We start from the raw sequence: 57,671 nt of genomic DNA, 5'->3' as shown, positions 1-57,671 counted from the left end.
CAAACTGAAAACTTTGGTGAGGGTGATTACTGGATTGTCAAGCTGGACAAAAACGGAAAAGTAGAATGGGAAAAGAACTTTGGAGGGAAAGGAGATGATCATTTGAGAACTCTGGCTTTAACTTCAACTGGCTTTATCATTGGTGGAGAATCCAGATCAGAAAGATCAGGAAACAAAACGGTAGGCATTGAAGAAGGAACAGACCTTTGGTTGATTGCTCTTAATGAAAAAGGCGATGAACAATGGCAGAAATCCTACAATTTCAAAAACAGAGACATCCTGATGGGCATGAGTGTGGTAAGTGGGAGGCCGGAAGATGGAAGCGAGAAGTCTAAAGGTATTCTGTTGGGAGGTTACACCCAGGCAGAAGGAAGAATTCAAACCGATGATGAAACCTTCTGGATGCTGTATCTGGATCAGAATGGAAATGAGGAGTGGAGAAAACACGTCAAAGGAGAATCCAGACAAAAAGAAGAAAGACTTTCTGACTTAAAGCTCAATAGAGATGGTTCGATTATTCTTGCCGGAACCAGTGCAGAAGAACTAGGCAAAGAAAACTGGAAAATCGTGAAGCTGGGCGACAAACAGGTTGACCAGCTGATTGAAAAATACGATATCAAGATCTATCCAAATCCTGTCTCTGATTATACTTACGTAGAAATCGGCTTCGATTTTAAGGATGCTGATATTCTGTTGTATGACATGAGCGGAAGGCAACTTCAAAATATAAAAACCAAAAACAAAGTGACTAAGATTAATACCCAGGCTTTGGTACAAGGAGCTTATTTGGTGACGATAAAAACTGATACCAATAAAACAGCTAATGCTAAATTGATAAAAAAATAGAATTGATGAAAAGAAAAAAAATAACTATTGCAACACTATGTATTTTAGCAAGTAATATCTATGCTCAATCAACACCTGATATTAAAACAGACTTACCCCAAATAATTCCGCCTTCTCCTACGATTGCAGCCTTAATGAAATTTGAAGAAGTTCCGGTTAATAATTACACTGGTACTCCTGATATTGGTATTCCTTTGTTTTCAGTTCCCACTCACTCCAAAGATATTAATCTGGAGGTATCGTTAAAATATCACCAGGCAAATGTTAAAGCAGATAATATTGCAGGAGAAGCGGGATTGGGATGGAGTATGATGTCCGGAGGAACTGTTTCAAGAACTGTTAGAGGGTTGCCCGATGAAATATTTGTTCATGGAAATAATGGAGTTATAAAAGCTAAAATTGGACTCTATCATGATAATCTTACTAATGATAATAATTATTATAATAGTGACCTTAGCGTTCTTTCTCAACTTGCATATAGTGATCCTTATAAAGCAAATAAGTATTATTGGGAAACAATAGAACAGGGCAAGTTCGATACAGAATATGATTTGTGGCAATTTAATTTTATGGGAAATTCCGGTCGTTTTTATCTGAAAAAGAATCAGGCTGGTATTTTAGAGGCTGTCCCTTTGAGCGATTATAGAGTGAAGATTATCAATCATTATTCTACTATTAATAACAATCCTTATATACCTACTGGTTTTACAATTTATGATGAAAAAGGGTATCAATATATATTTAATGTTTCTGAAACAACAAGTACTACACAGGCTGTTGACAACAGAAGTTTGTTTAATCCAAGTTCATCCATGTCCTCCAATACAGAATTTATCAGCTCATTTCATTTGGTTGAAGTAAAAGATCCCAATGATAAAAGCTTGATTCAGTATGATTTTTATGATAATGATTTTATGGAGGTCAATAGGAGTTCTAATTTTATTGATAATGAATATCCCGATGGAAATTATTCAAAATACTCAAAATACAATTGCTTTAATGAAGTCCAACCGGCACAGCAGATCGTTAATTCACTTTCAAGAACTAAAGTGAAAAAAATAAAGAACATTACAGTTTCTGATTATTCTAAAATATCATTTGAATATGCTACTGATAGAAGCGACTCAGATATACTTCTTTATGATAAGGTGGTAAGAATTAAGAATATCAGTTTTAAAGACCTTAATGATAGAGCTATTAAAAAAGTAAGTTTTAATTATGGGTATTCTAATATCATAAAGAATAGATTGATGCTAAAAGAGGTTGTTGAGGATTTTGGAGTCAATACACAACCATTAAAGTATACTTTTTCCTATAATGAAAACAATCAAAATTTAAACGGAACAATTGCTCTTGATTATTGGGGGAATTTTAACCTTATCACGAACAATTGTAATGCTCAGACAGTTTCAACAATCAGAACACCTAATCCGCAGACAAGTACTTTAGATCTGTTAAATAAAGTAAAATACCCAACAGGTGGCTCTTCTGTTTTTGTTTTTGAAAGTAATACCTATTCTTATATTGGAGATGAACCCGTTACGGATTTTAAAGAAAATACATTAAATGAAGTTCATCTGAATTCCGATTATAAATCATTCGATAATTCGGCTTTTCAATTGCTTCCCATTCACACTAAAGATAGAAGAGCTGTATTTAGAACTGATATCCTGCTTCCTGAAGATCCCAATACCTGGAATAGAAGTATCGGTTTATTTAAAATAATCAATGGGCAGTATAGTTTGGTTAACAGTTTTTTTTGTGTTGAACCCAACAATGATTGTTGTAAAGAGATTATCCTGGAAAAAAATGTACAGTATGCTGTAAAAAGGCTTAATTTGAATTTAAACTATAATGGGGTAGACCATTTATCTATTGAATATTATACAGCAGCAGAACAAGAAAATAAATATTTATTCGGTGGTGGTAACAGAGTTTCTAAAATAGGATATTTTTCAAATGATTCAAACGATTTGTACATAAGTTATATGAATAGTACAATTGTCCCTGAAAAGGAGAAAAAATATAACTACAATTGGTTAGGAGATAGTAAAAAAAGTAGTGGGGCCTTATCATTTATCAAACCGGTTTTTAGTTATCCAAGGAAAACAAAAATTCTTACTTCGTGTATAGATGCTCCATTCTTTTCAGAAGGAGCAATAGCTGGAGTAATTAATTTTATAACAACAACATCATTGAATAACACATCATTAATTAATACGCACGGCTCTGATGTTGGATATAAATATGTGACTGTTTTTGAAACAGAAAAAGGAAAAATTGAACAAGAATATACATCTCCAATAGACTATCCTGAAGAAATTTCATTAGCAAATATAAAAAGACCTTTTGTCCCAAGTAAAAACATAGATTATAAGAGAGGTCTTTTAAAGAAGGAAATAATTTTTGATAATTTTTTAAAGAAAATTTCAGAAAGTAATTTTAATTATGAATTTGAAAACCATGAAGAAGTCTATGGTCATCGTTTTTTTAGGCCCGATGGGTTAGGATTTGATGGAGGATATTTCAGTAACTATGATGCTTATGTTACGGCATTGCAACAAGTTAATATGGGGATCCCTATTGATTTACACAATTTTTTTATGTCTGGAAATCTACCGGGATATCCCCTTCAATATATGGAAAATGTTTCCTTAGTGGATGCCTATGGTTGGACAAAACTATCATCAAAACAAACTAAAAGCTTTTTTTATGACAATGGAATTCAGAAGGTTACAGAAAGAAATGAGTCTTTTGAATACAATCCATTAAATAAAATGATTTCCCAGCATATTAGTATGGCAGAAGACGGATCTCAGTTAAAAACAAAATATTTTTATCATACCGGAAATTCACCTCATTCACAAAATAGGATTTCTGAAATTGAAAAAATAGAAAGTTATAATAATAATATTTTGACTGACGTCAAAAAAATTGTGTATAATAATCAATGGACAGGAAACGTTTCCTTTTTACCTAATGAAGTGCAAACCTCATTTGCAAATGGTTCATTGGAAAAGAGCATCACTTATGATCAATACGATTCCAAAGGGAACTTACAACAATACACCGCAAAAAATGGTCTTTCAACCGTAATCGTTTGGGGTTACAACCAAACTCAGCCTATTGCCAAAATAGAAGGCGCCAAATTAACAGACATCCAACAATCATTAATGGATGCGATCGTTAATGCTTCCAATACAGATGCTTTGGCAGCTCCCAACAATGATGAAACAGCCTTTTTGTCAGCATTAAATACCTTCAGAGCTAATACGGCATTATCCGCTTATCAGATTACCACCTATACCTATGACCCATTAGTAGGCGTAAGAAGCATCACACCACCCTCAGGGATTAGTGGGGTTTATATCTATGATGCATCGAACCGATTACAAGAAATCCGTCAGCAGGAAAAAGACAGCAGTGGAAATATAATTTATAAAACGCTGAAAGAATTCAAATACAATTATAAAAACTAAACACAATCATGAAAAAACTTATAATTCCTATAGGAATTCTTATAATGGGAACTGCCCAGGCGCAGCTTACCAATACAGAAAATTATGTCTATTCAAAGACGTATTTATCAGATCCTACGTTGGCTAATGTTAAAAGCTCAGAAACCGTTCAGTATTTTGATGGATTGGGAAGACCTAAACAAATTGTCAATGTAAAAGCATCTCCATTGGGAAAAGATGTTGTTACTCATACAGAATATGACCAGTTCGGGAGACAGGTGAAAGACTATCTTCCAGTTCCTCAACAGGCTACACAGAATGGAGCTATTTATACTTCCCCACTCAGCAATGCCACTCAGCCAGGACTTTATGGGTCAGAGAAGATTTATTCTGAGAAAATCTTTGAAAATTCACCACTGGACCGTGTTTTAGCACAAAAACAAGTGGGAACTGCATGGGATAACAAACCCGTACAATTTGGATATGACGTCAATGCCGATGGTGAGGTTAAAAAATATAATGCCACTTTTAACTACACCACTTTTACCTCTCAACTAACTTTATCCGGCTCCTACGGAATAGGGCAGCTGTATAAAAATACCGTTACCGATGAAGACGGAAACCCAACCATTGAATTTAAAAATGGACAAGGGCAGGTTGTATTGGTGAGAAAAGTCATCAGTGTTACAGAAAGTGCAGATACCTATTATGTTTATAATGATTATAACCAATTAGCATTTGTAATCCCTCCCAAAGCTTCTGTAACAGCAGATCCCAATACCGTATTGAATGATTTATGTTACCAGTATAAATATGATACAAAAAACCGTTTAGTAGAAAAAAAACTTCCCGGAAAAGGCTGGGAATATATGGTGTATAATAAAGCTGATCAGCTTATTCTGACTCAGGATACCGAGCTTAAAGGAAAAGGACAATGGCTCTTTACCAAGTATGACCAGTTTGGAAGAACCATCTACACCGGAATCACCAATAATACAGCCAGCAGGGCATCGATACAAAACAGTGCCAATGTCAATACCGTTTTATATGAAACCAGAACTGCTGCCGTTGGATTTACCTTAAACGGCATGGCGGTATACTATACCAAGCTTTCCACTCCTTCCAATGTTAGCCAGGTATTAAGTGTTAATTATTATGATACCTATCCTGTAGGCTCCTCTGCGGTTACCAATGTATTTGCCCAGCCTCTTCTTACCGATAATCCGGCAAATGCACAAACGACCAAAGGACTCCTTACCGCCTCCTATATCAAAAATATAGAAGATGATAAATGGACCAGAAATTTTGTCTGGTACGATACAAAAGGAAGAAACATCGGTTCAAGAAGCAACAATCATTTAGGAGGATATACCGTGGTCAACAATAAACTTGATTTTACAGGAGTTATCCTTCAGACTAATACCTACCATAAAAGGCTTGCTGCAGATCCTGAAAAGGCTATCGTAGAAAAATTCACCTATGATCTTCAGAACAGACTTCTGACCCATACCCATCAGGTGGGCAGTAACTCTGTTGAATACCTGGCTCAGAATAAATACAATGAAATTTCCCAATTAGAATCTAAGAAAGTAGGTGGAACGGCTGCTGCATCCCCATTACAGACCATAGATTACCAATACAATATCCGGGGTTGGATGACAAAGATCAATGACCCTGCCAACTTAGGGAGCGATCTGTTTGGTTATAAGATCAATTATAATCAGGTAGAAGGGTTGGAAATGCCTAACTCAGATTTTTCTGATTTAAAGGTAAAACCGAAATATAACGGAAATATTGCTGAGGTATCATGGAAAACCTTAACAGAAGATAATGAACCATTGAAAAGATATGGGTATGTTTATGATAGTTTAAACAGGTTGTCAGCAGGGTTCTATCAGAGAGCCGGAGCAGAAGCTGCTAAAGAGTATTTTGAAAAGCCGGAATATGATCTTAACGGAAATATTACACGCCTTAAAAGATCAGGAGGTGTCCTTCCGGGAAGCACCGTGGCATTAAGCATCGATAATCTTAAATATGATTACTCCGGAAACAGGCTGATAAAAGTAACCGATGAACAGCAGAATCCATCTGGCTATCCTTATCTTACTGTTCCTAATTCTATTGAATATGATAATGGAAATCTCAATGGGAATGGAAATATGACTAAACATTTGGATAAAGGGATTTCCTCTATTGAATATAATTATTTAAATTTACCAGATAAGATTACCCAAAACTCAAAATTGACAAGCTATCTTTACAGAGCAGACGGGGTAAAAGTAAAGAAGCTTTTTGGAGATCTGGAGACTCATTATCTGGATGGCTTTCAGTATAAAAGCACAAAACCATCAGAATCATCAGTTGTAGGAATAGATATAAGTGTTATTGATGACCCTAGCGAGGTTGCCGAAATAAAGTTAAGGATTATCCCTACCTCAGAAGGGTATTATGATGCGTTATTGAATCAATATATTTATAATTATACAGATCATTTAGGAAATGTAAGATTAAGTTATACAGATACGAATAAAGATGGCGTAATACAACCAAGGCAATACTTTCAGAGCCAATGTGAAGATATCCCATGGGATCCTTTTAACCCACCAAGCTGTATCAGTATTTGGAAACCGGGAGAAATTGTAGAAATAAATACTTATTATCCTTTTGGATTACTGCATAATTATACTGCGACTACTCTGAATGCTTATCAATACAAGTACAACGGCAAGGAGTTACAAGAGACTGGAATGTATGATTATGGAGCTAGGTTCTATATGCCGGATATTGGGAGATGGGGTGTGGTGGACCCGCTGGCTGAAAAGATGACTAGGCATAGTCCTTATAATTATGCTTACAATAATCCGGTGAAATTTATAGATCCGGACGGAAGAGCACCCAAAAATGATATTACAGTTAATAATTCAGGTAAAGTTCAATATGTAAAACCAAATAATCAACCTAATAGGTTTTTTGATATGAAAGGAAATGAGCTTAAATTTAATGACCCAAAAGGTGTTGACAATAAATTCTTAAATTCTGAATTTAAAAAAGGAGATAGGGTTTTTTATGCTATAAGCTCAGGACAAGTAGATAAAGCTGTAAATAGTGTAGGATTAAATGATGAAATAAAAAAAGCTAGAGGTGCAGTTGTAACAGTGCCAAGTAATGAAATGAAAGCGGCAGCTTATGGATTGGCAAATGCAATGATTGCTTTTGAATCTCATAATGATGCTGATTTTACACATAGTTTTTTAGCAAATCAAGTTGAAGGAGGAAAGAATGGTTTAACAGAAGATGGGGGAGTTTTTAGAACACACTATGTAGAAGATGATGCATTCTTTAAATTTGAAGGGACAAATGATGTTTACAATCTTTATGATGCAGGGAATTTTATGTGGGGGAATTGGACAAAAGAAATTGGATTAACAGATATAGAAGTTTCTGCAGGTTCACAAGCAAATGAGTTGAGAAAAGGAAGCTTGGACTCTGGAGCGGATCAAAGCGCAATTAAAAAAGGAAGAAAATATTAATATGTTAAAAAAGATTCAATACCCTAAAAACTTAATACTTATATTTTTAGTATTTTCTTTGTTTTTCTATCTAATCAGGAATATTGGAGATGGAAGATCTTTTATTGATTTTATATTAAACTGGATTATTTTTATACCTGGAATGGTTATGTTTTTCATTTTTTTTATAAGTAATACTTTCAAATATAAGAATGACAGAACTAATTTATTATATTCTGTAATACCTCTAATTATTTTATTTTCCTTCATTATTTATATCATCTATAATTTTTTTATAACTTGGAATGAAGTATGGAATACTCCATAATAAAAAATCCGACTAACAAGTCCTCCACTGCCGCACGAATCTTTCGTGTGGCAGGTAAGAATAAAAGCCACTGCAAGAGCAGTGGCTTTTATTATATGTATAACTGGTTAATAATTACATTTCTCCATCCAATATAATTATTTAAATTTACCAGATAAGATTACCCAAAACTCAAAATTGACAAGCTATCTTTACAGAGCAGACGGGGTAAAAGTAAAGAAGCTTTTTGGAGATCTGGAGACCCATTATCTGGATGACTTCCAGTATAAAAGCACAAAACCATCAGAATCATCAGTTGTAGGCACAGATATAAGTGTTATTGATGACCCTAGCGAAGTTGCCGAAATAAAGTTAAGGATTATCCCTACCTCAGAAGGGTATTATGATGCGTTATTGAATCAATATATTTATAATTATACAGATCATTTAGGAAATGTAAGATTAAGTTATACAGATACCAATAAAGATGGTGTAATACAACCAAGGCAATATTTTCAGAGCCAATGTGAAGATATTCCATGGGATCCTTTTAACCCACCAAGCTGTATCAGTATTTGGAAACCGGGAGAAATTGTAGAAATCAATACTTATTATCCTTTTGGATTACTGCATAATTATACTGCGACTACTCTGAATGCTTATCAATACAAGTACAACGGTAAGGAGCTTCAGGAAAGTGGTATGTATGATTATGGAGCAAGAATGTATATGCCGGATCTGGGTAGATGGGGAGTTGTAGACCCATTGGCGGAAAAGATGACTCGTCATAGCCCTTATAATTATGCGTTCAATAATCCCATTAGGTTTGTTGATCCGGATGGAAGAGAGCCTCTTTCGGGAGCCGCTGCGCAGCAGGCATTTGTGAATTATAGGAACAGTATGCCAAATAATGAATATGATCAAAATGGTAAGATGATTAGTAACTTAGGTGGAAATAAAATCGATTTTTACCATCAAAGAAACGGAGATACTAAAATGGTTAGCCGACAAAGTGGAGCTTCAAATATTATTAAAGGCGGAGAATCCATTATTAGAGGTTATACTCACAGAGGAAAGGATGTAAGTTGGAGAACTATAACAGATGAGTATCTTAATGGAACAGGACCTACTCGCAGTTTGTTTAGTGATTTTAATGATGCAAATAATGGACCTTTTGCTTCTTTAAATAAGTTATCGTCTCCATATTCTTCTTTAGCAAGAAAGGATGTACTAAATTCAAAAAATTCAAAAGGAGTTATAAAAATGGATTATTTCCAAACAAATCCATTTACTGCAAATTTTGATGGATATGAACAAATGTGGGGAAGATCAAATGTATCTTGGTATAAATTAGGAGATGAAACACTTTTTTTAATGACTGATTCAAAATCTATGGAATCATTTTTTTATAGAATAGCAGAAAGTCACGAAAGAAGTGTTCCAAATGATGCACATGGTACAACTTATCAGACCTATATATGGACTGAAAGTAATTCTGAAGTTCAACAAAAAGTAATTAACCCAACCTTAAAGAATGTTTTTAAACAAGCTATAACACTACCATCTATATTAACAAGACCTAGATTTTAAATCGAACATCTTAAATTTAATAAATATGAAAAAAAGTATAAGTTTAATTTTATTACCATTTTTATTTTCGTGCCAAAATATTACTAATGAAGATGTATATGGAAAATATTCACCCATGTCATACAAGAATACTTATGACACTCTAACAATTAACAAGGGTGGGATTTATAACAGAGTGATTTACAATATAAAAGGGAGGAAATTATTGAATTACAATTCGAAATACAAATTAGATGGTTCTTCAATAAAGTTTTCTGATTTTTATTTAAATTTAGATAAAGATTTAATTGCCTTTCCAGAAGATGTGAATGATATTGATATGACCTATACTACTTTTTTTGAAAAAAAAGATAAGAATATTGTACTTTGCTTTGGTTACCATAATGGGGAGAATTGTTATAAAAAGATTTTAGAATAAAAAAACCACTAAGCAAAGTCCCCGCTAGTTCGAGCGTTTCGCTCGTGTCCATAAATAAAACAAAACACCACTGCAGCGGCAGTGGTGTTTGCTCTTTCATCATCAAAAACTATTATATTTACCAATATAAGGATCATCTTGGAAATGCAAGGATAAGTTTTGCAAGAAATAGCGCAGGCGCTCTTGAAATCACAGATGCCAATGATTATTACCCATTTGGGATGAATCATCTGAAAACCGGAAATGCATTCTTTGGATCGGGAAGTTATAAGAATTACAAGTACAATGGCAAGGAGCTTCAAGAAAGCGGAATGTATGATTATGGAGCAAGAATGTATATGCCGGATCTGGGTAGATGGGGAGTTGTAGACCCATTGGCGGAGAAAACAAGGAGATTTAGTCCTTATAATTATGCTTTCAATAATCCTATTCGATTTATTGATCCAGATGGAATGCAGGCAGAAGATAAGATTAAGATCTTTAACAATGGTAACATAGAAAGAACAAAAGACAATAATGCCTATGATACTATTACCAACGAAGATGAATCTAAATCTATCCAGATTGCCCGTACAAATGTGACAGAAAAGAATCCTACAGGAGATTCACAGATAGGGAATATGAAATCATTAGCTTTTGATTTGCCAGAAAGTGATGGGCTGGAAGGTAGCACAAGTTCAACATACAGCTATTTGCAAATACAGAACTATGATGTAGCAACTCAATTCTTTGAATTTGCAGCAGAAAACACAAAAGTGGAATTTTCTCAAGATACATTTAATTTTAGTGATGGATACAGTACAAGCATTGTAAGTACTAACCATTCTGTTAATCAAAGTGTAAATGCAGGTGCTATGTTGGGAGCATATAGTTTTGGAGGACATATTATACAAGATGGAACCCATTTTGAAAATGTACACTCCCATCCGCCTGGTGCAAACGTGGGTCCATCAGGTTGGAATGATAGGTTTATAAATAATGTTCCAATAATGACTTATGGTTTAAAGCAAGGAGATGCAAACTTTAGAAGTAATAACCCTCAAATTACAAATACATATCAATATGGTACTTGGAAATGGCCAACGCCAGGGAAAGGGTATTTTAAATATGACTCAAAAAATGCAACATTTATTGGAGGTAAAAAGAATTAAAAATGAGAAAGAATATATATTATTTACTAATCTTCTTTGTTTTAATAATTAGTTGCAGTACAGCTGTTTTCAATAAAGAGGATAATACAGCGAGAAACATTGTTACTGGCTATATAGAATTTAGAAATCAACAAAAAGTAATAAATCCAAAAACGAATATCATCATTATCGGTGCTCAAAGTGATAATGCTAAAAATGGAAATTACTGGATTGATTTGTGTTTTGTAAATCCAGCATTATTAATGGATTTTAAATATTCTAAAGTGTATGAAGTCAATGGATATAAATTAATTATTAGTGAAGATTTAGATAAGTCTTATTTGTTAGAAAAAACATTTAAAGAGATTCCTTATGAAAATCTTAATTTAGCTAAAATGGCTATTACATATAACACAACAAACTGGCATATTACGTTAAATAGTAAAAACGAAGTTGTTGAAATTTTACCCCAAGAAAAATCAAAAGAAATTAAAAATATTTTGAAAAAGAAAGGAGTGAAATTTTCAAAGAATTATACAGATTAGTCTTCACTTAAAACATAGAAACACTGCAACTGTGGTGGTTTTTGTATTGTTCTGTTTTCAAATACAAAACAGAACAATGTAAATAAAAGGTTTGAATTTTTTATATTTGTGGTAATGAATAAAAAATCATGATGGAAAAGCTAAAGAGTTTACGAAAACAGCGGGGCTATACCCAGGAATATATGTCTAAGATTATATCAACGGATGTATCCAATTACAGCCGCACAGAAAGTGGTGATGTAAGGATTTATGATGATGAATGGGAGAAGCTGGCTAAAGCTTTAGATGTTCCGGTGGAAGATATCAAAGAAGAAAAACCTTCCAGTATTGTTCAGAATAATGATAATCTGACGTTCAATGATAACTCCGGAAACTATAACTATTATTGCAGTATTCCCAATCATATTTTAGATAACCTGAATGATTATATTGCACTGCTGAAAAAGCAGAATGAAGCTTTAGAAGAAGAGAATAAGAAGCTAAAGCCCAATAAAAGAAATTAAACGCTGTCATCTTACAGCCTGAAGATATTCTCAAATAAAAAAATACTGCTTATCAAATAGGCAGTATTTTTAGTTTTTATGAAGACCAGATAAAAGGCTGGGCCTTACTTCTTTATTATAGCGAAGCTACATTTTTATTAAAGAAATCTTTAAACTTTTTAGTAGTAAGCATTTTATCTACCATTTTAAAAATCATGGACTTATCCTCTTCATCCAGCTGATTAATCAGATGCAGCTTCTCAAAGTCCGGTTTATCCTCTATGGTTACTTCTTCAGGAATAATATTTTCATAGTTCAGGATCTGATCTGTAGTCAGATTAAAAAGCTTTGAAAGCTTCAGGAGTTCCTCTACAGATAACTCTCTATGACCATTTTCCAGCTTATTATAATTGCTGTTGCCAATGCCCTGCTACCGCACGAATCTTTCGTGTGGCAGGTAAGAATAAAGCCACTGCTCTTGTAGTGGCTTTTATATATATAACTGGTTAATAATTATATTTCTCCATCCAATATAATTATTTAAATTTACCAGATGAGATTACCCAAAACTCAAAATTGACAAGCTATCTTTACAGAGCAGACGGGGTAAAAGTAAAGAAGCTTTTTGGAGATCTGGAGACGCATTATCTGGATGGCTTCCAGTATAAAAGCACAAAACCATCAGAATCATCAGTTGTATGAACAGATATAAGTGTTATTGATGACCCTAGCGAGGTTGCCGAAATAAAGTTAAGGATTATCCCTACCTCAGAAGGGTATTCTGATGCGTTATTGAATCAATATATTTATAATTATACAGATCATTTAGGAAATGTAAGATTAAGTTATACAGATACCAATAAAGATGGTGTAATACAACCAAGGCAATATTTTCAGAGCCAATGTGAAGATATTCCATGGGATCCTTTTAATCCACCAAGCTGTATCAGTATTTGGAAACCAGGAGAAATTGTAGAAATAAATACTTATTATCCTTTTGGATTACTGCATAATTATACTGCGACTACTCTGAATGCTTATCAATATAAGTACAACGGCAAGGAACTGCAAGAGACAGGAATGTATGATTATGGAGCTAGGTTTTATATGCCGGATTTGGGTAGATGGGGAGTTTTAGATCCGTTAGCTGAGAAGATGACAAGACATAGTCCTTACAATTATGCGTTTAATAATCCTTTACGATTTATTGATCCAGATGGAAGAGAGCCTGAAGAAACCGGGGATGAAGATCCACCAGGAAATGGCTTAAGCAGATTTAGACAAAGAACAGCAAATTGGGTTCAGAAAAATATTAGAGGTCCTTTATCTGGTTGGTTTGATACCCATACAAGAAATGCTTTTGTTTTGGATGCAGAAGGACAGGCAAGAATGGATGATCTCAGAGGTCAAATGACAGGTTATATGCGAAGTAATGTAGGAGGAGGTATTAGATGGGGTGCAGAACATGGGTTGATAGGCTCTGGAATGGGAACAGGACATGTTGGGAAATTTATTGGACCTAAAGAAGCAATGAGAAAAAGGATAGCAGATTTTGCTGAGAAAGCTAATTTTTATAGCGGTGGACCATCGAGCTTGGCCAAAAATTCTGAAGAAATAATTGAAGGGTATTATCGACAGATGAAAGCTGGAACATTTAATAAGCCAGGAGGAGGATTTATAACTCTTGATGGAAAAACAGTTTTAACAGAAGGAAATCATAGTATGAATGCAGCAATTAGATATGCTATTGAAACAGGAGATATAAAAAATATAAAAATAATTCTTAAGGGGGTTGATAAGACAAAAGTTGATTTGAGAAATTACAATATACCAATTAGCAAATTAAACACTAAATAATTGAATATGAGCTTAACAGTAATAGATATAGACAGTGATTATCAAAGCTTAATTGATAATAAAGATTTTACTGCCGTTAATTTTCCTATTGAAAATGCAGTTAAAATTTATGGTAATAATTATGATAAATTAAAAGATAAGGAAAAACTAAAAGATGAAATTGAAAATATAATAGGCTTTAAAGATGATCATTTAAATTCATGCGAAGCAATAGAAAATTTTCTAGTATTTACTTATTATTTATTAAAAAAAAATGACAAACTGGTTGTGTTTACAGCAGGATTATCATATGAATCTATTGACTATTATATTAAAATAATGGAAATTATTCTGTCTAGATTGGATAATCGTACATTATATATTGTTAAAAACTTTATTGATATTAATGAATCTCAATTAACAGATCTCTATATACACATTAATAAAATCGAAAAAGAGGTGATACATGATTTCATGAAAAACTGGTTAATCGGATTTAAACCTAAAGATGAATTTTTTAGATATCCTCAATACTTGGGAAAAATAGAGTTTGAAACTGATGATTATTTTGAAATGTTTTCATTTATTTTATCTGATCCCAGCAGGGAATATGACTTCTATTTCTTAAATAAAAACAATTCTCATTATCCTAAAGGAATGATTCTTATTAACAATGATTCTATATATTTAGGAATTGGAGTAAATTCAATAAATGAAAAATATTTAATTGATAAGCTATCTGAAGAGTATCAGCAAGCTCCCATTATTTGTAATGGCACTTTACCTTATTAATAGATCCCCTGCTGGCGCGAGCGTCTCGCTCGTGTCTGTAAATAAAACAAAAAGCCACTGTTTTTGCAGTGGCTTTTACTATCTATTCTAGAGAAACCGTTATATTTACTAGTATAGAAATTATCTCAAATATAAAATGAAAAGAAATGTCACGAAAGGTAATGGTTTATAAAAAATGGTAAAGAAATTATATGGAAGAAAGAGATGTTATTGTAAGAAAAATTTTAGAAAAATTATATATTGAATTTAACCCAGAAAATCTCTCTAGACTCACTATAGATCAGTATAGAGATTTCTTCTTTTCAATATTTGAATTCATAAATCTGTACAAAAATAAATATCATTTGACAGAAAAAGATTTTGTTGAATTTAGCAAGAATATACATCATAAGTATAACTTTGATGAATACGAAGATAACTGTTGGGAAAGAGTTGCTTTTTTTATGGACGAGCTAATATTTCGGTTTGCTACACCTCCACCCTATTTTTTTCATGCTAACTTTGAAGATTTTAAAGATAAATTAAAAAGAGATTTTACGGAAGGTAATGGTTTGTGAAAATCAGTTATACATTTCACCCCGCTGGCGCGAGCGCCTCGCTCGTGTCCGTGAATAGAATGAAAAACCACTGCGCAAGTAATGGTTTTATTCATTTACATGGATCTTTTATTGTACAAAGTCTCCTCACTTTGAAAGCATAATAAAAAACTTCTATATTTACCAGTACAGAAATTATTATGAAAATGCTGAAAAGAATAGAATACAGAGCACAAAATAATGATGGAGAGTAGAAATATTATTAGAGCAATTATATATTTATTGAAGTTTTGTGGAGTTATCATAATAATTGATTTACTTTTTAGTAGGTTGATACCTCATGATACAAAATCATTCAACATACTTTGGGATATTATTTTTGGTGTTCTATTTTGGATATTATTCCTTTTTTTCGGTAAGTTTCAAAAATAGTATGTTGAGAAATAGCTCTAACCTTCATTGGTGTATGTTAGTGATAAAAATAATAGTCACAACTATTGCTCGTACTTTTATTATGGGTTAGGAAAGTGTCATTACTCGGTTATTAAAGTAACACTCAATACTTTATAGGCTGCCTCAAACCCCTTGATTAACGAATTAGAGACGGTTCTATAAATCCTTTATCCACTAATTAAAGTGTCGGCAACTGGTTTATAAACTGTCTCCAGCAACTTCGGAAGTGCTTTGAGTCACTCCGGTAAGTGTCTGCAGCCGCTCATTAATTTGCTATAACCATGTTGTAAACTGTCTGCAGCCATTTAAGAAATGCCTTCAGACACTATTGTAAGTATTTCCGGACACTTTATCAAATAGGTATAACTATTTCACAACCGTCTCAACCGTTTTCATAAGTCCCTGTAGCCTTTTATTCAAGTAGCTGGAGACCGTTATTGAACCCTCTTCAGCCTCTTCGGAAAAGCCTGTCACCCCTTCCTTAACTGTCTCTATACCGTTCTATAAGTGCCTGTCACCCCTTATTTAAGCAGCTGGAGACCGTTATGGAACACCCTTTAGCCCCTTGTATAACTGGATCTACCCCCTTACCCAAGGGGGTAGAGGGGGTTGATGGAGGGGGTAATCACTATTTTTTCAATAAATAGATGTAAGTAATGGAAACAGGGCATACAGTAATATTTTAATTTCCTAACTTTGTAGTTCTCAATAACAATCAAAACAAAACGATGTCAATTACCAACGAAGATCAGATGCTCGGAATGCAAAAAGTAAGTGAGGCTGTTGCCTATACGCTGAAGAAGATGATAGATTACGCTGAGCCCGGTATGACCACCAAAGATCTGGACGAATATGGAGCCAAAATACTGGAAGGTTTCGGAGCAAAATCAGCACCTTATCTGACGTATGGATTTCCAGGGTGGACGTGTATCAGTGTGGACAATGAATTCTGTCACGGGATTCCAACAGATCAAAGGATTTTGAAAGAAGGCGATCTGATCAATATTGATGTTTCTGCAGAATTGGATGGATATTGGGCGGATAACGGAGGTTCCTTCGTGATTGGAGAAGATATTCACGGACATCAAAAATTGGTGGAGGCCTCCAAAGATATTTTAAGAAAAGCTATCGACAATATCAAAGGCGGTGTAAAAATAGCAGACATAGGACATTTAATGGAAACAGAAGCCAAGAAAAGAGGCCTTAAAGTTATTAAGAATCTTGCAGGCCATGGAGTAGGGAGAAGCTTACACGAACAGCCTGACGAATTGCTGAACTACAGAAACCGCTATGATTCCAGACGTTTCAAGAAAAACTCTGTGGTGGCTATTGAAACATTTATTTCCACCGATTCCAATATCGCTGTAGAATTAAAAGACGGCTGGACAATGGTAGGCAATAAAGGCGGCTATATGGCTCAACATGAACATACCATCGTAATCACCGATGGAAAACCGATCATTTTAACCGAAATGAACGAAATCCTGAATTAAACAAAAGGGTGTTTATTGCATAGTTAGCAAATCGCAAAGGCACTAAGGTTTTATTATCATTCCTTGCTGAAAATCTTTGATTTTCTTGCGCCTAGAAAAACATAGCGGTAGTAATAGACTTCGCGCCTTTGCGTTAAAAACAAAATAATAGGTGTTTTTTTAACCCAAGCTTCATCTAATCATCTTGCTGATTCCCTCTTTGCTCCCTTATCTTCAATATTAATAATTGAAAACTTTGCGTTAAAAATAATACGTAAAACTATGCACCATCAAAACTCTTTCAGTATACTTTCGTAATCTGCTTTAAACCCATTTTCCATAGTCCCTTCAATACGATACGTTTCCACATCCATAATTCCGGTATAAATCCTTAAAACATCTTTGAGATAAGCAGAAATATAATCCGGAGCACCTTCTGTCCTTCTTCCTCCCGAAGCAACAGCGAGATATACTTTTTTATCTTTAAACTGTCCCACACGATTCCAATGTTCATCAAAAATATAGGTGACACCTGCCCGGATCAGCTGGTCCAGCCATGCTTTCAAAGGAGTAGAAATTCCCAGATTAAACATGGGTGTTCCCATAACAATAATATCTGCTTCACGGAGTTCATTCACAATCCTGTTGGCATACGAAAGAAGCTGTTTGCTTTGTTCATCATACGATTCCGGATGTTTGTAAAACTCATGAATGGATACCTCATTCGCTAGCGGTGGCATATCCTTCACCAGATCCCGTACCGTAATCTGACGGATATTATTTTGTTGTGAAATTTTTTCGACAATAGCTGAGCTGAGTCCTTTGCTGTAAGACAGATCTCCTCTTGCGCTGGAGATAATGTGCAGAATATTTTTCATAATATAAAATTTTACTTTCATGACGATCAAAACTTCTCTAAGGGGACAAAAAAATGAATAGTATGAGATTGAATGATAAAGAGTACCTTTAAACTATCTTTATCCTTTGTAAATCCCATCAGCTATGATCAGCCAGAAACATTCCAGGGCAATTGAAATCCTTACTCAGGTATTTGATGCTACTACCTATCGGAAAAAAGAAATAATAATGGATGTGGAGCAGGTTCATCGTGATTTATTTTATATCAGAAAAGGAGTGGCCCGCATTTTCTATTACGATGATAAAGCGATGGACCATACCCATTGGCTTAGTTCAGATGGCCATTTTATTGGTCTTTTATCGGGTATATTGTCTGGAAAACCGGTGCCGTTTGGAATTGAAGCCATAGAAGACAACAGTGAAATATTTCGTTTACCTTATCATCAACTGCTGAAATTAAAATCAAAAAATCCTGAAATACAGCAGCTGATGGAAGATCTCTTTGCTGAAAGTCTAATCACAATGGGCGAAAGGCTGATCGATGACCGGATAAAATCTACAGATCAGCGTTATCAGGATTTTGTGGCTTCAAATGCTGGTTTGCTTCAGAGAATCAATCTTGGATATATTGCCGGATATCTGGGAATGACCAGGCAGCAACTGAGCAAAATAAGAGCTCAACGATCATGATCCTTTTTTAATCCAGATTAAAAGAAAAGCTAAATCATAAACTTAATTTCGATAAAAATTAAGCTTATAAAGGCATGTCTGTAAGAATTAAGAAATACAGGCAGCCGGTTTTTCACCAAAAAAGAATCATAATGAAAAAAGGAACGTACCAATTACACGATGAGGCCAATTTTAATTTTCAGCTGAATCGTACCCTGATGTGGGGAGGAGGAGATCTGGAAGAGATCAGAAGTGTTGCTCCGGCAATCAATACTACAGAAGACTGGGTAAGAGAAATGAAGACTCTTGCTGAAAAAGCAGAAGCCAGTCAGCAGAAATCTAAGGCGGCCGGATATTACAGAATGGCAGAATTTTTTGAAGCTGACGGATCATGGGACAAATCGGAGCTTTATACAAAATCAAAATCTTTATTCTACGAAGGGTATCAGGATATTTTTAAAACAAAAATCAGAAGAGATGAGGTAGAATATGATCATGGAAAACTGCCTGTCTGGATAGGCTTTCCGGAAACAGAAATAAAAGATACCGTCATTATTCACGGAGGAAATGATTCTTATATGGAAGAATTTCTCCCGCTGGTTCAACGGTTTTTGTCAGAAGGAATTGCTGTTTATTTATTTGACGGTCCAGGTCAGGGAGGAGCGTTAAGAGAATCTGGAATTCATTTTACGCACGAATGGGAAAAGCCGGTAAAAGCCATTCTGGATGCTTATCAGTTGGATGATGTGACGATTATCGGATTGTCTTTGGGCGGAATGCTTGCTCCGAGGGCTGCCGCCTTTGAAGACTGTATAAAAAGAGTAGTCGCATGGGGAATTATGCCGGATTTTTATGAAGTGGTATTGAGTAAAGTACCGGAACAATTAAAACTTTTAATGGATATGGGAGAAAAAGATCAGGTAAATACGTTGATTCAAGCAAAAATGCAAGTTGATCCCTTGATAAAATGGGCCATACAACACGGAATGTTCAGTATGAATGTGGATACACCTTATGATTATCTCAACCAAACCAGAAAGTTTGAAATGCAGAGTATAGGACATCAGATTACTCAGGACTTTTTATTGCTGGGTTCTAATGAAGATCATTTTATTCCTGTGGAATTGTACAAAAAAGTAATTGATGCTCTGCCCAATGTAAAATCACTCAGCTATAAAATGTATACTAAAAGTGACTCCGCTGAAAACCACTGTAATATTGGAAATACAGAACTGGTTTTGAATGATATTATTCACTGGATATTGCGGGTAAAGAACAAATAATCCATCAATCCCAATCTTAAATTTTTGATGACATCATTAAGGCTATCTCTGCAGAGAGAGCCTTTTTAGTTGCCTATAGATGATGAGCAGAACAGGCTGAAAATTGTTAATGACCAAATACTTTGTTATATTTATAGAATAAAATCACTTCACAAACTATCCGCTATGAAAAAATTTCTTTTAATCCTTTTGGGAATCGTTGTCATTCTGGCTGCTGTTGTATTGATCAAAACCTACACTTATCCGTTTAAGAAAAATACGATTGGGACAGGAGAGGGCTGGAAACCCATAAAAAATGATTCTGCAGTCATGAGGCTTTCAGGAGGAATAAAAGTACCTACCGTTTCTACAGGAAGTTTGGGTGAATTTGATTATGCACCGTTTGAACAGTTCAAAACCTATTTAAAAACATCTTATCCGTTAGTCTATCAGAACACAGAAAATGTTGAAGTAAATCAATACGGATTAGTGTTCAGACTTAAAGGAAGCAATCCGTCTTTGGAACCTATTTTATTCTTGTCCCATATGGACGTAGTTCCTCCAGGAGATGCTGATATCAAAAATAATGATCCAAACGTATTCCGTCCTGATGATAAACCTTTGGAACCCGTTTCAAAAGTAGCGGAAGATTGGGAATTTGCTCCTTTTTCAGGAGCGGTTGCGAACGGAAGAATCTACGGAAGAGGTGCCATAGATATGAAAGGAATGCTTTTTTCCTTAATGGAATCCATGAATTCTATGATTAAAAACAAACAGATTCCACAGCGTGATATCTATCTGGCTTTTGGTTTCGATGAAGAGGTAGGCGGACAAAAAGGAGCGATTCAGATTGCCGATTATTTTAAGAAAAAAGGACTGAAGTTCGATGCCGTTTATGACGAAGGCGGGTTAATTATGCGAAAAGGAAATGTGGCAGGAATTGATACAGATGTTGCCGTAGTAGGATGTGCTGAAAAAGGTTTTCTTTCCGCAAAGATAAAAGTAAAAGGATTGGGCGGACATTCTTCTATGCCTCCTATGGAAAGCGCTATCGGGAAAGCTGCTGTTATCATGCAGCGTCTGGAAGATCACCAGATGAAACCTGTCATTACCCCTTTAATCAAAGAGTTTTTTAATAATATCGGTGGTGAAATGCCTTTTACCACAAGAATGGCACTGGCGAATCAATGGCTTTTAAAACCGGTATTGATTTCCCAGCTTACCAAAAATAATACAACCAATGCTTTGGTTAGAACCACAACAGCTTTAACGATGATGAAAGGAAGTGATGGAACCAATGTCCTTTCTCCCGAAGTGGAATTTGTGGTTAATTTCAGATTACTTCCCGGAAATTCGGTGAAAGATGTAAGAGATCATATTGCTAAAGCGACTGAAGGTTTTGATGTTGAGGTAGAAGAAATTGACAATACAAGAGAAGCTTCTGCTATTTCTCCAACCAACACAAAGGCTTTTAAAATGATAGAAGCCGGAGTGAAAGAAATCCATCCCGGAGCTATTGTTACTCCATATCTTACCATGGCTGGAACTGATGCCGGTAAATATGAAATTGTAAGCAAAAACGTCTACAGATTCATGCCGATTAAGATCAACAGTGCCGAACAGCAAAGTATTCACAGTACCAATGAATATCTTAGCATTGAAAACTATCTGAAGATGATTCATTATTTTGAGTACATCATGAAGAATTATGATAAATAAATGTCAATGGTGAATGGTCAATTCGCTGCGCTCGTGACTTTACTGCGTGGTTCGGGGTTTCGTGGTTCGGGATATTTTAACGTGAAGTACACTAAGCCATTTCCTTCTATTCAAGAACGATCGCAGAGGAGTTTCACTCAGCAATGTGTACACTAAGGTCCTAGCTGAACGAAGTGCCTTTGCGAACTGATAAATTCTGTATACTAACAACCCTAGCGAACCTTAGCGTTAATAATAATTGACGATTGACTTTGCGAAGCAAAAATTGACCATTGACTTAACACCCATTCAAATCTTTTTTACAAAAAAATATATTACGTCAAGTTTTGTCGCATTACGGATATAGCTTTGTCATATCAAAATTACAGAGCTATGGAATTGCCATTTTACTTAAACTTTAACGACTTTGAAAGTAATTATTACGATAACCTTGAAAAATGGTTTGAAGAATATCATAATACCAGCGAAACAGATTATCTGAAAGCGCTTGCAGAGCTTTATCGCCCTTATGTGTATTATAACTTTGCAGATGACATGCTAAAGCCCGATGCTTCCATCGAAGTGAAAGACTGTTTTTTTCCTTATCATGAAAAAATAGGAATCTCTTTCTGTATTGATAGTGAAAACGGAATTTCCCCATCCAGCGGAATGAATCAGGTATTTGAATTTAAAAATATTTCTATGATGGAGTATGCTCAGCATATTCTGGACAAGATCAATAAGTTCTGTTCGAAAAATACCCATGCTCTGGACGGCAGTAAAAATATTCAGGATTATATTAATAACTACAGTATTATTACTTCAATGGAAGGGGTAGGGTATTGTATCAGCTACAACCGTCATCAGAAAGCCATTCCTTTTTTAAAAGCTTATCTTCCCTATTATGGACAGACCGTTAATATGGCGGTATACAGAGACTTTCTTTTTTCTGTTGTTCAGATTGCAGAGTTTATTGATCAGAAATTAAAAACAGTACACGCTTTTAAACAGACTATTTATGCACGCTCAAGGGCGGAAGCCAAATTCAATGTGCAGTTGAGCCGTCAGTTTTTGACTTTGTGCAACTAAAATTTTACACCAAACATTCATACTTAATTATATTGCGGAAAACTTATGTTTTCAACCAAAAATCCCGGTCAGTAATGATCGGGATTTTGTATTACAATTGTATGAATACTTGCTTACGTGTATTACTTGTTTTTTTTATAAGGAATGTTCCATACCAGATCGGCAGCCAGATAATGAACGCCTCCATGATGAATACTTCTGCTGTCTCTGATCAGATCGTCCATATATCCTATATCTACGGTAAAAGGAGAGTTCGGAATCGTAAACATATAATACGCTGCAATACGCATTTCACGGTATCCAAACGAACTCCATTCAGAATCCGGTTCATTGAGGTGGCTTATAGAAAACAAAGCTTCTGCACTCAGGGCCAGTTTCTGATTGTTTTTAGGAGATAAATTATAGGTTAACTGACTCTTGACCCGTGTTCTCAACTGAAAATCTTCTTCAACTTTATGAAAGTCTGCATCAAAAAACTTCCTGAATTCCTGACGTATGGTACTTTTAAGTTTCCATTTCCTGCCGAGATCAAAAGTATAGGCATATCTTCCATAAATTCTGAATTCCTGTTCTGTATTTTCCTGATCATAAGGAGCTGTGCTTTCGTATTGTGGCTGACGTCGGTAACTTAATGCATAGCTATATTGCTGGTGTGGAGCAAAGGAATGATAAACTTCATGATTTAAAACAATGATCGCTTGCTTCGAAAACAGATTATGATCATCCGGACTGCTTTTTCTACCGATGGCTACATAGCTCAAAGCCTGTTTTTTACCCAAAGAGTCAAGTTGTCGCTTCACTCCGAAGGCTCCCCAGAATGCATTGTTGGCATCTCCCAGTCCAGGTGGACTGATCTGTGCTTTGATCGACGTTCCTATACATCCCAATAAAAATAATCCTGCAAAAAATTTCTTCATGCTCAATAGTGTGGATAACTGTTTTACTGTTAAATAACTGCGAAACCATGAAACGGATGAGAATACTGTTGATACGCAGAGAGAATACTTTGTAATAGCAAAATTAGAGGCTTTGTTCATAGAATGTTTATTCAAAATCTTTTAATACTGTTTAAAAACAAGACAAAGTAAAGGCCCGATTTAGGATAGATTTAGGAATAAAACTTTCTAAAGGAAAGATTGAATTTTAGAACTGAATTGCAATTGTGGATAAAATGTGTATAACTTGTTGGTAATTTGTGGGAATCTATATCGTGTTGATTAATTAATCTCTTAATTATTTGATATTGTAGTGTATAGGTGTAAAAATAAATTGCCACAATATCTACATATTGTGGCAACTTGGTTGTATGGACTGGTTGATTTACCTGTTAGTTCTGTCTTACTCCGCACATAGCATCCCATGTTGTCCAGAAATGGGCATTAATAGCTCCGATAGGAGGATTTGTACTGTCTGCAACAATTCCTACCATTGAAGCACAGTTGGAGTTGCAGCCTATTTCATTATGACTTCCAGCCTGAGGTGGAATCTGGCGCCATGTACCGGTAGATCCGCTTAATAATTCTACTCTGATTTCAAAGATTCCGGAAAGATTAGGAGTCTGAATCTGTTTAGTAGGATTTTCACTTGAGATGAAATCACTCCAGTCTCCTTGTGAAAAAGTTACACGCCATGTAGAAATCATTTTAGAAGTATCATTTTGTGGGGAAAGATACACCCAGAATTGTGCTCCGTTTCCAAGTACTAACTGACCTGAAGAATTTGCATTTACACTTGTTGATGTCATATTGATTTGTTTTTTAGGTGATTAGATTGTATTTCAAAGTAACGAAGAACAAGTCACCTGCAGTAGAGTATAAATGACCAATTATTAGAGTGAGTAGAAATACCTATGAGAAAATGTATCAAAATCCTAATCACAAAAAAGCCTGTACTAATCATTAGCACAGGCTTTTGCTTCTTGCAGAGAGGAAGGGATTCGAACCCTCGATACAGTTACCCGTATACTACCTTTCCAGGGTAGCTCCTTCAACCACTCGGACACCTCTCTTTTTGAGATTGCAAAAATAGTGTATTTTCTGGAATATCCAAATAATTCTTACAAATTAATCTGTAATTTCTCCACAAAGGCTTCTGGTGAAATTATCAGCAAAGCTTCCGGAGTAACTTGGATTATCAATCAAGTGCATGGCTTTGGTAATCGCTGTTTCCGCTGTCATATCTCTTCCACTGATCGCTCCGATTCTGGAGAAAATATTACTGTTTTCATACTTTCCGAATGAGATACCTCCTGAAATACACTGGCTTACCACCACAATTTCGGTTCCGTTATCTCTGATTTCCTGAAGTGTTTCCTGAGTTTTTGCACTGCTGAAAATAGTTCCCGAGCCAAAAACCTGAAGAATAAGAACCTTCATTTTAGGGATTTCTCTGAAGTGGCTCAGATGCATTCCCGGAAAAATTCTCCAGAATAAAATATCTTCGGAAATATGTTCATCCACATGAAACTCTACCTCAGGATCACAACGGAATAAGTTGTCTTTAATAATATTCAAATGAACTCCAGACTGCCCAAGAATAGGGTAATTCGGGCTTGAATAGGCATCAAAATACTCCGCAGAATATTTCAACGTTCTGTTTCCTCTTAATAATTTGTATTCAAAATAAATGGCAACCTCCTGAATCACTGCTTCATCATTCTCATAAAGGCTGGCGTAATAAAGGCTGGTCAGAAGATTTTCCTTAGCGTCCGTTCTCAGATCACCAATCGGAAGCTGAGAACCTGTCATGATCACTGGTTTTCTTAATCCTTTTAGCATGAAGCTTAATGCTGATGCTGTGTAAGACATCGTGTCCGTTCCGTGAAGAATCAGGAAGCCATCATAGTCATCGTAATTTTTTTGAATATAATTGGCGATCACTCTCCATTCTTCAGGTCCCATATCCGAGGAATCCAGTGGTTTGGCGAAAGGATGCACAAAGACTTCACATTCCATGAGTCTCATTTCAGGCATCTTTTCGAATATATTTCCAAAATCAAAGGCACGGAGACTTCCGGTTTCATAATCTTTTTCCATTCCGATGGTTCCACCGGTATAGATGAGCAGGACTTTTCGCTTCATGTACTAATTTATTAAGAATTGGAGCCCGATTAGGGTTCATAGGTCAAAATTACGTTAATTTGCAAAGATTTGAAAATGAATGAAACGCTTATCATGAAATTTTATAAAAATAAAATGAAAATGAGAGATGTTTCATAGGGCTATTGAAAAAAATAACTAAATGCGGATGAAAGATTTAGCGCAAACCTTTGAATATTTAAAACAGTTTTTAACCGAAGAAAGACTCGAGAAAATTGAACATTTTTCTCAGGAAAGTTCAGACTTTGTCCTTCCGGTGGTAGAAGATATCTATCAGTTTAGAAATGCTGCTGCGATTGTACGTTCTGTGGAAGCCTGTGGTTTCCATAAAGTAGTAGCTTTGCAGGAAGAATACAGTTTTGAACCCAATCTTCGTGTAACAAAAGGAGCAGATACCTGGGTTGAGGTGGAAAAACTTCCCCGAAATATGGAATCCTTCCAGAATATTAAAGACCGAGGATATAAAATAGTGGTGGTTTCGCTGGAAAAGAACGCTAAAATGTTGCCTGAGTATGAAATTACAGAACCCATTGCTTTGGTTTTCGGAACTGAAATGGAGGGCGTTTCCCAGGAGATTTTAGATTTTGCTGATGAAACACTGGCTATTCCGATGTATGGCTTTACCAGAAGCTTCAACGTTTCTGTAGCGGCATCCATTTGCATGTATGAACTGAAACAAAAGTTGATAAAGTCTGGGATTGATTATAAACTGAATGAAGAAAAACTTTTAAGGATGCAAATCCTTTGGGCAGTGAATTCAATAAGAAGCGGACAGCAGATTTTTGAAAAATACCTTAAAGAGAATAATATTGACTGGAAATAATGAGTCAAAAATAAAAAAGAGAAGGTTTCATGCCTTCTCTTTTTATTTATATCATATTGTAATAATTCCATGCGGCTACAAAAACGCCAGCCGTTTCCGTTCTGAGTCTTTGGTTTCCGAGTGAAACTGCTCTCACTTTATTTTCGGCTAGAAAAGCAATTTCTTTTTCGGAAAAATCACCTTCAGGACCAATTAAAAATGTAAGCTGTTCCAATTGAGGAATATTTTTAAGATCAATTCTTTCCAGATTCTCATGGCAATGGGCTACAAAAGTATGTTCCGGATCAATATTTTTCAGAAAATCGCCTAGCTTTACAGCGTCATTGATCACCGGAAAATGAAATCTCAGACTTTGTTTGGAGGCAGCAACAGCCTGTTTTCTGATTTTATCGATATTAATATTCTTACGCTCCGTTTTCTCAGTGATAATAATGCTTATTTCTGAGATGCCCATTTCCACCGCTTTTTCTACAAAGAATTCGATTCTGTCAATATTCTTGGTAGGAGCAATCGCAATGTGAAGTTTTGGAGTGAATTCCGGTAGATTTTCTTTGATCTCAGAAACTTCAATACCGGCTTTCTTGCCTTCTATAATAAGTTTTCCGGAAGCCAGTTTCCCTTTTCCATCCGTCACATGAATATCTTCTCCATCTCTCATGCGAAGAACTTTTACGATATGTTGCTGTTCTTCATCGTTGATCGTAACTTTATTTCCGTTGATGTCTCCGTAGAATAGTTTCATATATCCTGGTTTATAAATGCCACTCCTGTTTTGATGGTGGTGTATATATCCGTATCACACTCCCTGTAAGAACACATGTATATTTCTTCTATCCAGATATTATTAATGAAAATCAGATTTAAATATTCCTGCTTTCTCAAATTATTTTTGATGGATAAATAATCTCCTTCTTTTGGTGTATAAGGAAAACTAAAAAGATGTTCAGAATTAATTAATTGTAAAACTTCCTCTTTGATATCCTGAATATATCCTGTCTCAGAACTTCCTCCGTTAAACTCTGAAAAAGTTTCTGATCCTTCCTGTCTTCCTGTGATCGTTTCTAATACCCAGTAATATTTTGAATTCTTTTTAGACTGTGTTCCCAGTATTTTTTCTTCTAAGAGTATTTTCATAAGTCGTATTTTGCGGTTGCGGAAGTTCTTAAATCTGTAAATTCTCCCCGCTCAAACTTCAGCTTTGCCACCATGGCAATCATGGCTGCATTGTCTGTTGTATATTCGAACTTAGGAATATAGATATCCCAACCAAGTCTTTCTTTATTGTCTTCCATTGCTTTTCTAAGTGCAGAATTGGCAGATACACCACCTGCAATCGCCACCTGATTTACATTGAGATCTTTGGCTGCTTTTTCAAGCTTATTCATCAGGATTTCAATAATTGATTTCTGTACAGAAGCACAAAGGTCATTAAGATTTTCCTTGATGAAATCCGGGTTTTTTCTGACTTCTTTCTGAATGAAATACAACACGGAAGTTTTAATACCACTGAAAGAATAATCGTAGTTTTCCAGTTTCGGTTTGTTGAATTTAAAAGCATCAGGATTCCCTTCCTTCGCCAATCTGTCGATGATAGGTCCTGCAGGGTAATCAAGGTCAAAAATCTTTCCGATTTTATCAAAAGCTTCTCCTGCTGCATCATCAATGGTTTTCCCGATGATTTCCATGTCAAAATAGTCTTTTACCAGTACAATCATAGTATGTCCACCGCTTACGGTAAGACATAAAAATGGAAAGGTAGGCGGCACAGGATTTGCATCTTCGATGAAATGGGCCAGAATGTGGGCTTGAAGGTGATTTACTTCAATCAAAGGTACATTCAGGCTCATAGCCAAAGACTTAGCAAATGATGTTCCTACAAGAAGAGATCCTAAAAGTCCCGGTCCGCGAGTAAATCCTATAGCAGAGATAGCATTTTGTTGTATATTTGCTTTAGAAAAAGATTTTTCAACAACGGGGATAATATTTTGCTGATGGGCTCGTGAAGCCAATTCAGGGACAACGCCGCCATATTCTTTGTGGATGGCCTGGTTCGCGGCAATGTTTGAAAGAATAGAATTTCCCTTGATGATAGCTGCTGAGGTGTCGTCACAGGACGATTCAATACCTAAAATTATAGAGTCGCTCATAATAATGGCAAAGTTAGAGAATAATAACGAGAATGAGAATAAAAAATCAGTAGCTGAAAACCTAGGGGATCAGGTACAGAAAACTGTTGAAAATGTAGAGGGAAAAGTACGGGAAACAGTGAAGGAGGCATCAGAGCTTGCTTCGGATGCTTTACACCATCCTGTGGAAACGGCTGAAGAGTTTGGGAAACAGGCAGTAAAGGATGTTACCAGCTATACATGGTGGGCAAAACTTCTCTTGATTCTCTTTTGGCTGGGGATTTTCCTTGTAGGGGGAATCCTTATTGCCATCAATCTTCCGGTAACGAAAAAATGGGCCGCTGATCAGGCACTCAAGCTTGTTAATAATGACTTTAAATCTGATTTTTCTACAGAAAGTGTAGATGTAAATTACTTTGGTGATGTCACCATAAAAGGGTTAAAAGTAAAAGATTATAAAGGATTTAATTTTATTACAGCCCGTGAGTTTCGCGCAGATTCAGACTGGATATCTCTGGCAGTAAATGCCATCTCAGGAAGCAGTAATTCTCTTAGTTTTAATTCTCTGGCTCTTGTGAATGCCGATGTAAAAGTAATTACTTATAAAGGTGACAGTATATCCAATTTTGTCAGGTTTGTAGAACTCTTTGACAATGGAAAGAAAAGAGATCCTAAGAAACCTCCTTTTCAACTGAATTCCAGAATTCAGATCATTGATTCTAAAGTTTCCATCGTTAATGAAAACTCTCCGGGAGAACAAGGGAAATGGCTGACAGCAACAAAATTCAACTTAAAAGCACCGAACGTAAAAGTTAACGGTCCGAATGTTTCGGCGTTAATCAATAATATGTCATTTGTAACTTCAAGATGGGGGAAATCTCATTTTGTAGATACTTTTTCAACAGAACTGTCTCTAACGAAGCAGTTTTTGTCATTAAAAGACCTTACCCTGAATACAGATCATACGTTACTTCAGGGAGATATTAAATTTAATCTTCACGACGGATCCTGGGCAGATTTTGCAGACAAGGTACGTTGGGATATGAATATTCAACAGGGAAGCCAGCTAAGTGGTTATGATATCAGTTATTTTGTAACCAACTGGGATAATATCAAACCTTTCAATCTTTCCGGGGTTATGACTGGTCCTTTGAATAAATTTCATCTTGAAAATTTTCTGATCAGAAACCCTGATGTTAATATTGCTACCAAAACGATGAAGGTAGACAATCTGCTGAAAGGTCATTTTGCTATTGAAACAAAAGAACTTTCCACAGATTTTACCTACAAGGATTTAAAAGCAATGATGCCTTCATTCATCTCCAAAAAGATGAAGAACTTTGCCGATGATTTCGGAAAACTGAAATATAATGGAACTGCAAAAGTGAATCCGGATCAGATCTATGTGGATAATGGTAACTTAATGACAGGAATAGGGCAGGCAAAAATTTCCAAACTTACCTTGACGGGATACAGTACTGCAATGCCAAAATATTCCGGTTATCTTGATGTAAAAGATCTCAATACTTCAGTCATTACAAAGAATAAAGCAGTCGGTTTAATTTCCGGTAAATTTGATCTTAACGGACAAAGTTTTGATGTCAATACCATGCGTCTGACGACAAAATCTCAGATTGCAAGTATTGAAATTATGGATAAAACGATCAATAATCTGTATCTGGATGGTTTATTGGATCATAAAAAATATAACGGACTCATCACTGTTAATGATGAACAGGCTAAAGCTACGGTCAAAGGATTGATAGATTTCAGTACTTCGAGAATTGCTATGGACGTTAATGCAGACGTCACTTACCTGAATATGAACTACTTTACCAATAAGCCAGGTACTCAGGTGGTAAGTGGTCAGGTTGATGGGAAAATGGCCATGTCTTCTATCAACGATCTTACTTTAGATGTGAATGCCAATAACCTTCACTTTGCTTCAGCTACTCAAAAATATAATATTCCGAATGCCAAGTTAAAAACGTTTGTTGAAGCAGGCGGTCGTGTCATTGATGTAGATGCTCCGGGAGCAGCGACAGGTAAAATTTCAGGAAAATACAGTCTTGCAGATCTTGCAGGAATGGTAGAAAATGGAGTAGGAAAGATATTAGTGGGTCCGCCGCCAAGAAAATTATACCGTGGACAGAATTTTGCGCTGAAGTTTGATGTTCAGCAGGGATTGATCAATTATTTCTTGCCCGAATTGAGATTGCCGCAAGGAGCTCTTGTAGAAGGGGAATATGATGGAAATTCGAACAATCTGATTCTGAATCTTGATGCGGCATCTTTAAAGTATATTATGACTAAGGAGGAAGAGATTACAGATGCTGATCAGGCGCTGGCATCTTCAAATCCTGATTATAAAATTAATGACCGTAAGAATCTCAGCAGAGATAGTGCGATGGTGGATAGTGTTAAAGTGAGAATTAACACTGGAGACCTTAACCAGCAATTGTATGCTAAGATCAACAGAGTCATTTATAATAAAAATGTGATCAAAGATTTTGAGCTTAAAGGGAATAATGAAAACGGAAATACCCTTCATTTAGCCACTGTATTTAAGCATGGAAGTCCTGATGATGAGATTAATGAAAAGCTTAAGGAATATGCCATCAATGTAGATCAGTCTACTGATGCGGCCGGAGATTATGTATTCAGGTTTGAACCTACCGAGGTAAAATTCAATGATGTTACCTGGGCAATAGATACAAGTCCAGAATTGGATCACTCCATTACCTACAGAAAGAAAACCGGAGATTTTGATATCAGAAATCTGAGAGTTTATTCTGATAAAAGTGCTTTGTTTATTAAAGAAGCCCAGTTTAAGTCTGCGAAAGACTTTTATGTAGATGCAGATATCAACGATTTTGCTGTAGAAAAACTTCTGGAAATGCAGTCCGGAGGAAATACCATGGATATTAAAGGTCTTGCCAATGGAAGTGTTAAGATCAAAATGGATAAAAGTACTCTTCAGCCACTGGTAGATCTTAACATTGATGATATTAAGATGAATGGCAATGATATGGGAGATATCTCTATTTCTGCCACCAATGGATTCTCACTGAATGTATATGATATTGATGTGAAAGTTCACTCTGCCGGAGTACTCGGAAACAACAGTCTTAATCTGACGGGAACAGTTAATAATAATACTTCTTCACCGATTATTGATCTTACAGCAGAAATGCGTGATTTTGACTTGTCATTTACACAGCAGTTTGTGCAGACTATTTTTGGAAACCTTCGTGGAAAAGCAACAGGAGATCTTAAAATCAATGGAAAGCTTAACAATCTTGATTATAGTGGAGATATTGCTTTAAAAGATTTTGGACTGAAGCTTCTGTTTACCGGAGTAGATTATTCATTTGATGATACAGTAATTCAGTTAACTAAAGGGCTTGCTATCCTCAACAATATTGAAGTACACGACGGAAGAACCAATTCCAAAGGGAATATTTCCGGGGCGATTCAGTTTGAAACGCTTTCTTCAATGGGGGTATCTCTCGTAATGAGAGCCGATAACCTGTTGATGCTGAATACTACGCAAAAAGATTTTGACCTGTTCTGGGGAAGAGTTTATGGGCAGGGAGACCTGTACGTGGATGGACCGGTTTCAGGATTAAGTATAACAACTCCTAATATGAAGGCGCTTAACGGAAGTACCTTTACCTTTAATTCCAGCTCTACTTCCAATGTAGAGGAATTTAAAATGCTGAGATTCCTGAAAGAAGGAAAAGATGGTCTGATCACACTGGAAGAAAAGAAAAAAACAGGAGCTAATATGAACATTGACTTCAACCTTGCAGTAGATAAAGGAACTACTGTGAATGTACTGGTAGGAGATGATGTGGGAAATATTACCGTAAAAGGATCAGCGGATCCGCTAAGGTTCCATATGAACAGACAGGGGAATATTGCCATGAGCGGTACCTATAAAGTAGATAACGGAACATTTGTCTCTAAAGCTATTCTGAATAAAACATTCCAGATTGAAAGAAACAGTAGTATCAGATGGGATGGGGATGCTATGAAACCTACATTAGATATCAATGCCAATTATATAAGAATGGTTTCCAATGCGGGAGAATATCTTAGTATGGGGAAACTACAGCCTATCAGTATCTTGCTGCAGGCCCACATTACCCAGTCGTTGGTAGACCCTCAGATTGATCTTAATGTGACGGCGATGGATGTGTCCAGTCAGGTAAGAGAAACGCTAGCTGCGAAAATGAGTCAGGAAGGAGAGAAAGTTCTCCAGTTTGGTTCTGTATTGCTGTTAAGTACTTTCAATGTATCTAATACAGGTGGATTCGATGTAAATGTAGGTAATGTAGCAGAATCTTCCGGATATAATATGCTTCTGAAACAGCTGGGATCTGTTCTTAATACGATGAGTAATGAATTCCAGATTGACCTTAATTATGTAAAAGGAGACCAGAACTCAAATTTTGGAGACAGAGCCAATGCCGGAGTGAGTGTAGCGCTTTCCCCAAGAGTTAATATCAAAACAGGTTTGGGTATTCCGTTATCAAAAACAGATGGTGCCCAAAACAATTACCTTTCCACGGAGGGATCAGTAGAATACGATTTATCTAAAAAGAATGACGGTTCATTGGTTATACGTGCTTATTCCAAGCCTACAAACATCGGAATGGTGAGTACAAACGGTTCTGCTAATCAAGCCTATGGTGGAGGGGTAGTGTGGAGTAAAAGCTTCAATTCTTTGTTTAAAAAGAAGAAAAAAGACAAAAAAACTTCAGACGCAAAAGGTGAAATAAAAACAGATTCTATAAAATCAAATGGTAAATAATTAGAATATTTTAATGATTTTTATCATCTGTGTTAATTATTGTTAATATTTGATATATATTTTTTAGTTAAATTATTTTTCGTAAATTTGCAAAAAATACATAGATTTTTTAAAGAAATTGTAATTTAACTAATATGAACTATCAACTGGACGAAATAGACAAGAAGATTCTTGATTTCTTAGTAGAAAACACAAGAATGCCTTTTACTGAAATTGCAAAGCAGATGGATGTTTCTGCTGGAACAATTCACGTAAGAGTGAAAAAGATGGAAGATGCAGGTATTATTTTGGGATCATCTCTTAACATCGATTATGGTAAGCTGGATTATCACTTTACAGCTTTCATAGGTATCCTTTTGACAAAATCAAACCGTACTCAAGAAGTATTGAAAGAATTGTCAACTCTTCCTAACGTAATCGAGGCTAGCGTTATTTCCGGAAAATATAATATTTTCTGTAAAGTAAGAGCTAAGAATACTGATGATGCTAAAAGAATTATTTACCAGATCGACGACATTCAGGATGTAATGAGAACTGAAAGTATGATCTCTATGGAGGAATTCTTAAGTGACAAAAACAGACTGATTAACGCAATCTCTGTGTAAGTCAAATTTTAAACGAATAATTATAAAAGAACTTATGAAATCTCTCATAAGTTCTTTATTTTTGTAGGTATGGAAGAATACAGCTATTTTGACGAAGACCCGAAGAAAGGATGGGGATTCATACTGGCATTTGCTGCCTTGATGTTGTTTACTATAATGGGGCTTGGTATCGATGTGGATGAATATCTGCAGCATGAATTCCTTCAGATTCCGAGGTGGTACTTCTATGTAATTTTTTCTATTGATGTACTGATGATGATCGGGCTGGTATTGATGTTCTTCTACAGAAAAGTAGGAATCATTATGTTTCCGGTGTTACTGGTGCTGCATTTCTTTATGCACAATTACTATCTGTCTACATTTCTGTATACGGATGTTACCAATCTTTTCCTGTTTACAGGATTCGGAATGCTTGCCATTATCCCGAAATGGAAGTTTTTTAAATAAAGTTTCAAATACAATAAAATAACAAACCGCTTTTAAATCTAATTTAGAAGCGGTTTTCAATTATAACAAGGTTTATGAAAAAAAATTATCTGAGTTCCAGAGAATTAAAAATTTCCTGTTTCAAAGGATTTTTTGACCAATCATCCCAAATGCCTGTATAAGGATTGTAGCCGCATTTCAGAGGTTTTGATATATTCAGACCTTTTTTGTTTTTAACAGCATTTTCAGTGTATGCCCTGCAGTCTGTGCAGACATAACGGAATTCGCAGTCTTTACATATTTCAATTTGGTCTTTGGTAAGATCCCAATATTTTCTGAAATCAGGTTGATTGATGGCTTCTTCAAGGCTTTGTTTTTGGATGTTTCCAAAGCTTTCACTCATGAGCGGACAGTTTTTGATGTTACCATGTCTATCAATGCCTATCTTTTTATACAGGCAGGAATTGTGGTTAATTGCTTCTGTCACTTTAGTAATGTTGGTATTGAAGTACTTCAGTTCCACTTTTCCACACGCAGATATTTTCAGGTCATCTTTCAGAAAATGCAGCGAGAAACGGTATTCATCTTTAGCTTTGAAAGGAGGCTTAGAACAATTGTAAAGAATAAGACTGTAAATTCTGACTGTGTTTTTTTGAAGAGCCTGTATAAAAGATAAGTCCATTTTCTGATGAAACGGAGAGAAAATTTCTATTCCTGATAAAACCGAGGTTTTAAAAATTTCATCAATTTCTATAAAATCTTTTAAGGTTAAGGATTTTAAACTGTAAATAACCAAATGTTTAACTCCAAGATTTTCTATTGACGGATATATTTTCTTTAAGATCCTAAGATCTTCCATTTCTATAAAAAGATCTGTTATAGTACTGGGTTCATGATAGTCGTAAGAGAGAGGAGGAAAATTTCTGTCCCAATCATTTCCGGTAATAAATCCGTATTCTTTTTCCAACAGAAGATTGATATAGTTCTGAACAATTTCTTTGGATTCTTCATCATAACTTGTAATTGTATCTTCAACAGACTTGTTTTTCAACTCTTCTATAATTTCATACAACTCCAGAGGATACAGTTCTGATACATTTCTCTGTAGATCTGAAATCAGGATTCTGGTGGTTCCTTTGGTGATGAGGATATTGCTAAATAGGTTGAAGTATTTCATATGTTGGTAAGATCTTTTTTACATTACTTTCGATAAATGATGGACATTATATTTTCTTAAATTTATCTTTTCTAATTTTAGATGAATGTTTTATACTGGGAAGTCCAATACTTTTTCGGTTGCGGTTAACCCGGACAGAATCCTGATTATTATTTCGTAAGCTGTATCGTACGGCAGTATTTTTATAGTAATCATAGGTATCAGACATTAAAGCATATTCCTGTGGAGAACAATGGCCTGATTTTACATATTCGAATAATTTTTTTCTGAATTCAGGATATTTTTTTGAGCCAATCATATGGCTTAACAATGTAGGCATAGCGATGAAAACATTATCATTTCCTAATCTCCCTATTTTTTGTCCATCAGGAAACCCATAATGTTCAAATGTCCAGAAAAAAAGATTTATATTTTTTTCAATATTTTTATATACAAGGGCTATATTTTCAGGTCTTCCTTCCTGGTCACGCATCATAGCAATACTAAAAGAGTCTATTAATGCTCTGTTCAGGCCCATTTTCCAATCGGCTACTTTTTGGTTTGCTTCCAGACTGTCTATCCCATATTTTTTACAAAGCGGATAAAGTTTTTTATATTCATTACCATAAGGAGCTACCAGGGTAATAAGCTTGTATAGACTCTTTTTTCCACCAAAATTTTTATGATATTGATCTGCAAGTTTAATGTAGGTTTTGTATTCTTCAGTAAGCTCTTGGTTTTTGGGTTCATACTTGTGAAATAGTCTTATGAATTTTTTTATGGCTTTTTCAGGTTTATTAGCCATTCTGTAGATACTGTCAATTTCATTGACCTTATTATAATAGAGAATATAATTTTGATTTTTGCAGGCACAAAGATACAGGCAAAGAACCGGGCAGATTATATGGATTAAATAAATGGTTTTATTTTGTGTTTTTATATTATAAAAGTTCATAATAATCTGTTTAATGATTTCATAGGTCTTTCTCTGATATAATAATTGGTCTGATATTTTTTGCACTCTAAAACATAAATAATGTTTTTGCTTTTCCTATTTATATTATTATTAAAGGTTTCTATATGTTTGAATATGAGAGGTAATTTGTGTTTTTCGTTTAATTTTTTCATCATAAACATTCTGCAATTTTTTTAAATAGAGGATAATTACAATGGTATGCAACATTAGCAAATTGTCCTACTGGATTAATTTCTAAAAAATAGTATTTATCACCACTTTTAATAAAGTCAAGTGAACCACAATTTAAATCCAATGCCTGCATAATCTCATTAATCTTTGATTCTATTTCTTGTGGGAGTTTATATGGAATATTTCTATTAGGTCTTTTGTTGTTGTATTTTCTGAAGTCCGTTTTAGTTTGTTCATCATTTTGAGAAAAAATTGCCATAGACATGCATTCTCCTTTAATATAAAATGTTCTTATTTCGAAATCCTTTTCTATCTTTTCCTGAAAAAAAGAGATGAAAAAACTTTGCTTTTCTTGCTTTTCTACTATAGTAGTATACATGATACCATCCTGATTATTAAATATACTATCTAATATAACATTGCCTGTAATAGCCTTTGTAATAGTTTGATTTAATGTAATTTCATCTGTATTTTCAGCCAGGAAATAATTGGGTACATCAAAACCTGTTTTTTGAGCATATTCTAATACCAAAAGCTTATTAATATGGACTTTTGTTTGTTTATTCACATGGTTTTTAGATTCTAATGTACTTAATACATAATCTTCAAGCCAATGTTGAGCCTCATTCATATGAATATTAATAGAATCATTATTGTATTGCAAACGTTTAAATTGTAGACCCCCTCTTCTGTACCATACACTTTCTATGTCATCAAGAAAAAAACTATTTTTCTGGCTTTGTAATAAAAATCTCTTTTTTATAATTTTTATTTCAAAAACTTCATCTTCATGAATGTGAAGAAAATCTTTATTCATGATGACCAACCAGCGGATAACTTCAATTGTTGTCCTTTCATTATCATTAGAGAAAACTAGTATCATTTTGTTTTTAAGCTATCTGCTAAATCTTTTGCTAATTTGTTTCGGTATGTTAAACTTGGAAGACCAATACTTTTGCGGTTTCGGTTTGTGGTTGCGGAATCTTTTATATTTTGATATCCCTGATAAACCCCATATGTGTATGGGACTTTGTGATGCAGATTATTTCTGTCAATCATTGCAGCATAATCACGAGGTGGACACTCACCGGATTTTACATATTCTAATATTTTGGTTTTAAAATATTGATGGTATTCGTCATAATCTCCCATATGTAGTAATATAGGTCCTGAAGGCATAAAAAAATCGCCATTTAACAAACCAATTTTTTGCATACTTGGAAAACCATAATTTTCAAACATCCATTTTAGGAGTTCAGCATTTTTTTTATCATTTTTAGTAATCTCCTGATAATTTAGATCATTTCGGCTACTCTGATCACGTTTAAATGCGACAGCAAAAGAATCCGCAAGTTTTTGATTAAGCCTTTTTTTCCACTGTGCAACTTTCCGCTCCATATCCAAACTATCTATATCATATTTTTTATACAGTTTAATAAATTTTGAATTTTGTCTTTTGTATACCCAATAAGGAGCAATTAAAGGAATAAGTTTATAAAGGCTTTTCTTCCCTCCAAACTTTTTCTGGTGTTGATCAGAAAGTCTGATATAAGTTTCGTATTCTTCAATACGTTCCTGATTGAGAGGGTGGTATTTTCTAAATAGTACTTTGTATAATTTTATTGCTTTTTCAGGTTGTTTAGCCACTCTGTAAATACTATCGATTTCATTGACCTTATTATAATAAGGAATATAATTCCGATTTTTACAGGCACAGAAAAGTATGCATATAATTAAATACTTTATATTTTGTTTCATATTCTGATAGGTATTAAGAACTAATGCAATTAAAAAATGTTATAAAAAGTAAATAAAAGGACTGCATAGGTCGGTATGCAGTCCACATTATAACTGATTAGTAAGGAGCTGTAGTATTCGGACCTTCAACGGTTAGGGTCATTGTTTTAACCCCATCTTTAAAATAATTTGTATCAGAGCAGTTGTTGCCACATATTGTTGCCTCTGAAGTTCTAACATTTGTACCTTCACCACCTTTGATGACTTGTAAATTTTTCAGCTTTTTGTTTTCCAAAGAAGAGAAGTCTCTCTTCATTCCATTTAATTTTTTCATGTGTGTAATTTTTAATTGTTTTTATATAAATCATTTGTGTCAAATAAACCCTGACCTGGGTGAATAATTCTACCTATTTATCATGCACTGTACACTTGCATTTTAAATTTGAAGAATATATTTCATCAACGTTGATGGGATAAAACTATAACTATTTAGATCACTTTATAGGGATAAAATGTGTAAATGATTTGTATTTTGCTTGATACACAAATGCAAATTTTACCCGGAATGAAAGTTGAATTTTGGTGAAATATGTGAAATTCGAAAAAGTATAAATTGCATGCCAGCTGTAAAAAGAAAACTACAGGCTTTAACATTAGGTTGTATGGTAATATTTTCTATTGTACAATATCAGAAAACAGGTGATTTGAGCGTGATAATAAGATGTTGAGTCACTTGTTTTGACCACAATTTGTATGCTTCTGGTAATTTGTTTGTTTTAAAATCACATCTTTTAATCCGAAAACGAGGTAAGCATCTTATCAATTTTTGCAGAAAACCTTGGGTTTTTTAAATTTGAATCCGTGCAGAGGAACCTGAGATATAAAAATAAAGCTTTTCAACATGAGGTTAAAAAGCTTTTAATTTGAAATAGAAATAAAATATGGGTCGCTTACTCAGAGAATACTCCCTGGAAAAAAGATTCTAAGGCGGTATTTTCATCCAGCCCGAACTTCTTTTTCAGGCGGTATTTGGTCATTCTTACACTCTTGGGTTCTACATTGAGGAGGTTGGCAATCTGTTTTGTATCCATTCCCAGATAAATATAAGCGCAGTATTTCAGATCCAGAGCGGTAAGTTTTTGTTGGGCTTTTTCACTGATGTTTTTAAAGAAATCCGGATGCAGTTCCTGAATGGTGAATCTGATCTTTTCAAAATCATTGTCAACACGGTTTTCTCCCTTTACAACCTGATGAATATTGATGTCAGTATCAGAAAGCTGGTTCTGAAGGTTCTGAAGAACCTCATTCTTATGTTGGATATGAAGCTGGCTGGCCAGTACCTCACTCTGAAGTTTTTGCTGCTGAAGGGTAAGAAGTTCCTGCTCTGCCTTTAATCTGGCCTGTTCTTCCTTCTGAAGTTTAATCTGTATTTCTGCTTCATGCTTTTCCGTATCAAGCTTATTTTCTCTTTCTATAGAATATCTGAGCTTAAAATGATAGGAACGGAACATAAAGAATGCCCCAATCAATCCAATAATTCCCAACCCAATATAGAGAAGCTTCTCTTTTTTCAAACTGGCTGTTTTTTCGGTGAGAGATCTGAGTTCAGATTCTTTTTTCTGAGATTGGTATTGAGCTTCCAGTCTTTTGGCCGTTTCAGCCTGCCCTTCATCAAAAAGGAGATTACTGTATTCTGTTAGTTTTGACTCATATTCATAGGCTTTCTGATAGTTTTTTTGCTTTGCATACAGTTGGGCAAGATCTTTCACTACATTGATCATGACATGGTAATAAACAGGCTGTTGTGTAAGAAGAATTGTTTCTGCTTTCAGTAGATATTGTTCTGATAAAGCATCATTTTGATCCCGGGAAGCAAGATTACTCAAAACACCAAGTGCTCCTGCCTGCATTCCCTGATTAAGGGTTGTATGCTCAGTAAGGGCTAATATTTCGTTAGCATTGTTCTGAATTTCCTCCCGTATCTCAGGAGTCATAACAGGATAGTTCAAATAATAATTGATAAGATTCAGCAATGCCATAGCATGCACATGAGCAGAAACATGACCCGGAAACTGATGGTATAAGGAAACCGCCTTTTTACACATTTCTATCACAGGTTTCAGATCTTTTAAGTCTCCGGTCTTTTCATGTTGGAAAGAGTAGCAAACTGCCAATGCAGAATAGGCTGAGCTTAATAGATTTTTATTTCCTGATTTCTCAGCAAGCTCAATGGATTTTTTTGCATATTTGGTAGCATTTTCAGCATCATTCCATTCAGTGTAGATTCCGTAGAGAAGATAATTGAGTTTTGCATTCAGCATGATTTCTGAAGGCTGTTTTTCTACCATAGGAAGTACTTTCTGTATCAGTTTGATTGTACTTTCAGATTCACCAAGAGCATTCCTATAGTAGATATTCAGATAACTGGCATATAACGCGGCAGTTTTATTATTCTTCTTCTGAACAATTTCATTCGCAGCATCAATAATAGGTGGAATTGTATTGTACTCAGACTGGTTAAGCTTAATAATTCCTTTCTGGGTAAGTGCTTTTACTTCCTCGGCATCATTTTGTTCCTTTCTTGCCAGCTCCAGTTGTTGCTGTACATATATTTCTGCGGTAGTATATTGATCACTGACTCTGTAATATTCGGTAAGCTCATTGTAAATTCTGAACTTTTCTGCAGTTGAAATATGATCTTCGCTCAATTGGTTTTTAAGACCATCAATAAATGTATTCTGTGCGGGATATAAGGTGCAGATAAAAAGTATACAATATAAAAGTGAGTACTTTAGTTTCATAGGGTGAAAGTACAAAAATTGTAGACACCTGTCAATTTCCCACCTAAAAAAGTAAAAATGATTTAAGTTTTTATATGCTTGTAAATCAGTGTTTTATTTGTTTTTGTAGACGTTTTGTAGTCAGCTGTAATCTCGGTTGAAGATGTTTTGTAGTTGCTGAAATGATGAATAGGGTATTTTTCTGTTGCAATTTTGAACCAGAAAAAAATCAAAGAATATTAATTTAAAACTTTACAGTTATGGACAACAAAACATTATCAATTGTTTCTTACATTACGCTTTTCGGATGGCTGATTTCCTTCATTATCGGAAAAGAAAAATCGAATAAGCTTTTAAAATATCATTTGAAACAGTCTTTGGGATTGATTATTTTTTCAATCGTATTATCCATCATCCTCAATATTATTATGATGGTAACCAAAATTGGAATTCTTGGAATATTTGGTTTTATCCCCTTGATATTAATGATCATCGGAATCATTAATGCAGCCAATGATGTTGAAAAACCTTTACCTCTGATCGGGAAAATGTTCGAGGATAAATTCTCTTTCATCGGATAATATCTGAATTCTTGGATATGGAAGGTTTTAAACATGTAAAGAAAGAAGGTTCCAATTATGTGGTGAAGCAGTATATGGCACTTCAGCATATTATAGGAATAGCCTGGGTTGGTATTTCAATACTGCTCATCACTTATACGGACTATCTGAAAACAGGAATTGTTTTGCTCATCTTTTCATTGTTGATCACCATCGTTTCTTTTATTCCGCCAAAGGTAAATTTTGATATGGAAAATCAGCTTCTTACGGTAACAAACAGCGGCTTGAACCGAAAGAGATTTATCTTCAATCTGAATGATTTTGAGGGCTTTGAGCTACAGACATTCCGGATGGGCTTTCTTCCTTTAGGATGTTATTTGTATGCTAATTTTAAAAATGTATCAAAACTTAAGCGCCCTTTAGTATCACAATCTTTCACCCAAAAAAAGATGCAGGAAATTGTAAACGAACTGGAAGATATTCATGTAAAAGTCAAATAAGAAAACACCTACTCAAATTTTAATATAGAATTATGAAAAGATCATTAATCGCCACAGGAGTATTTTTCCTGAGTTTTTCCGTCATATCATGTGACAAACTGGAAAAGATGAAAGAAAAACTTTCACAAAATGAGACAAAACAGGTAAATCCTTTCAGTGTCAATTCCGGGGATGCCAACAGAGATATTATTTCTTTTAATAACAAAATCGTGAAAATGGATGAGGCCCATTCGGACTTTATCAAGAATTTCCAGAATTCATTGGTTCAGATGGAAGACTATGTAAAGAATAAAGAAGCTAATCCACAGTTTTCTGGGATCTCACCCATTTTTACTCCTACGATTATGATGCATGCCCATCAGGCATTAAAGGCTCCGGATGTGTTGGGGAAAGATTTTCAGGTACTTGTTGATGCAATGAAAGATACAATGACTCAGCTGGAAACCTTAAAGAAGGAACTGGAAACATATAAAGAAGCAGAAGACTGGAAGGATGATAAAGGAAAAAAGGTAGCTGAGATTAGTGAAAAAGCAAAAAAACTTATCCAGGAAAACCGCACTGCTGCCACCGATTTGTTTGCAAAACTTTCTCCCAGAGCAGATAAGGCAGAAATAGAAACCCTTAAAGATCATCCGCTTAAAACACAGATCATCCAATCCAGAGAAACGATGGAACTGGCTCAGAAGATCATCGATGATTCTTATGATGTGACGGATATCAATGTGTATAAATACAAATTTTCACAGCAGTATCAGCAGATGGAAAAATTATACAACAGAAATATCAACGAAAGTATTCCGTCATCGGAAAAACAGAAAGAAAGCAGTTACCAGGCATTCAATAATTCTGTTAACGATTTTCTTGGTAAAATGAGAATTGTCCAACGAAGTCTTAATGAAAATAATCAGGAACTGAACAGTGATCTTGATGACCTGGAAAGAGAAGCAGGCTACATCCTTGATCGTTATAACAGTTTTGTAGACTGATTTACCAATAACTAAAACTTGATATTATGAAAAAAATACTAGGAATTATTTTGATAATAATAGGCTTTTGCCTGGTAGTAGTGATTAAAATAGGACCATCCAGAGAAACTTCCTGGCTGTTTAAATATGGAGAGCTGATTCCTATGCTCGCCGGAGCAGCTATTTTGATTCCCGGATTAGTCCTGTATAATAAAAACAGATAGCTATAATCATGAAATTGAACAGCCTTTATAAAAATATAAGGTGCTGATTTGACAGGATAAAGGTATTTTTACCGCCCATTTTAAAAAAGAAAAGAAGTATGGATTTTGAAATTTTGAAACAGCAGATTGAAGACGCTGCAAGGAAAGCTTTTTTAGAAGTGTATGAAAAGCATGGAGCAGAAGGAGTATACAGCTTTGCACTGTATAGCGATGAGGGAGCAATGACGGTTTGTCCTGCTGCCAATACATTGAAAGTAATGGAGGATGCAGATGAAGAAGATGCTCTTTATTATAAATATGAACCGGCAGAATGGACCTATGAAATGGAAGGTGCCGATAAAGAATTTGATGTAATCTGCACTCAGTTAAGAGCAGAGCTTAGTAAGCACGATGACGATGATCAATGGTTTGAGAGTTTTCAGACTAAGTTATATTCAACCTGTATTGAAGTACTGGAGAAACTTAAAAACGAGAACTTTTTCACAAAGATCACAGGCAAAGATATTTTCCTGATTTTTACGGTTTCAGATTATGAGTTTGAGCAAGAAGACCTGAAAAATCTTATCATCAGACTTAATGATAATGATTACAAAAATGAATATCTGGACTGGATGGCTACCTGGGGCAATTAAAAGGATGAAGAATTAAAAAAAACACTTTAAATATATACATATGAAGCCCGATAAAATAATTGTCTCAGAAGCCTCTTATACATTACAATCTCTATAAATGCTTTTTATAGCATTAGACTCAACTCCCAACCAAAATATAAAGAACAATTACATTTATTATGAACAACTATCAATTTTATAAACAAGAAGGAAACCAATATATTTTTAAAAATCAACCAGTGTTTATTGCAGTGCTCTGCATTATTTTTCTGGTCATTGCAGGACTCATTTTTAATAGTGTAAGAACCGGGAGCTATATTATTATGGCGGTAGTAGCACTTATTGTAGTCAACTTCTTTACCAAGAAATTTATCATCGATATGGATCGTAAAACGATTACCGGAAAACATACGATTTTTGTTCCGGCAAGAACATATCCGATTGAGAATTTCAGAAATTTCCATGTGGTGGCAACAAAATATATGGGATTTATTACCACCAATGTAATGCTGTCTGTTTATTTTGAAGTAGATGGTAAAGAAAAACAGCTTACAATAGGCCAGGCGCTTACCCAGAAAGGAATACAGAAAATGGTCAATGAAACAGAGGATATTTTGAACATTAATCATCCTGAAAATGGACATCAGAGACCGCTATAAGTTTGAAGAAAACGGAAGTGAAATCAGCTTTATGCCCAATTACAGTTTCCTGCGCACTTTGGTATGGTGGCTGGCATTGGGAGTCATTGCACTTCCTGTGATCATCTATTATTTTATAGATAAAATGTCCGGAGATCAGTTCAAAATTACCATGGGATTATGGGTTGTTTATATGATCTACTTTCTATTTGACCTCTTTTTCAGAATTCCTGTGAAATATATTTTTGATAAATCGGAAAAGTGTATTTACAGAAAACTGTTACTTTCCAAAAAGCTCATGAACTTTGATGAAATGACCTATTTTGTGAATGATGAAAGAGGCGGATATTATTATTCCATCGGGAAAAAGAGAAATCAGTTTGTGAAAAATTACAGAATCAGCAATTATTTTTCTGGTTCAAAAGCTTCAGAAAGAAGAGAGGACGAATATATAAAAGAAGTTTTATGTCCTGTTCTCATTGCCGTAGGAATTCCCTTGAATCAGGAAGAACAATAAAATAAATATCGAAAAGCAGGGTAAAAACTAATACGATGAAGAATGGAGGTATAACCATTCCCCTCCAGAGGAGGGGGGGCAAAAATTCAAAGAATTTTTGCCGGGGTGGTTGATACACAATAACAAAAAACCCGGCGGTTTCGAAGAAACCGCCGGGTTTTGTCTATATAAAATAGTTTATTTTAAACTATTAAGCTAAAATTCTCTTTACAGCTTCTTTTACAGCAGCAGCGTCAATTTTATACTTCTTCATCAATTCTGCTGGTGTTGCAGACTCTCCGAAAGTATCATTTACCGCCACAAATTCCTGTCTTGTAGGTCTTTTTCTTGCCAACATACCTGCAACAGATTCTCCTAAACCACCAAGGTAGTTGTGCTCTTCAGCTGTTACAATCTTACCTGTTTTTTCAACAGATTTTAAAATGATCTCTTCATCAAGAGGCTTAATCGTGTGAATGTTGATAACCTCACAAGAAATACCTTCTTTCTCAAGCTCATCAGCAGCTACAAGAGATTCCCATACAAGGTGTCCTGTTGCAACAATCGTTACATCAGTACCTTCCTGAAGCATAATTCCTTTTCCGATTTCGAAAGGCATATCTTCCGGAATGAAAACAGGAACTACCGGTCTTCCGAATCTTAAATATACAGGACCTTCAAAATCTGCAATCGCTAAGGTAGCAGCTTTAGTCTGGTTGTAGTCACAAGTGTTGATCACGGTCATTCCAGGAAGCATTTTCATCATACCGATATCTTCAAGAACCTGGTGAGTCGCTCCATCTTCTCCTAAAGTAAGACCTGCGTGAGAAGCACAGATTTTTACATTTTTGTTAGAATAGGCGATAGACTGACGGATCTGGTCATATACTCTTGAAGTAGAGAAGTTAGCGAAAGTTCCTGTAAAAGGAATTTTTCCTGTAATGCTAAGACCAGCTGCAATTCCCATCATGTTTGCTTCTGCAATACCAATCTGAAAGAATCTTTCAGGAGCTTTCTCAATGAATTTCTCCATCTTCAAAGAACCGATAAGGTCTGCGCAAAGTGCTACTACATTAGGATTTTTGTCAGCCAGTTCAGCTAATCCTGCTCCGAATCCTGAACGCGTGTCCTTTTTTTCTGTATATGTATATTTCATTTTTATTTTATTAATCGAGATGTTAAGATATTAGTAGTCAGCCGGAGCTTCCAGGTATAATTGCTTGATTGCTGTTTCCAACTGCTCATCATTAGGAGCTTTACCATGCCAAGCATGAGATCCCATCATATAATCAACGCCGTAACCCATTTCTGTATGAAGAAGAATTGCTACCGGTTTTCCTTTTCCAGTTTCTGTTTTTGCTTTCTCAAGGATTGCAATCACAGCTTCAAGATCATTACCATTTTTTTCTTCCAAAACAATCCATCCGAATGCTTCCAATTTAGCATGAAGATTTCCTAAACTTAATACATCATCTGTATCACCATCAATTTGACGACCATTATAGTCGATAGTAGAGATGATATTATCTACTTTTTTGGCAGCTGCATACATCAATGCTTCCCAGATCTGACCTTCCTGAAGCTCACCATCTCCGTGAAGAGAGTAAACAAGAGATTGATCACCATCCAATTTTTTACCCTGAGCCACTCCAAGTGCTACAGAAAGTCCTTGTCCAAGAGAACCTGAAGCGATTCTGATTCCCGGAAGTCCTTCATGAGTTGTTGGGTGTCCCTGTAATCTTGAATCTAATTTTCTGAAAGTACTTAGTTCTTCTACAGGGAAGAAACCAAATCTTGCTAAAGTAGAGTAGAATACCGGAGAAATGTGTCCGTTTGATAGATAAAAATGATCCTCATTTTTACCTTCCATTGTAAAAGGAAGTTTATAGTTCATTACCTTTCCGTAAAGGGCTGTAAAGAACTCTGTGCACCCTAAGCTACCACCAGGGTGTCCTGAATTTACAGCGTGAACCATTCTTAAAATGTCTCTTCTGATCTGCGTAGTAAGAGTTTTTAACTCTTCGATACTTTTACTCATTATATCTGATTTATTTGCATGCGAATTTACAATTTTTTACCGGCTTATGGAAATGCAAAAATCCGGATATAAAAACCCGGATTTTGATTGAATTGAATATTTTTCTGCTTTTAACAGCCTTCGTTGAGGTAAACGGAGATTTCCGTCACGATATTATTAACAAATTTAAAACTTAATAATGTTCCTGCCTGGCTGTCTTCAAGATTAAAATAACCGGTATCTTTAATAGGTTTGCCATTGGAATCCCAATCCGGGCGTACACTGAAGTTAGTATAATTTCTATACGCATTAATCAGATCATCTCTGGTACTTCCTACCCCGATTCCGCTTTTGGTTTTGAATTTTTTACTCGTTGTTGTCATATAGGTGATGGAAGGGACACTTGGATTGGCTTCATTAATGTAATTATCAAAAAGATCAATCTGGATGGCTTCCCCATTATATTTCACTATATTTTTCTTCTCTCCGTTGGAATTGATCAGCTTAACTCCCGCTATTTTTTCGGCTTCAACCTTAGGCATGAAAACTTTAAAGGGACCGATTCGTAATGTTGAGACTTCAAAGTTGTCCTGAGCATTCATGAAACTAAAAGTCAATAGAAATGTGAAAATCGTGATAATTTTTTTCATAGTTTTTTAATTTTTGTTTTTTTTATTTCGATGATTTTTAAAATTAATTTATATCATTCATGTCAAAGATAATTAAAATGCAAAAGTCTATAAAATCAGTTATTTAAGCAAATACAAAAAAATAAAAAATATTTATTAACGGTAATGCTTTGTGGTAGCAGGATCATTGATTTTTTGCTACTAAACACCGCTTTTTTTTGAATTTTAGTTTGTGATAATTAGATTAATTTAACTAATTTTATAATTCAAATAATTATGAATTATAAACCTTTAACGAATTATTTTTCTTGTTTTTGGTTATAATGTTTGAATAAATAAAATTACATACCATTATATATGAAAATTAAACAATTATTTTATCTGGGGATATTTATTATATCCGTTTCCTCCGGGAAAGCACAGGACTTTTTTACGGTAATCAGTGAGAGGTCCATCAAAGCAGATCCGAAAAACAGAACTGTACAACCGGAAAAGTCACTTACTTACACCTTGGATGTGGCCGGAATGAAAAGTTATTTCAATTCTGTTCCGGAACTGAAAGACAGTGACCGCAAAGAAAATGCTCCGATTATTGTTCTTCCAATGCCAGATGGTACGAAAGCAAAATTCAGAATCTGGAAATCTTCAGTGATGGCTCCCGAATTAGCCAGCAAGTTTCCCCAGATTGTCACTTTTACAGGACAGGGAATTGATGACAAGTATGCAACCCTAAAACTTGATTTTACAGAGTTAGGATTCCATGCGCAGATAAAATCTATAGTAGCAGGCGATTCTTATATAGATCCTTATGCAAAACAGGATGTCAACAATTATATCATTTACAAAAAAAGTGATTTAATTGATAAAAATCCAAGAACTTGTGGGCTGAAAGATGATCAGGATTCTCCACTAGAAAAAAAAAGCGAACAAAAAACCGTAGCTCCAAGCGTAGGAACTCAAATTAGGGTTTTCAGATTCGCAGTGGCTTGTACCCATCAGTATGCAATTGCAGCAACGGGTTCTGCAACACCTACAGTAGCGCAGGCTCTTTCCGCCATTGTAACCTCTGTAAACAGAGTAAATGGAGTATATGAACAGGAAGTTGCTTCAAGATTGGTATTAGTAGGTACAGAAACCAATGTGATCTTTACCAGTGCTGCGACAGATCCTTTTACAGGAAATGATAGTGCCGGAACATTAATTAACGAAAGCCAGACTCAGATTGACTTACTGATAGGAAATGCCAATTATGATATCGGACATACCTTCAGTACCGGAGGTGGCGGATTAGCCGGATTAGGAGTAATCTGTAACAATTCCAATAAAGGAAGAGGAATCACTGGTTCACCTAACCCGGTGGGAGATCCTTATGATATTGATTATGTTGCCCATGAAGTAGGACATCAGTTTGGAGGTCCGCATACTTTTAATGCAACAACAGGAAGCTGTGGTGGAGGAAACCGTAGTGCAGCCAACGCTGTAGAACCTGGAAGCGGAATTACGATTATGGCGTATGCAGGAATTTGCGGAAGTGTAAATAACTTAGCCCCTAACAGTATCCCTACTTTCCATACCAAATCATACCAGTCTATCACCACAAAAGTTCAGTCAACAACTTGTCAGGTGACACTTCCCAGCAACAATTTCGCTCCTACAGTCAATGCCGGAGGAGATTATACCATTCCTAAAAGTACACCGTTCAGATTGGAAGGATCTGCTACAGATTTAGATAACAATCCTCTTACTTACAGCTGGGAACAGAATGATGTAGGACCTGCGGGTGACTGGAATGCACCAACATTAAATGCACCTCTGTTCAGATCGTACGTACCTGTAACCGTTCCTTACAGATATTTTCCAAAACTTACAGATGTAATCAATGGAACTGTTTCCAAAGGAGAAGTTAGACCTTCTTATGCAAGAACAATGGAGTTCAGATTGACTGTAAGAGATAATAACGCAGGTTGTGCAGGAGTAGCCAATGATGATGCAATTATTACCGTTGATGGAAATTCAGGACCTTTTAACGTAACTGCACCTACTACAGCGGTAAACTGGGCAGGTAATTCTACTCAGACAGTAACTTGGGATGTAGCCAATACAACTGCATTTCCGGTGAATGCTGCTACTGTAAATATTTATCTTTCTACAGATGGTGGACTTACTTATCCTACGCTGATTCTGGCTTCCACTCCGAACGATGGTTCTGAAGCCGTTACCATTCCTAACGTAAATACTACACAGGCAAGAATTATGGTTGCCGCAGAAACAAATGTTTTCTACAACATTAATCCAATCAACTTTACCATTACCCAGACATTGGGCGTGAATGAAACCGCTGCCAATAAAGATGTATTTGTGGTATATCCTAATCCAAGTAAAGGACTTCTGAATGTGAAATTTACCAATTCAAATGAAGTATATGATATTACAGTATACGATGTAAGCGGAAAATTAGTGTTCACTCAGGCTGATAATAAACTGAATCATGATAAAACAGGTACTTTTGACTTGTCACACCTTGTTCAGGGAGATTATCTGATTAAAGTTAAATCTAAGAATCTGGAGAAAACAATCAAGTGGATTAAAGAATAATCTATTCCATTGATTTAAATAAAAAAAGGCTGTCTTCAATTGAGGACAGCCTTTTTTGTAATGTATGTTATTTTAAACAACTCTTAAATGTTGTTTGTTTTTTACCAGCCACAGACCAATGAAGGTTAGTAATCCGTTTAAAACAATGAGTTCTACTCCGATTTTGTAATCGGTATAAGTGGTAACAGCCAGATTGATTAAATAAGTTAATACAGGTGCTAAAAGGGTAACCGTAAGGATGGAGTATTTTCTGGAGATCTGGAACTTGGTGAAAATTCCAAAAGCAAAAAGTCCTAATAGTGGTCCGTAAGTATATCCTGCAATTTCCATGATCAGATAAACAATAGATTTGTCATTCAATGCTTTGAAAACCATGATCAGGATGAAGAAAACTACGGTGAAAATCAAATGCACTTTCATACGAAGACGTTTTTTCTCTTTCTCAGTTTTGGTTTTGTCTTCATTGAGGTTTAATAAATCTACGCAATATGAACTTGTTACAGCTGTTAAAGCCCCGTCTGCAGAAGGGAATAAGGCTGAAATCAATCCAATAATAAAAATAACAGAAATAGCCATCGGGAAGTATCCCTGAAGCGATAAAGCCGGGAAAAGATCGTCTCCCATTACATTTTTAATATTTCCTGCTGCATCTTTAAATCCAAAAATGTTCGTTACTGTTTCAGCTTTTATCGTTCCATATTCTGCTCCATGCTGTAGGGCAAAAAGGTATAATAATCCTCCCAGGAATAAGAAGGCAAGGTTCACAATAAGAAGCGTTCCTGCAAAAGTCAGCATGTTTTTCTTTGAATTCTGAAGATTATCCACAGAGATGTTTTTCTGCATCATTTCCTGATCCAATCCTGTCATAGCAATGGTAATGAAAATTCCGCCCAGAATGGTTTTCAGGAAAAAGGTTTTGGAATTCGGATCAAAATTGATGAAATGAGTATAGTTTTTCTGTTCAAGAATCGTATAGGCTTCTCCAAACGACAGATTCAGGTTGGATAAAATATAAACAATACAAGCCACAAGACTGATGATCATAAAAGAAGTTTGCAGCGTATCTGTAATAACAATGGTCTTTACTCCGCCTTCAAAAGTATACAGAAGTACCATTAGCAGAAGTACAAGAGAAGTTACCCAGAACGGAACTCCCAATCCTTCAAGTAAAAATATCTGTAAAACATTTACTACCAGGTATAATCTTGCGGTAGCTCCAATTGCTCTTGAAATAATAAAAAAGATAGAACCGATTTTATGCGCCTCTACATTGAATCTTTTTCCCAGGTAGGTATAAATAGAAGTCAGATTCATCTTGTAGTAGAGTGGTAATAATATCGCTGCCACAATGAAATATCCGATGAAGAACCCGATCACCATCATATAGTATTCAAAACCTCCGTAAATATATTCGGAGCCGGTCATCTTTCCGACAGTTCCCGGAACGGAAATAAAAGTAACCCCACTTAAGCTGGTTCCTATCATCCCGAATGCTACGAGCCACCATTTACTCTTTTTGTTACCGATAAAAAAAGACTGGTTATCAGAATTTCGGCTGGTGAAATAAGAAATCACCAAAAGACCGATAAAATAGACGAAAACAAATAACAAAAGGATAGTTCCTGGATTCATTCTTGATTTTTAAATTTTAGCAAATATATAAAAAAGATCAGTCGTGAATCATGAATTTAGTTCAGACACAATTTTTAAACAATTACTTTTTTGAAATTGATCTAAGTTCGGGATAAAACCTGTATTTTCAGAAAGGTTTGAAGCTAGGAGCTGGAAGCTATAAAGCTGATAAAAGAAATTATTCTCTATATTTTCATCTTTTTATAGTGACAACGGGTAAAAAGTAACTTTACTCTTCTGTCTTAAAGCTGGGTACTGTTTTCTGAGTTAATAGTAACAGTTTGCTTCATCAAATCAATTTTTAATTGATTCACTCTTTGCATGCTTAAAGTTTAATATAATTCAAAATAAACTTTACGTTAATAGAGATCTGGTATTGAAAATAAAATAACTGCATAAAAAAACCTTTCAGAGATCGCTCTGAAAGGTTTGTATGGTAAGGGTGTTATACCGTGATTAATTCACCAAAACATCCTGAAGTTCCTCACTTTTCTGAAAACTTGCTTTAGCAAAAGGACAGAGGGGAATAATCTTCTTGTCATTTTTTCTGGCAAAATCTACGGCTGCCAGAAGCATTTCCTTGCCTACACCTTTTCCGTTGTAAGCTTCTTCCACCTCGGTGTGGTCTATAATAAATCTTTCTTCTCCTGCCCAGGTATAGGTCATCATTCCTGCGCGTCTTCCATCTATGAAAGCTTCAAAACTTCCGTGTTTTTCGTCGTTGTTTTGTTTTACTTCGATCATGTTATGAGAATTTAGTTAGTATTTCTATGTCGTTGGTTAATATTTTATGAACAGGGCATGCATCTGCAATGGTGTGCAGTCTTTTACGCTGCTCATCATCCAGAATACCTTCAAAGCTGATATCTCTTTTGAAGACCGCTCTTTTTGTTAATGGAAAATTTTCAAGTTCTACTTCTACATTGATGTTTTCCACATCCCATTCCTTTCTTTCAATATACATTCTTAAGGTAGCTGCTGTACAACTTGCCAATGATGTAGCCAGAATTTCCATGGGATTCAGGCCTTTGTTCTGTCCGCCTTTATCAATCGGTTCATCCGTAATGATTGTATTTTCGCCGGCTGTTACCTCTGTATAATATTTTGTTTTTCCTAAACTTGCTTTTACCGTTACCGCCATTATTTTGCTGTATTGAATTTATAACTTAATGCACCTGATGGGCATAGGTCGATCTGATTTTTTAGTTCTTCGGGGCTTGCGTTTTCTGCTTTTATCCAAGGTCTTTCTTTAGGATTGTAGACTTTGGGAAGTGTTTTTACACATATGGCAGAGTGGATGCATTTCTGAGGCTGCCAGATGACAGTAATGTTTCCGTTAGGATATTCGTGTGTTTCCATATCAATTTTCTTTTAATGTTTTTTCGATTCTTCTGTCCGGAATCAGCCATATAAGAGCCACGATATAATAAAAACCTATGGCAATATAAGGATAAAAAAATGAAGTAGCGATTCCCAGGACATAAAATACAATTGAGATATACTCTTTATATTTCGAATGGATGGCTTCTTTCAGTTTTGAATCTTCTCCTTCACAACGGATAATCACATGTTCCAGAATAGTATAGGCAATGGCCGACATAATAAGCCCTATACCATAGACTGCAACGGGATTTTTTGCAAAATTTGTCGTCCCGATCCATTCTGTAGCGATTGGCATCAGAGAAAGCCAGAACAGAAGGTGAAGGTTGGCCCAGAGAATGCTGCCATTTACTTTCTTTACCGTCTGAAACAAATGATGGTGGTTGTTCCAGTAGATTCCTACATAAATAAAACTGAAAATATAAGCCAGAAACTTAGGAAGAAGAGGTTTGACACTGGCCCAGCTATTTCCTTCAGGTACTTTCAGTTCAAGTACCATAATGGTGATAATAATAGCAAGGACACCATCACTGAACGCCTCCAGTCTTCCTTTGTTCATTTACTTTATCTGATTTTTAAAGTTTTGTATCTTATCTTTCAAATCATTCAGCATATCCGGATTGATGACTCCGCTTTCCATATCAAAATTTTCATAAAACTTGGGCAGTGAAAAAGTATCCTTGATATCTGCTGCAAACTGTGGGAAAAATGTTTTTGCTGTATTCATCACATTTCCGCCTCCATAACCTCCGGGAGAGGTGCTCATCAGAAGCATGGGTTTATTCTGAAATACTTTTACATTAATCCTCGATGACCAGTCAAAAACATTTTTAAAGGCCGAACTGTAAGAACGGTTGTGTTCTGCAAGAGAGCAGATGATCACATCACATTCCTCAATTGCTTTTAAAAACTGATGCGCTTCATCCGGAAAACCCTTCTTTTCAAGATCTACAGAAAAAACAGGCATTGTGAAATCGTTGAGGTCAATCAGATTGATTTCTTCATCCTGAAAATCTTTCAGAACAAATTTTACAAGCTCTCTGTTGATAGAAGTGGAAGACGTACTTCCCGCAAATGCTAATATTTTCATGGTTGATAAAACTGGACTGAAATTATTTTCTGTTTAAAATAGCCTTAGGTAGGGGAACATATTCGTTTTCGTCACCAGGAACCAAAGGAAATGCTTCATGATTCTGGTCATTCCAGTTTACCTTTGCCTGATCAATTAATTCCTTGTCAGAGTTCACGAAATTCCAGAAAATAAAACGTTCTTCATCGAATGGCTCGCCACCGAAAAGATAAACCGTTCCGTTTTCACTCATCTCAAATTCGCAAAGCTTGGTATCTTTAGCAATCATCAGCTGTTTTGAACCATAAGAATTTCCTTCTGTGGTCACCGTTCCATCCAGAACATACATGGCTGCTTCCCCGTAAAGATCTTTTCCGATGCTGATTTTCTTTGCTTCTTTTGTTTTGATCTCAATGAAAAATAACTTGCTGTGTACCGGAACTGCTGACGTTCTTCCGAATGCTTCACCGGCAATTAATTTATACTGAATACCATCTTCTTCCCACACCGGAATTTCATCCGCTTCAATATGATGAAAAGTAGGCTCAGACTGTTCAAGGTGTTTTGGAAGACCCACCCAAATCTGAAATCCGTGAAGTCTTTTATCACTGTGTCTTAAATATTCAGGGGTTCTTTCTGAATGTACAACTCCTTTTCCGGCAGTCATCCAGTTGACAGCACCCGGTTTTATTTCTATAGCACTTCCAATACTGTCTCTGTGGAAAATAGAGCCTTCCAGCAGATAAGTCAATGTAGATAAGCCGATATGCGGATGAGGAGGAACATCAAGATTCTGATAATCTTTTAATTCTGAAGGTCCCATGTGGTCAATAAAAACAAAAGGGCCAACTGCTCTTTTTTCACGGAAAGGAAGAAGTCTTCCTACCAGGAAATTTCCGATATCTGCTGCTTTTTCTTCTATAATAAGTCCAATATTTGACATGATGATGTGATACTTTTTAAAATGTTATTTAAATAAATTGATGAGTACTGATGAAGGTTTAAAGTTTGTCATAGCCTTCAAATCTCTCATCTACGATACGTTTCCATTCAGGATGTTTCTTAATAAAAGCGAAAACATAAGGACAGAAGGGAAGAAGTTTTTTTCCGCTTTCTTCAATAAAATTCAAAGTTTTCTCTACTACCGCAGCCGCTGCGCCAGTTCCGGCCAGTTCCGGTTCTGCTTCAGTATGGATCAAAGAAATCTGATGCATGGTTTCACGGTAATCAATAAATGCAAAATGTCCGTTGAATTCTATTTCAAATCTTTTTTCGGCTTTTACAAGAGGTATATTTTCAAATTCTGGTTTCATAATATTTGTACTAAGGGTGCTGCATTTCCTATAAATGCAGGAAATTGCGTGTTAAGACAAGTAAACCTTATAGGTTTATAAAACCTATAAGGTTTGCCATTATATAAAGTTAATAAAAAAAGGAATAATCAAAGATTAAGATAAATTTAAATCTTTTAATCTTCCAGGTATCCGAATTTTCCGGTATTATAATCCTCGAAAGCCTGCATGATTTCTTCTCTGGAATTCATCACAAAAGGTCCGTGAGGATAAATAGGTTCGTTGATAGGTTCACCGCTGATTATTAAAATAACAGCATCTTCTTTGGCTTCAATGGTGAATGTTTCGCCTTCATTTTTAAATAATACAAAATGATCCGATTTAACGTTTTCTTCTCCATTAATGATCATACTTCCTTCAATCACCAAAGCTGCCGTATTGAAATGAGCCGGGAAATTAAACTCTGCTTTTCCTCCAGCTTTAAGTTTGGCATTCATCATATGAACCGGTGTGAAAGTACTGGCAGGTCCTTTGTGACCATCATACTCTCCGGCAATTACTTCCACAAAGCCATTTTCACCCAGATCCACTCTTTCCATTTTGGAGTTTTCTATAGCCTGGTATTTTGGGCAGCTCATTTTATCCTTTGCAGGAAGATTCACCCAAAGCTGAACCATCTGAAAAATTCCTCCTTCTTTTGCCCATTCGGTTTCATGATATTCTTTATGAAGAACTCCTTTAGCGGCAGTCATCCACTGAACATCACCTTCTCCGATAACACCGCCGCCGCCAGCGCTGTCATGGTGTTCTACTTTTCCGCTATATGCTATAGTTACTGTTTCAAAGCCTCTGTGTGGATGTACTCCCACACCTCTTGGTCTGTCTGATCCATTGAAATGAAATTTTGAATTGTAATCCAGCATAATAAACGGATCCATTCTTTTCATATCCAATCCAGGTACTCCCGGAATGAAATTGTGAACCCTGAATCCATCGCCTACAAAGTGTGCAGGTTTTGGAGATACTACGATTTCTATTTTTTTAGTTGCCATCACATTGTTGATTTATGTAAACAAAATTACCATTGTTATATGCGAAAAGCATTGATCTGTGTTAAGTTCGTAGGAAGGGATGAAACTGGGATCAGATCTGTTTAATCTTCCTTCGACTTCATATTCTTTCCATCTGAAATATGCAGTCTCCTGAACACGAATCCTGATAAAATGGTTAATATTCCTACCGTGAGAAAAGTATATCGGAATGCGTTGTGAATTTCTCCTTTGATCAGATCTGTATTTTCAAATAGCTTTAAAACAATCAGTCCGAAGGCAATTCCAAAACCGATTGCTAATTGTTGATTGACTGAGATTAATGAGTTTCCACTACTGGTCTGAAAGTT

The 57,671-nt window shown here is 35.4% G+C and carries 54 protein-coding genes, 1 tRNA gene and 1 pseudogene (2 of these 56 running past the window's edge); 28 read left to right on the top strand and 28 right to left on the bottom strand.

Features of this window, described 5'->3' with window-relative positions:
* The 8 genes from ACMA47_RS11900 to ACMA47_RS11865 all read left to right on the top strand — a co-directional run.
* Nucleotides 1-846 carry the 3' portion of a T9SS type A sorting domain-containing protein gene (locus tag ACMA47_RS11900; protein ID WP_413929953.1) on the top strand. 759 nt of this gene lie to the left of the window's left edge, so 846 of the gene's 1,605 nt are visible here — the last part of the coding sequence; the start codon falls outside the window, past its left edge; its stop codon occupies nt 844-846.
* A 5-nt stretch (nt 847-851) separates the two neighbouring features.
* Nucleotides 852-4,325, top strand: a complete 3,474-nt coding sequence (locus ACMA47_RS11895) for a hypothetical protein (protein WP_413929952.1) — start codon at nt 852-854, stop codon at nt 4,323-4,325.
* Between the two features lie 8 nt (nt 4,326-4,333).
* Entirely contained in the window at nt 4,334-7,834 is a 3,501-nt protein-coding gene (locus ACMA47_RS11890; RefSeq protein WP_413929951.1) for a DUF6443 domain-containing protein, read from the top strand.
* A 484-nt stretch (nt 7,835-8,318) separates the two neighbouring features.
* On the top strand, nt 8,319-9,710 hold the full coding sequence (locus ACMA47_RS11885) for an RHS repeat domain-containing protein (protein WP_413929950.1): 1,392 nt from the start codon (nt 8,319-8,321) through the stop codon (nt 9,708-9,710).
* 25 nt (nt 9,711-9,735) lie between these two features.
* Nucleotides 9,736-10,128 (top strand): hypothetical protein, encoded by a 393-nt coding sequence (locus tag ACMA47_RS11880; RefSeq protein ID WP_413929949.1) that lies wholly within the window; start codon nt 9,736-9,738, stop codon nt 10,126-10,128.
* Nucleotides 10,129-10,172: 44 nt separating this feature from the next.
* Entirely contained in the window at nt 10,173-11,279 is a 1,107-nt protein-coding gene (locus ACMA47_RS11875) for an RHS repeat-associated core domain-containing protein (RefSeq protein WP_413929948.1), read from the top strand.
* Between the two features lie 2 nt (nt 11,280-11,281).
* Nucleotides 11,282-11,803, top strand: a complete 522-nt coding sequence (locus ACMA47_RS11870) for a hypothetical protein (RefSeq protein ID WP_413929947.1) — start codon at nt 11,282-11,284, stop codon at nt 11,801-11,803.
* A gap of 128 nt (nt 11,804-11,931) precedes the next feature.
* The gene (locus ACMA47_RS11865) at nt 11,932-12,306 is read left to right on the top strand and encodes a helix-turn-helix domain-containing protein (protein WP_413929946.1); all 375 of its coding nucleotides are present in this window, start codon (nt 11,932-11,934) and stop codon (nt 12,304-12,306) included.
* 115 nt (nt 12,307-12,421) lie between these two features.
* Here the strand turns inward: ACMA47_RS11865 and ACMA47_RS11860 are convergent, their stop codons facing one another.
* Entirely contained in the window at nt 12,422-12,709 is a 288-nt protein-coding gene (locus ACMA47_RS11860; RefSeq protein WP_413930124.1) for a helix-turn-helix domain-containing protein, read from the bottom strand.
* A 98-nt stretch (nt 12,710-12,807) separates the two neighbouring features.
* Between ACMA47_RS11860 and ACMA47_RS11855 the strand changes: the two are divergent.
* The 4 genes and pseudogenes from ACMA47_RS11855 to map form a co-directional block, all read left to right on the top strand.
* A pseudogene (locus ACMA47_RS11855) lies at nt 12,808-13,524 on the top strand (RHS repeat-associated core domain-containing protein); the annotation flags it as partial.
* A 624-nt stretch (nt 13,525-14,148) separates the two neighbouring features.
* Nucleotides 14,149-14,913, top strand: coding sequence for a hypothetical protein (locus ACMA47_RS11850; RefSeq protein WP_413929945.1), 765 nt, complete (start codon nt 14,149-14,151; stop codon nt 14,911-14,913).
* Between the two features lie 191 nt (nt 14,914-15,104).
* A complete protein-coding gene (locus ACMA47_RS11845; protein WP_413929944.1) occupies nt 15,105-15,470 on the top strand; it encodes a hypothetical protein in 366 nt (121 codons plus the stop codon).
* A gap of 1,160 nt (nt 15,471-16,630) precedes the next feature.
* Nucleotides 16,631-17,395, top strand: coding sequence for a type I methionyl aminopeptidase (map, locus tag ACMA47_RS11840; protein ID WP_413929943.1), 765 nt, complete (start codon nt 16,631-16,633; stop codon nt 17,393-17,395).
* A 269-nt stretch (nt 17,396-17,664) separates the two neighbouring features.
* On the opposite strand, the gene ACMA47_RS11835 is transcribed toward map, so the two are convergent.
* Entirely contained in the window at nt 17,665-18,252 is a 588-nt protein-coding gene (locus ACMA47_RS11835; RefSeq protein ID WP_413929942.1) for an FMN-dependent NADH-azoreductase, read from the bottom strand.
* A gap of 124 nt (nt 18,253-18,376) precedes the next feature.
* Here ACMA47_RS11835 and ACMA47_RS11830 point away from each other — a divergent pair, with 124 nt between their 5' ends.
* The 4 genes from ACMA47_RS11830 to ACMA47_RS11815 all read left to right on the top strand — a co-directional run bounded on the left by ACMA47_RS11830 (nt 18,377) and on the right by ACMA47_RS11815 (nt 22,950).
* On the top strand, nt 18,377-18,922 hold the full coding sequence (locus ACMA47_RS11830; RefSeq protein ID WP_413929941.1) for a Crp/Fnr family transcriptional regulator: 546 nt from the start codon (nt 18,377-18,379) through the stop codon (nt 18,920-18,922).
* A gap of 131 nt (nt 18,923-19,053) precedes the next feature.
* A complete protein-coding gene (locus tag ACMA47_RS11825; protein ID WP_413929940.1) occupies nt 19,054-20,184 on the top strand; it encodes an alpha/beta hydrolase in 1,131 nt (376 codons plus the stop codon).
* Nucleotides 20,185-20,349: 165 nt separating this feature from the next.
* Nucleotides 20,350-21,882, top strand: coding sequence for a M20/M25/M40 family metallo-hydrolase (locus tag ACMA47_RS11820; protein ID WP_413929939.1), 1,533 nt, complete (start codon nt 20,350-20,352; stop codon nt 21,880-21,882).
* Between the two features lie 372 nt (nt 21,883-22,254).
* Nucleotides 22,255-22,950: a hypothetical protein gene (locus ACMA47_RS11815; RefSeq protein WP_413929938.1), complete on the top strand. Its 696-nt coding sequence runs from the start codon at nt 22,255-22,257 to the stop codon at nt 22,948-22,950.
* A 122-nt stretch (nt 22,951-23,072) separates the two neighbouring features.
* Here the strand turns inward: ACMA47_RS11815 and ACMA47_RS11810 are convergent, their stop codons facing one another.
* The 4 genes from ACMA47_RS11810 to ACMA47_RS11795 all read right to left on the bottom strand — a co-directional run bounded on the left by ACMA47_RS11810 (nt 23,073) and on the right by ACMA47_RS11795 (nt 26,030).
* Entirely contained in the window at nt 23,073-23,867 is a 795-nt protein-coding gene (locus ACMA47_RS11810) for a DUF2490 domain-containing protein (RefSeq protein ID WP_413929937.1), read from the bottom strand.
* A gap of 410 nt (nt 23,868-24,277) precedes the next feature.
* Nucleotides 24,278-24,694, bottom strand: a complete 417-nt coding sequence (locus tag ACMA47_RS11805) for a hypothetical protein (protein ID WP_047428034.1) — start codon at nt 24,692-24,694, stop codon at nt 24,278-24,280.
* A 177-nt stretch (nt 24,695-24,871) separates the two neighbouring features.
* Nucleotides 24,872-24,958 (bottom strand) — tRNA-Ser (locus tag ACMA47_RS11800).
* 55 nt (nt 24,959-25,013) lie between these two features.
* Nucleotides 25,014-26,030: an asparaginase gene (locus ACMA47_RS11795; RefSeq protein WP_306597100.1), complete on the bottom strand. Its 1,017-nt coding sequence runs from the start codon at nt 26,028-26,030 to the stop codon at nt 25,014-25,016.
* 160 nt (nt 26,031-26,190) lie between these two features.
* Here ACMA47_RS11795 and ACMA47_RS11790 point away from each other — a divergent pair, with 160 nt between their 5' ends.
* Entirely contained in the window at nt 26,191-26,871 is a 681-nt protein-coding gene (locus ACMA47_RS11790; RefSeq protein WP_114820739.1) for a TrmH family RNA methyltransferase, read from the top strand.
* Nucleotides 26,872-26,917: 46 nt separating this feature from the next.
* On the opposite strand, the gene ACMA47_RS11785 is transcribed toward ACMA47_RS11790, so the two are convergent.
* The 3 genes from ACMA47_RS11785 to tsaD are packed head-to-tail and all read right to left on the bottom strand — an operon-like array spanning nt 26,918 to nt 29,018.
* Nucleotides 26,918-27,613, bottom strand: coding sequence for an RsmE family RNA methyltransferase (locus tag ACMA47_RS11785; protein ID WP_413929936.1), 696 nt, complete (start codon nt 27,611-27,613; stop codon nt 26,918-26,920).
* The gene (locus tag ACMA47_RS11780; protein ID WP_413929935.1) at nt 27,610-28,005 is read right to left on the bottom strand and encodes a hypothetical protein; all 396 of its coding nucleotides are present in this window, start codon (nt 28,003-28,005) and stop codon (nt 27,610-27,612) included. The genes ACMA47_RS11785 and ACMA47_RS11780 overlap by 4 nt, the downstream gene beginning before the upstream one ends.
* Nucleotides 28,002-29,018 carry a tRNA (adenosine(37)-N6)-threonylcarbamoyltransferase complex transferase subunit TsaD gene (gene tsaD / locus ACMA47_RS11775; protein WP_105702627.1) on the bottom strand — a complete coding sequence of 339 codons (1,017 nt, stop codon included), beginning with the start codon at nt 29,016-29,018 and terminating at the stop codon, nt 28,002-28,004. The genes ACMA47_RS11780 and tsaD overlap by 4 nt, the downstream gene beginning before the upstream one ends.
* 4 nt (nt 29,019-29,022) lie before the next feature.
* On the opposite strand from tsaD, the gene ACMA47_RS11770 reads away from it, so the two are divergent.
* The 3 genes from ACMA47_RS11770 (at nt 29,023) to ACMA47_RS11760 (ending at nt 34,865) form a co-directional block, all read left to right on the top strand.
* Nucleotides 29,023-33,813, top strand: coding sequence for a translocation/assembly module TamB (locus tag ACMA47_RS11770; protein ID WP_413929934.1), 4,791 nt, complete (start codon nt 29,023-29,025; stop codon nt 33,811-33,813).
* 134 nt (nt 33,814-33,947) lie between these two features.
* Entirely contained in the window at nt 33,948-34,418 is a 471-nt protein-coding gene (locus ACMA47_RS11765) for an Lrp/AsnC family transcriptional regulator (RefSeq protein ID WP_034696982.1), read from the top strand.
* A 69-nt stretch (nt 34,419-34,487) separates the two neighbouring features.
* The gene (locus ACMA47_RS11760) at nt 34,488-34,865 is read left to right on the top strand and encodes a hypothetical protein (RefSeq protein ID WP_413929933.1); all 378 of its coding nucleotides are present in this window, start codon (nt 34,488-34,490) and stop codon (nt 34,863-34,865) included.
* Nucleotides 34,866-34,950: 85 nt separating this feature from the next.
* On the opposite strand, the gene gwsS is transcribed toward ACMA47_RS11760, so the two are convergent.
* The 6 genes from gwsS to ACMA47_RS11730 form a co-directional block, all read right to left on the bottom strand.
* Entirely contained in the window at nt 34,951-36,021 is a 1,071-nt protein-coding gene (gene gwsS / locus ACMA47_RS11755; protein WP_413929932.1) for a grasp-with-spasm system SPASM domain peptide maturase, read from the bottom strand.
* Nucleotides 36,022-36,067: 46 nt separating this feature from the next.
* The gene (locus ACMA47_RS11750; protein ID WP_413929931.1) at nt 36,068-36,955 is read right to left on the bottom strand and encodes a hypothetical protein; all 888 of its coding nucleotides are present in this window, start codon (nt 36,953-36,955) and stop codon (nt 36,068-36,070) included.
* Nucleotides 36,956-37,127: 172 nt separating this feature from the next.
* Entirely contained in the window at nt 37,128-38,030 is a 903-nt protein-coding gene (gene gwsG / locus ACMA47_RS11745; protein WP_413929929.1) for a grasp-with-spasm system ATP-grasp peptide maturase, read from the bottom strand.
* A complete protein-coding gene (locus ACMA47_RS11740; protein WP_413929928.1) occupies nt 38,027-38,905 on the bottom strand; it encodes a hypothetical protein in 879 nt (292 codons plus the stop codon). The genes gwsG and ACMA47_RS11740 overlap by 4 nt, the downstream gene beginning before the upstream one ends.
* Before the next feature lie 97 nt (nt 38,906-39,002).
* Nucleotides 39,003-39,218 carry a TIGR04139 family peptide modification target gene (locus tag ACMA47_RS11735; RefSeq protein WP_413929927.1) on the bottom strand — a complete coding sequence of 72 codons (216 nt, stop codon included), beginning with the start codon at nt 39,216-39,218 and terminating at the stop codon, nt 39,003-39,005.
* Between the two features lie 616 nt (nt 39,219-39,834).
* Complete coding sequence (locus ACMA47_RS11730) at nt 39,835-41,685, bottom strand: helix-turn-helix transcriptional regulator (RefSeq protein WP_413929926.1); 1,851 nt, start codon at nt 41,683-41,685, stop codon at nt 39,835-39,837.
* Nucleotides 41,686-41,924: 239 nt separating this feature from the next.
* Here ACMA47_RS11730 and ACMA47_RS11725 point away from each other — a divergent pair, with 239 nt between their 5' ends.
* The 7 genes from ACMA47_RS11725 to ACMA47_RS11695 all read left to right on the top strand — a co-directional run bounded on the left by ACMA47_RS11725 (nt 41,925) and on the right by ACMA47_RS11695 (nt 45,679).
* The gene (locus ACMA47_RS11725; RefSeq protein ID WP_413929925.1) at nt 41,925-42,245 is read left to right on the top strand and encodes a DUF4870 domain-containing protein; all 321 of its coding nucleotides are present in this window, start codon (nt 41,925-41,927) and stop codon (nt 42,243-42,245) included.
* A 17-nt stretch (nt 42,246-42,262) separates the two neighbouring features.
* Nucleotides 42,263-42,724 carry a hypothetical protein gene (locus ACMA47_RS11720; protein ID WP_413929924.1) on the top strand — a complete coding sequence of 154 codons (462 nt, stop codon included), beginning with the start codon at nt 42,263-42,265 and terminating at the stop codon, nt 42,722-42,724.
* Between the two features lie 32 nt (nt 42,725-42,756).
* Nucleotides 42,757-43,710 carry a hypothetical protein gene (locus ACMA47_RS11715; protein WP_413929923.1) on the top strand — a complete coding sequence of 318 codons (954 nt, stop codon included), beginning with the start codon at nt 42,757-42,759 and terminating at the stop codon, nt 43,708-43,710.
* A gap of 26 nt (nt 43,711-43,736) precedes the next feature.
* Complete coding sequence (locus ACMA47_RS11710; RefSeq protein ID WP_413929922.1) at nt 43,737-43,913, top strand: DUF6903 family protein; 177 nt, start codon at nt 43,737-43,739, stop codon at nt 43,911-43,913.
* A gap of 98 nt (nt 43,914-44,011) precedes the next feature.
* A complete protein-coding gene (locus tag ACMA47_RS11705) occupies nt 44,012-44,545 on the top strand; it encodes a DUF4303 domain-containing protein (protein WP_413929921.1) in 534 nt (177 codons plus the stop codon).
* Between the two features lie 158 nt (nt 44,546-44,703).
* Nucleotides 44,704-45,183, top strand: coding sequence for a hypothetical protein (locus tag ACMA47_RS11700; RefSeq protein WP_051934414.1), 480 nt, complete (start codon nt 44,704-44,706; stop codon nt 45,181-45,183).
* Nucleotides 45,161-45,679: a hypothetical protein gene (locus ACMA47_RS11695; protein WP_413929920.1), complete on the top strand. Its 519-nt coding sequence runs from the start codon at nt 45,161-45,163 to the stop codon at nt 45,677-45,679. Before ACMA47_RS11700 ends, ACMA47_RS11695 begins: the two co-directional genes overlap by 23 nt.
* Nucleotides 45,680-45,869: 190 nt before the next feature.
* On the opposite strand, the gene ACMA47_RS11690 is transcribed toward ACMA47_RS11695, so the two are convergent.
* The 3 genes from ACMA47_RS11690 to ACMA47_RS11680 form a co-directional block, all read right to left on the bottom strand.
* Complete coding sequence (locus tag ACMA47_RS11690) at nt 45,870-46,814, bottom strand: transketolase family protein (protein WP_034697001.1); 945 nt, start codon at nt 46,812-46,814, stop codon at nt 45,870-45,872.
* 30 nt (nt 46,815-46,844) lie between these two features.
* Nucleotides 46,845-47,729, bottom strand: coding sequence for a transketolase (locus tag ACMA47_RS11685; RefSeq protein WP_367399310.1), 885 nt, complete (start codon nt 47,727-47,729; stop codon nt 46,845-46,847).
* 77 nt (nt 47,730-47,806) lie between these two features.
* Nucleotides 47,807-48,325 carry a hypothetical protein gene (locus tag ACMA47_RS11680; RefSeq protein ID WP_413929919.1) on the bottom strand — a complete coding sequence of 173 codons (519 nt, stop codon included), beginning with the start codon at nt 48,323-48,325 and terminating at the stop codon, nt 47,807-47,809.
* Nucleotides 48,326-48,661: 336 nt separating this feature from the next.
* Here ACMA47_RS11680 and ACMA47_RS11675 point away from each other — a divergent pair, with 336 nt between their 5' ends.
* Nucleotides 48,662-50,899 (top strand): reprolysin-like metallopeptidase, encoded by a 2,238-nt coding sequence (locus ACMA47_RS11675; protein ID WP_413929918.1) that lies wholly within the window; start codon nt 48,662-48,664, stop codon nt 50,897-50,899.
* A gap of 72 nt (nt 50,900-50,971) precedes the next feature.
* Here the strand turns inward: ACMA47_RS11675 and ACMA47_RS11670 are convergent, their stop codons facing one another.
* The 10 genes from ACMA47_RS11670 to ACMA47_RS11625 form a co-directional block, all read right to left on the bottom strand.
* Nucleotides 50,972-52,531: a sodium:solute symporter gene (locus ACMA47_RS11670; RefSeq protein ID WP_413929917.1), complete on the bottom strand. Its 1,560-nt coding sequence runs from the start codon at nt 52,529-52,531 to the stop codon at nt 50,972-50,974.
* A 456-nt stretch (nt 52,532-52,987) separates the two neighbouring features.
* Nucleotides 52,988-53,275 carry a GNAT family N-acetyltransferase gene (locus ACMA47_RS11665; RefSeq protein WP_171006298.1) on the bottom strand — a complete coding sequence of 96 codons (288 nt, stop codon included), beginning with the start codon at nt 53,273-53,275 and terminating at the stop codon, nt 52,988-52,990.
* Nucleotide 53,276: 1 nt separating this feature from the next.
* Entirely contained in the window at nt 53,277-53,672 is a 396-nt protein-coding gene (locus tag ACMA47_RS11660) for an OsmC family protein (RefSeq protein ID WP_034697005.1), read from the bottom strand.
* Nucleotides 53,672-53,890 carry a (4Fe-4S)-binding protein gene (locus ACMA47_RS11655; protein ID WP_413929916.1) on the bottom strand — a complete coding sequence of 73 codons (219 nt, stop codon included), beginning with the start codon at nt 53,888-53,890 and terminating at the stop codon, nt 53,672-53,674. The genes ACMA47_RS11660 and ACMA47_RS11655 overlap by 1 nt, the downstream gene beginning before the upstream one ends.
* A gap of 1 nt (nt 53,891) precedes the next feature.
* Entirely contained in the window at nt 53,892-54,470 is a 579-nt protein-coding gene (locus tag ACMA47_RS11650; protein ID WP_062675413.1) for a TMEM175 family protein, read from the bottom strand.
* Nucleotides 54,471-55,001, bottom strand: a complete 531-nt coding sequence (locus tag ACMA47_RS11645) for an NADPH-dependent FMN reductase (protein ID WP_413929915.1) — start codon at nt 54,999-55,001, stop codon at nt 54,471-54,473.
* A 22-nt stretch (nt 55,002-55,023) separates the two neighbouring features.
* Nucleotides 55,024-55,923, bottom strand: a complete 900-nt coding sequence (locus ACMA47_RS11640; protein WP_413929914.1) for a pirin family protein — start codon at nt 55,921-55,923, stop codon at nt 55,024-55,026.
* Between the two features lie 58 nt (nt 55,924-55,981).
* Complete coding sequence (locus ACMA47_RS11635; protein WP_330745394.1) at nt 55,982-56,293, bottom strand: GNAT family N-acetyltransferase; 312 nt, start codon at nt 56,291-56,293, stop codon at nt 55,982-55,984.
* Between the two features lie 155 nt (nt 56,294-56,448).
* Entirely contained in the window at nt 56,449-57,324 is an 876-nt protein-coding gene (locus ACMA47_RS11630; RefSeq protein WP_413929913.1) for a pirin family protein, read from the bottom strand.
* A gap of 101 nt (nt 57,325-57,425) precedes the next feature.
* On the bottom strand, nt 57,426-57,671 hold the 3' portion of the coding sequence (locus ACMA47_RS11625; RefSeq protein WP_413929912.1) for an MFS transporter. The gene runs 1,158 nt beyond the window's last position; only the last 246 of its 1,404 coding nucleotides appear in the window; its start codon lies beyond the right edge, outside the window — the gene reads right to left on this strand; the stop codon is at nt 57,426-57,428.

The organism is Chryseobacterium sp. T20 (genome assembly GCF_047345655.1).
Classification (GTDB): Bacteria; Bacteroidota; Bacteroidia; order Flavobacteriales; family Weeksellaceae; genus Chryseobacterium.
The sequence above is the reverse complement of the archived record's forward strand: the minus strand, read 5'-3'. Positions and strand labels throughout refer to the sequence as shown.

Bases quoted from the DNA above. Each gene is read 5' to 3' on its own strand.
- ACMA47_RS11845 (WP_413929944.1), top strand. From the start codon at position 15,105: ATGGAAGAAAGAGATGTTATTGTAAGAAAAATTTTAGAAAAATTATAT.
- ACMA47_RS11780 (WP_413929935.1), bottom strand. From the start codon at position 28,005: ATGAAAATACTCTTAGAAGAAAAAATACTGGGAACACAGTCTAAAAAG.
- ACMA47_RS11630 (WP_413929913.1), bottom strand. From the start codon at position 57,324: ATGGCAACTAAAAAAATAGAAATCGTAGTATCTCCAAAACCTGCACAC.
- ACMA47_RS11785 (WP_413929936.1), bottom strand. From the start codon at position 27,613: ATGAAACTATTCTACGGAGACATCAACGGAAATAAAGTTACGATCAAC.
- ACMA47_RS11700 (WP_051934414.1), top strand. From the start codon at position 44,704: ATGAACAACTATCAATTTTATAAACAAGAAGGAAACCAATATATTTTT.
- ACMA47_RS11790 (WP_114820739.1), top strand. From the start codon at position 26,191: ATGCGGATGAAAGATTTAGCGCAAACCTTTGAATATTTAAAACAGTTT.
- ACMA47_RS11665 (WP_171006298.1), bottom strand. From the start codon at position 53,275: ATGATCGAAGTAAAACAAAACAACGACGAAAAACACGGAAGTTTTGAA.
- ACMA47_RS11890 (WP_413929951.1), top strand. From the start codon at position 4,334: ATGAAAAAACTTATAATTCCTATAGGAATTCTTATAATGGGAACTGCC.
- ACMA47_RS11670 (WP_413929917.1), bottom strand. From the start codon at position 52,531: ATGAATCCAGGAACTATCCTTTTGTTATTTGTTTTCGTCTATTTTATC.
- ACMA47_RS11720 (WP_413929924.1), top strand. From the start codon at position 42,263: ATGGAAGGTTTTAAACATGTAAAGAAAGAAGGTTCCAATTATGTGGTG.
- ACMA47_RS11640 (WP_413929914.1), bottom strand. From the start codon at position 55,923: ATGTCAAATATTGGACTTATTATAGAAGAAAAAGCAGCAGATATCGGA.
- ACMA47_RS11715 (WP_413929923.1), top strand. From the start codon at position 42,757: ATGAAAAGATCATTAATCGCCACAGGAGTATTTTTCCTGAGTTTTTCC.
- map (WP_413929943.1), top strand. From the start codon at position 16,631: ATGTCAATTACCAACGAAGATCAGATGCTCGGAATGCAAAAAGTAAGT.
- ACMA47_RS11730 (WP_413929926.1), bottom strand. From the start codon at position 41,685: ATGAAACTAAAGTACTCACTTTTATATTGTATACTTTTTATCTGCACC.
- ACMA47_RS11760 (WP_413929933.1), top strand. From the start codon at position 34,488: ATGGAAGAATACAGCTATTTTGACGAAGACCCGAAGAAAGGATGGGGA.
- ACMA47_RS11865 (WP_413929946.1), top strand. From the start codon at position 11,932: ATGATGGAAAAGCTAAAGAGTTTACGAAAACAGCGGGGCTATACCCAG.
- ACMA47_RS11650 (WP_062675413.1), bottom strand. From the start codon at position 54,470: ATGAACAAAGGAAGACTGGAGGCGTTCAGTGATGGTGTCCTTGCTATT.
- ACMA47_RS11870 (WP_413929947.1), top strand. From the start codon at position 11,282: ATGAGAAAGAATATATATTATTTACTAATCTTCTTTGTTTTAATAATT.
- ACMA47_RS11750 (WP_413929931.1), bottom strand. From the start codon at position 36,955: ATGAACTTTTATAATATAAAAACACAAAATAAAACCATTTATTTAATC.
- ACMA47_RS11810 (WP_413929937.1), bottom strand. From the start codon at position 23,867: ATGAAGAAATTTTTTGCAGGATTATTTTTATTGGGATGTATAGGAACG.
- ACMA47_RS11690 (WP_034697001.1), bottom strand. From the start codon at position 46,814: ATGAAATATACATATACAGAAAAAAAGGACACGCGTTCAGGATTCGGA.
- ACMA47_RS11680 (WP_413929919.1), bottom strand. From the start codon at position 48,325: ATGAAAAAAATTATCACGATTTTCACATTTCTATTGACTTTTAGTTTC.
- ACMA47_RS11695 (WP_413929920.1), top strand. From the start codon at position 45,161: ATGGACATCAGAGACCGCTATAAGTTTGAAGAAAACGGAAGTGAAATC.
- ACMA47_RS11815 (WP_413929938.1), top strand. From the start codon at position 22,255: ATGGAATTGCCATTTTACTTAAACTTTAACGACTTTGAAAGTAATTAT.
- ACMA47_RS11655 (WP_413929916.1), bottom strand. From the start codon at position 53,890: ATGGAAACACACGAATATCCTAACGGAAACATTACTGTCATCTGGCAG.
- ACMA47_RS11805 (WP_047428034.1), bottom strand. From the start codon at position 24,694: ATGACATCAACAAGTGTAAATGCAAATTCTTCAGGTCAGTTAGTACTT.
- ACMA47_RS11895 (WP_413929952.1), top strand. From the start codon at position 852: ATGAAAAGAAAAAAAATAACTATTGCAACACTATGTATTTTAGCAAGT.
- ACMA47_RS11645 (WP_413929915.1), bottom strand. From the start codon at position 55,001: ATGAAAATATTAGCATTTGCGGGAAGTACGTCTTCCACTTCTATCAAC.
- tsaD (WP_105702627.1), bottom strand. From the start codon at position 29,018: ATGAGCGACTCTATAATTTTAGGTATTGAATCGTCCTGTGACGACACC.
- gwsG (WP_413929929.1), bottom strand. From the start codon at position 38,030: ATGATACTAGTTTTCTCTAATGATAATGAAAGGACAACAATTGAAGTT.
- ACMA47_RS11770 (WP_413929934.1), top strand. From the start codon at position 29,023: ATGGCAAAGTTAGAGAATAATAACGAGAATGAGAATAAAAAATCAGTA.
- ACMA47_RS11795 (WP_306597100.1), bottom strand. From the start codon at position 26,030: ATGAAGCGAAAAGTCCTGCTCATCTATACCGGTGGAACCATCGGAATG.
- ACMA47_RS11765 (WP_034696982.1), top strand. From the start codon at position 33,948: ATGAACTATCAACTGGACGAAATAGACAAGAAGATTCTTGATTTCTTA.
- ACMA47_RS11735 (WP_413929927.1), bottom strand. From the start codon at position 39,218: ATGAAAAAATTAAATGGAATGAAGAGAGACTTCTCTTCTTTGGAAAAC.
- ACMA47_RS11850 (WP_413929945.1), top strand. From the start codon at position 14,149: ATGAGCTTAACAGTAATAGATATAGACAGTGATTATCAAAGCTTAATT.
- ACMA47_RS11675 (WP_413929918.1), top strand. From the start codon at position 48,662: ATGAAAATTAAACAATTATTTTATCTGGGGATATTTATTATATCCGTT.
- ACMA47_RS11635 (WP_330745394.1), bottom strand. From the start codon at position 56,293: ATGAAACCAGAATTTGAAAATATACCTCTTGTAAAAGCCGAAAAAAGA.
- gwsS (WP_413929932.1), bottom strand. From the start codon at position 36,021: ATGAAATACTTCAACCTATTTAGCAATATCCTCATCACCAAAGGAACC.
- ACMA47_RS11880 (WP_413929949.1), top strand. From the start codon at position 9,736: ATGAAAAAAAGTATAAGTTTAATTTTATTACCATTTTTATTTTCGTGC.
- ACMA47_RS11820 (WP_413929939.1), top strand. From the start codon at position 20,350: ATGAAAAAATTTCTTTTAATCCTTTTGGGAATCGTTGTCATTCTGGCT.
- ACMA47_RS11660 (WP_034697005.1), bottom strand. From the start codon at position 53,672: ATGGCGGTAACGGTAAAAGCAAGTTTAGGAAAAACAAAATATTATACA.
- ACMA47_RS11830 (WP_413929941.1), top strand. From the start codon at position 18,377: ATGATCAGCCAGAAACATTCCAGGGCAATTGAAATCCTTACTCAGGTA.
- ACMA47_RS11835 (WP_413929942.1), bottom strand. From the start codon at position 18,252: ATGAAAAATATTCTGCACATTATCTCCAGCGCAAGAGGAGATCTGTCT.
- ACMA47_RS11825 (WP_413929940.1), top strand. From the start codon at position 19,054: ATGAAAAAAGGAACGTACCAATTACACGATGAGGCCAATTTTAATTTT.
- ACMA47_RS11705 (WP_413929921.1), top strand. From the start codon at position 44,012: ATGGATTTTGAAATTTTGAAACAGCAGATTGAAGACGCTGCAAGGAAA.
- ACMA47_RS11740 (WP_413929928.1), bottom strand. From the start codon at position 38,905: ATGAAACAAAATATAAAGTATTTAATTATATGCATACTTTTCTGTGCC.
- ACMA47_RS11725 (WP_413929925.1), top strand. From the start codon at position 41,925: ATGGACAACAAAACATTATCAATTGTTTCTTACATTACGCTTTTCGGA.
- ACMA47_RS11710 (WP_413929922.1), top strand. From the start codon at position 43,737: ATGAAAAAAATACTAGGAATTATTTTGATAATAATAGGCTTTTGCCTG.